At 67.0% G+C, this 57,671-nt stretch carries 17 protein-coding genes and 1 pseudogene (2 of these 18 only partly in view); 4 read left to right on the top strand and 14 right to left on the bottom strand.

The features are described from left to right. The 3 genes in view from HEP75_RS07230 to HEP75_RS07220 are tightly spaced (at most 19 nt apart) and all read left to right on the top strand, a layout consistent with a single transcriptional unit that may run on beyond the window. Nucleotides 1–635 carry the 3' portion of a Gfo/Idh/MocA family oxidoreductase gene (locus tag HEP75_RS07230; protein WP_185825954.1) on the top strand. 490 nt of this gene lie to the left of the window's left edge, so the window shows 635 of its 1,125 coding nt (coding positions 491–1,125); the start codon falls outside the window, past its left edge; it ends in the stop codon at nucleotides 633–635. A gap of 19 nt (nucleotides 636–654) precedes the next feature. After that, entirely contained in the window at nucleotides 655–1,509 is an 855-nt protein-coding gene (locus tag HEP75_RS07225; RefSeq protein ID WP_185825953.1) for a sugar phosphate isomerase/epimerase, read from the top strand. An 18-nt stretch (nucleotides 1,510–1,527) separates the two neighbouring features. Beyond that, entirely contained in the window at nucleotides 1,528–1,824 is a 297-nt protein-coding gene (locus HEP75_RS07220) for a cytochrome c (protein WP_185825952.1), read from the top strand. 27 nt (nucleotides 1,825–1,851) lie between these two features. Here HEP75_RS07220 and HEP75_RS07215 read toward each other — a convergent pair whose 3' ends face one another. The 4 genes from HEP75_RS07215 to HEP75_RS07200 are packed head-to-tail and all read right to left on the bottom strand — an operon-like array spanning nucleotide 1,852 to nucleotide 5,827. Next, entirely contained in the window at nucleotides 1,852–2,595 is a 744-nt protein-coding gene (locus tag HEP75_RS07215; protein WP_185825951.1) for a DUF1080 domain-containing protein, read from the bottom strand. A 44-nt stretch (nucleotides 2,596–2,639) separates the two neighbouring features. Continuing rightward, nucleotides 2,640–3,215 (bottom strand): gluconate 2-dehydrogenase subunit 3 family protein, encoded by a 576-nt coding sequence (locus HEP75_RS07210; protein WP_185825950.1) that lies wholly within the window; start codon nucleotides 3,213–3,215, stop codon nucleotides 2,640–2,642. After that, nucleotides 3,215–4,900: a GMC family oxidoreductase gene (locus tag HEP75_RS07205; protein WP_185822668.1), complete on the bottom strand. Its 1,686-nt coding sequence runs from the start codon at nucleotides 4,898–4,900 to the stop codon at nucleotides 3,215–3,217. Before HEP75_RS07205 ends, HEP75_RS07210 begins: the two co-directional genes overlap by 1 nt. Nucleotides 4,901–4,930: 30 nt before the next feature. After that, complete coding sequence (locus tag HEP75_RS07200; RefSeq protein WP_185825949.1) at nucleotides 4,931–5,827, bottom strand: TIM barrel protein; 897 nt, start codon at nucleotides 5,825–5,827, stop codon at nucleotides 4,931–4,933. Nucleotides 5,828–6,413: 586 nt separating this feature from the next. On the opposite strand from HEP75_RS07200, the pseudogene HEP75_RS07195 reads away from it, so the two are divergent. Beyond that, nucleotides 6,414–6,658: pseudogene (locus tag HEP75_RS07195) on the top strand (tyrosine-type recombinase/integrase); the annotation flags it as partial. A gap of 1,060 nt (nucleotides 6,659–7,718) precedes the next feature. On the opposite strand, the gene HEP75_RS07190 reads toward HEP75_RS07195, so the two are convergent. The 10 genes from HEP75_RS07190 to HEP75_RS07145 all read right to left on the bottom strand — a co-directional run. Beyond that, the gene (locus HEP75_RS07190) at nucleotides 7,719–9,326 is read right to left on the bottom strand and encodes an MBL fold metallo-hydrolase (protein ID WP_185815794.1); all 1,608 of its coding nucleotides are present in this window, start codon (nucleotides 9,324–9,326) and stop codon (nucleotides 7,719–7,721) included. Nucleotides 9,327–9,400: 74 nt separating this feature from the next. Then, nucleotides 9,401–10,168: an alpha/beta fold hydrolase gene (locus tag HEP75_RS07185; RefSeq protein WP_185815793.1), complete on the bottom strand. Its 768-nt coding sequence runs from the start codon at nucleotides 10,166–10,168 to the stop codon at nucleotides 9,401–9,403. Beyond that, nucleotides 10,165–11,163 carry a TauD/TfdA family dioxygenase gene (locus tag HEP75_RS07180; RefSeq protein WP_185825948.1) on the bottom strand — a complete coding sequence of 333 codons (999 nt, stop codon included), beginning with the start codon at nucleotides 11,161–11,163 and terminating at the stop codon, nucleotides 10,165–10,167. Before HEP75_RS07180 ends, HEP75_RS07185 begins: the two co-directional genes overlap by 4 nt. A gap of 108 nt (nucleotides 11,164–11,271) precedes the next feature. After that, nucleotides 11,272–13,686: an ABC transporter permease gene (locus tag HEP75_RS07175; protein ID WP_185825947.1), complete on the bottom strand. Its 2,415-nt coding sequence runs from the start codon at nucleotides 13,684–13,686 to the stop codon at nucleotides 11,272–11,274. 8 nt (nucleotides 13,687–13,694) lie between these two features. After that, nucleotides 13,695–14,402, bottom strand: a complete 708-nt coding sequence (locus tag HEP75_RS07170) for an ABC transporter ATP-binding protein (protein WP_185825946.1) — start codon at nucleotides 14,400–14,402, stop codon at nucleotides 13,695–13,697. Between the two features lie 12 nt (nucleotides 14,403–14,414). Then, entirely contained in the window at nucleotides 14,415–15,662 is a 1,248-nt protein-coding gene (locus HEP75_RS07165; RefSeq protein WP_185825945.1) for an HlyD family efflux transporter periplasmic adaptor subunit, read from the bottom strand. A 134-nt stretch (nucleotides 15,663–15,796) separates the two neighbouring features. Next, nucleotides 15,797–29,482 (bottom strand): non-ribosomal peptide synthetase, encoded by a 13,686-nt coding sequence (locus tag HEP75_RS07160; RefSeq protein WP_185825944.1) that lies wholly within the window; start codon nucleotides 29,480–29,482, stop codon nucleotides 15,797–15,799. Beyond that, nucleotides 29,479–45,216, bottom strand: a complete 15,738-nt coding sequence (locus HEP75_RS07155) for a non-ribosomal peptide synthase/polyketide synthase (protein ID WP_221899312.1) — start codon at nucleotides 45,214–45,216, stop codon at nucleotides 29,479–29,481. The genes HEP75_RS07160 and HEP75_RS07155 overlap by 4 nt, the downstream gene beginning before the upstream one ends. 32 nt (nucleotides 45,217–45,248) lie before the next feature. Continuing rightward, nucleotides 45,249–56,453 (bottom strand): non-ribosomal peptide synthetase, encoded by an 11,205-nt coding sequence (locus HEP75_RS07150; RefSeq protein WP_185825942.1) that lies wholly within the window; start codon nucleotides 56,451–56,453, stop codon nucleotides 45,249–45,251. Nucleotide 56,454: 1 nt separating this feature from the next. Further along, nucleotides 56,455–57,671 carry the 3' portion of a non-ribosomal peptide synthase/polyketide synthase gene (locus HEP75_RS07145; RefSeq protein ID WP_185825941.1) on the bottom strand. The gene runs 20,968 nt beyond the window's last position, so 1,217 of the gene's 22,185 nt are visible here — the last part of the coding sequence; its start codon lies beyond the right edge, outside the window; it ends in the stop codon at nucleotides 56,455–56,457.

Raw genomic sequence — 57,671 nt, 5'->3', positions numbered from 1 at the left:
ACTGGCGCGTGGACCCGGCACTGGGCGGCGCCTCGCGCGTATTCGCCGACATCGGCTCGCACTGGTGCGACCTGGTGGAATGGGTCGGCGGCGAACGTTTCGTCGAGGTCAGCGCAGCGTTCGCGACCGTGATCGCCGAGCGCGGCACCCTCACCGGGCAGAGCTTCACCACGCCGGCGGCGGGCGGCGCGATGCAGGTGGTCTCGAGCGAGGACGTGGCCGCAGCGATGTTCAGAACCGGCGCCGGCACGCTGGCGTCGTTGACGGTCAGCCAGGTCTCGGCCGGACGCCGCAATCGCCTCTGGTTCGAGATCGATGGCGCCAGGGCCAGCGTGGCGTTCGACCAGGAGGACGCCGAACGGCTGTGGATCGGCCTGCCCGACCAGCGCGAAGAAATCTTCGTGCGCGGACCGGGGGCCGGCAGTGCCGAACAACGACGGCTGGCGGTGTTACCGGCCGGGCACGCGCAGGGCTACGGCGATTGCTTCGAGGCGTTTGTCGCCGACACCTATCGCGCCATCGAAGGCGAGCGGCCGCAAGGCCTGCCCACCTTCGAAGACGGGGTGCGCTCGGCGCTGATCGTCGATCGCGTTATCACATCGGCCAGGACGCGCGCCTGGACATCCATCGATTGAATCCCGGGAGGATTTCTTGATGAACACACCTACACGCAGGACCGCGACCCTCGCACTGCTGCTGCTCGTCGCCCTGCCCGCCTTCGCACGCGACGCCGCTGGCCCGCAATCGCCCATCGCGGTGCAGATGTACTCGCTGCGCAACGCCGGTTCGCTCGAGCAACAGCTGAAGATCGTCCACGACGCGGGCGTGGGCGCGGTGGAAACGGTCGGCACGCAGAACGTCAGCGCGGTGGAACTCAAGCAACTGCTGGACAAGTATTCGATCAAGGCGATCTCGTCGCACGTGCAACTGGCCGATCTGCGCAAGGACCTGGACGCCGCAGTCGCCTTCAACCGATCGATCGGCAACACCACGCTGGTAGTGCCTTACCTGGACCAGAAGGATCGGCCGACCGATGCCGCGGGCTGGACCGCATTGGGCAAGGAACTGGGCCAACTCTCGAAGCGGGTGCGGGCCAAGGGCATGCGCCTGGCCTACCACAACCACGACTTCGAACTGGTCGACTTCGATGGCAAGACCGGCCTGGAACTGCTGTTCGCAGCGGCCGGCCCCGATCTGCAGACCGAGCTGGACCTGGCCTGGGTCGCGCGCGCGGGCTACGACCCGGCGGTGATGCTGGGCAAGTTCAAGGGCCGCATGTTCGCGGTACACGCCAAGGACAACGCACCGAAAGGCCAGGCCGAGGACGAGGGTGGTTTCGCCGCCGTGGGCCAGGGCGTGCTCGACTGGAACGCAATCCTGCCTGCCGCGGCGGGTGCCGGCGTGCGCTGGTACATCATCGAGCACGACCGTCCGCGCGATCCGGCCGCGGTCGTCCAGACCGGTGCCGACTACCTGCGTGCACATCTGCCCGCCAGCACACAGCGCTAGCACGCAAAGGAGCCCCGCTTGAAAACGATTTTGACAGTGGCCGTGGCTCTGCTGGGGGCGACGCTTGCGACCACGGCGTGGTCCAAGGACGACCCTGCGGCCGGTGCGCAGCTCTACGCCACGAACTGCACGGCCTGCCACGGCGCGAATCGCGCGGGCATCCCAGGCGCATTCCCCGCGCTCACCGACGTGGGCAAGCGACTGGACTCCGCGCAGATCAAGGACAAGATCAGCAAGGGCGGCGGATTGATGCCGCCCTTTCCGCAGCTGTCGCAACAGGATCTCGACAACATCGCCAGCTTCCTGGCGCAATAGGGCGCAGGCGCCGGCTGCGCGCCGGCACTACAGCTCGCGCACCCAGATGTTGCGGTAGCTGACCTTGGAATCGTGCTCCTGCAGGGAGATCGGCGCGCACGCATGCGGCGCGTACGAAGGGGCGCCGATGTACTCGGTCTTGCCCGACAGGACGGTGTCGTCCTGCACCAGCACGCCGTTGTGCAAGACGGTGATGCGTGCGGGTGCAGTGAGCCCGCCTCCCTGCGAGAAACGGGGCGCCTTCCAGATGATGTCGTAGGCCTGCCACTGGCCCGGCGCCCGCGAGGCGTTCACCAGCGGAATGGCCTGCTTGTAGATCGAGCCGGCCTGGCCATTGGCATAGGTCGGGTTGTTGTAGCTGTCGAGCACCTGCAGCTCATACAGCTCCTGCAGGAAGATGCCGCTGTTGCCCCGCTGCTGGCCGTCGAAACCGCCGGTCGCGGTGGGCGTACGCCACTCGACATGCAGCTGGATGTCGCAGAAGCGCTGCTTGGTCCGGATGCCCTTGCTTCCCGGAACCACGGTCAGCGCACCGTCGGCGACGCTCCAGGGCACGCGTCCGCCCTGCTCCGACTCCCAGGCCGAGAGATCCTTGCCACCGAACAGCACGATCGCGTCGGAGGGCGCGCGGCCCGCGGGCGTGGCCACGATCGCGGGCACGGGCTTCCACACCTCGGTCTTCGCCGGATCGCGCGACGGGTCGCCGCTGGCCTGCGCGAACGCAGGCGCCGCGGCCAGCAGGCAGGCCGCCATCAGGAAGGGTCTGGTCATCGTGTTCCCGGGGAAGTGGCGCATGGGCGAATCGTTGCGGTCCATCAGTTGATCGCCCAGGCGGGCGTACCGGGGGCATAGGCCAGGTCGCCGTCGTAGCGACCCGGCACGGCGACGTAGCGCAGCACGTCGGTCGCGGCAACCTTCGAGGTGAAGAAGCTGAAGATGGCCAGCTGCTTGATCATCGTGAAGTGATGCGGTATCGCGTCCGCCACTTTGGCGGTGCCGGTATCGGTCATTGCAACGACGTGTTTCCTGGCTTCCGCATCCAGGGCGCGCAGCAGCTCGGTGCGCGCCTGCGGCGCGAGCGACACGAAGCGGCCGCCGGCGCGTTTGTCGATCTCGGCCAGGCCGGCACGGAACGTCGCCTGCTGCTGGGCGGTGTAGCAATCGGTGACGAATTGCGCCATGAACAGGCCCACGCCGGCGTCCTTCGCCCCCGGCGTTGCGGTCCGCGGCAGGATGGTCTCGGCGATCTCGTCCAGCATGCCGATCTCGGCGGCGGAGAAGGCATTGTTCGCCCCCTCGGCCGGCGCCTGCGCATGGCCCAGCGCGGGCAGGCCGATCATGGCCGCGCCCGTGGCGGCGACGATCATCTTCAGCAGTTCGCGGCGTTCCATCACAGATTCCCCGCTTTCAGCTCGCGCACCGCATGGTCCGCTGCCCGTGCGGTCAGCGCCATGTAGGTCAGCGAGGGATTCACGCAGGCGCTGGAGGTCATGCAGGCGCCATCGGTCACGTAGACGTTGGGCGCGTCCCAGACTTGGTTGTGCTGGTTCAGCACGGAATTCTTGCGGTCACGGCCCATGCGCGCGGTGCCCATCTCGTGGATGCCCTTGCCCGGTGCGTAGTCGTCGTCGTGCATCTTCACGTCCTTGACCCCGGCGGCCTCCAGCATCTCCGCGGCATCGGCGGCCATGTCCTTGCGCATGGCCTTTTCGTTTGCGCGCATGGACACGTCCATCGCCAGCACCGGCAGCCCCCATTTGTCCTTGCGCTGCGGATCCAGGCGAATCGTATTGTCGTGGTGAGGCAGCATTTCGCCGAATCCGGTCATGCCGATGCGCCAGTCGCCCGGCAGGGTCAGCGCGTCCTTCAGGTCGGCGCCGATGTTCAGCTCGGCGATCTCGCGCGACCAGCCGGTGCGGCTGGCGCCGCCCTGGTAGCCGAACCCGCGCAGGTAGCCGCGCCTGTCCGCGGCGACATTGCGGAAACGGGGAATGTAGAAGCCGCAGGGACGACGGCCGAAGTAGTACTTGTCTTCATAGCCCTCGACCCGGCCGGAGGCGCCGGCGCCGAAATGATGGTCCATCACGTTGTGCCCAAGCTCGCCGGACGAAGAACCCAGCCCGCCTTCCCAGACATCGGTGGCCGAGTTCATCAGCAGCCAGCTTGAGTTGAAGGAGGACGCGTTGAGGAAGATGACGTTGGCCGTGTACTGGTAGGTCTGTCCGCTCTCGGCATCGATGATCTCCACGCCGCGCGCACGCTTGCGGTCCTTGTCGTAGAGCACTTCCTTGACGATCGAGAACGGCCGCAAGGTCAGGTTGCCGGTCTTCATCGCCGCCGGCAGCGTCGCCGACTGGGTCGAGAAGTAGGCGCCGTAGGGGCAGCCCAGGATGCACTTGTTGCGATACTGGCAGTTGACGCGGCCCTGCTCGACCTTGGGCTCGGTGATGTTCGCGGTGCGCGAGTGGATCAGGTGCCTGGTCCCGCCAAAGGCCTTCTTGATCCGCGCGGCCACGTCCTTCTCGACGATGTTCAACGGGATCGGCGGCAGGAACTCGCCGTCGGGCAACACGTCCAGGCCCTCGCGCGTGCCGGCGATGCCGGCGAACTTCTCCACGTAGTCGTACCAGGGCGCGATGTCGGCGTAGCGGATCGGCCAGTCGGTGGCGATGCCGTCCTTGAGGTTCGCCTGAAAATCCAGGTCCGACAGGCGATAGCTCTGCCGTCCCCACATCAGCGAGCGACCGCCCACGTGATAGCCGCGGTACCAGTCGAAGCGCTTGGTCTCGGTGTAGGGCGATTCCTTTTCGTTGGCCCACATGCCCTGCAGGTTCTCGACCAGGCCGTAGTCGCGCCGCAACACCGGATAGTCGGCCTGCATCGCCTGGGTCGGCCGGTTGTGGTGCGGGAAATCCCACACCTCCTTCATCGCGTTGACGTAGTCCTTGACGTGCTCGATGTTGCGTCCGCGTTCCAGCATCAGGACCTTGAGGCCCTTTTCGGTCAGCTCCTTCGCCGCCCAACCGCCACTGATTCCCGAGCCAACGACGATGGCGTCGTAATGATTGTCTGCCATGGGTTCTACTTCACCTGGGTGGATAGCGTTTCAGACGTCGCACAGGCGGATCGCCTCGCGCAGCGAGCCAACGGGATCCGGCGCCGTCGGAATGAATTCCTGCGCCAGATAGCCATCGAAACCGGTCGCGCGGATCGCGCGACAGATGGCGGGATAGTGGAGTTCCTGATCGTCTCCGATCTCGTGCCGGCCAGGCACGCCCGCGGTGTGGTAATGCTTGAAGCAAGCGTGATGTTTGCCGATGGTGGCGATGACGTCGCCCTCCATGATCTGCATGTGGTAGATGTCGTACAGCAGGCCGAAATGCTCCGAGCCGATCCGCCGGCACAGCTCCACGCCCCATACGGAGTGGTCGCACAGGTAGTCGGGATGATCGACCTTGGAATTCAGCAGCTCCATCACCAGCACGACGCCGCGCTTCTCGGCATGCCCGAGGATGCGCTTGAGTCCCGCTTCGGCATTGGCCATTCCTTCCTGGGGATCCATGCCGTTGCGGTTGCCGGAAAAACAGATCAGGTTGCGATAACCGGCATCGGCCACCAGGTCGATGTGCCGCGTGTAGCGCTCGACCAGCTGGTCGTGGAACTGGCTGCCGGCGAAGCCTTTGTCCAGGCCGATCTCCGCGCCGTTGCACATCGCGCTGTACACGCCATTGGCCTTCAGCGTCGGCCAATCCGCCGGGCCAACCAGATCGATGGCGGCGAACCCAATGCCCTTCACCGTCTGGCAAAGCTGGGCCATCGACTGCTGCGGAAACGTCCAGCGCGCGACGGAATGCTTCAGGTTGCCCTTACGCGGCGCGGCAGCGGCAAACGAAGGCAACATGCTCGCAGCACCCAGGCCAAGGCTCCCGGCGACAGCAACGCGCAGCGCATCGCGCCGCGTGAACCCCGTGGCCGGGGCCGGTCCGATCGAATGGATAGACATTCGTTTTCCGGCCTCCCAACCGGTCTCAAACGCTGAGGATTTACCGCGATGCAATCGATTGCACCATAAAGGAGGCAATCGTTTTTTTGCAAGACGCAGTGCACGAAAACCCATGCTGCAGGGCACAACGCGCGTCGCGGCAGCCGCTGCAGGGCGGGAGATGGAGTTCGGGCGGCGCAAGGAGATGGACTACCGCGTGTGCAGCGGAAAGGCGGGGATGGCAGCCCGCGAACTACGAATGCGCGCGGGATGAGTGCGCCTTTGACACGTCGCGATGGCGACCTGCGCGTCCATCCAAGCGATGGCGCGTCGATTCGCTGTTTGCCATGAAAACTCATTGCGCAAAAGAAAAGCCCCGTAAAGACGGGGCTCTCTTCAAGATCTTTATCAACACGTGCAACAGGTGTCGCTCAGAAGGGTTGTGTTTACCAAAGATATAAAGAAGCTTACGAGGTCCTTGCTAGACAAAAGTATCCGCCTCACACTCCGGCTCCAGATGTAAATAACTACCGCCAACGGCTGAAAGTTGTTTACACATATGAGAGGGCGCGCCTTGCGAAATCAGGTCAGACACCTCGGTGGGTGTGTCGGCCCTGCTCTGCTCCCAGGCTCGGTGGCGGCGATTGTGAAGCGCCGGGCAAAGCTGGCAGGGCTGGAGGGAGACTTCGGGGCGCATAGCCTACGATCGGCATTTGTCACCGAGGCCGGTAAGCAAGGGGTGCCGCTGCCTGCATTGATGGCTATGACCGAGCACCGCTCGGTGGCTAGCGTTATTGAGCACTTCCAGACGGGTGCTGCGCAGGACAATCCGCGGCACGCCTACTGAAATAGACGCTGAGATCATTCGGATCAGCGATCTTGCGCTGCGATATTCTGGAGTATCTGGCACGTTAACTGGCAAAAGGTGCCAGCTTTCGCCCAGGATATCCGGGGCAAACATCCACATACGGCGTCCGCACCCAACGAATTGCCCCTCTCTCGCGGCAGCGCCGCAATCAGATCCTGGCTTGTCCAGGGGCTGCCCCTCTGCGTTCCACTGAAAGCGCTGGTACAAGAAGCGCTCGCCATTTCAGGCGACCAGAAGCTCGCCCGCGGCCCGCGCCTAGTCCAGCGCGTCCGACGCGGGCGTGTACAAACACAAGGAATGAACCCACAGCTCCCGAAGGACGTCGCGCGCGCTAGCCAGCCTGATCTCCCTCCGGGCCGATCGAATCCACCCGAACGACGCCTAAACCGCCTCCGTCGAATTCTGTCGACACCCGATCAGGCTGATCAGGTTCCTTCGGCGCGCCGCCGGTGGCGGTGAAGCCTTCGAATCCAGAAACCTCCCCATACAACACCAGGCCTGTCGCCGGGAAGTCGAGTAGTCCCTCGGCAGGGAGTCTGAGAGCGAATCCTGGCGTGGACCCTAAACTGCCTGCGAGCGCAATGCACGAACGCTGCCATAATCCACCCGCTAACGTAGAGTCGCGGCTTGCCGCGAACGTCAAATTTGCCTAATCGTGAGGGCGGCTACACCGGAGCCATTACTTTTCATCCGGGATGAGATCCAAATGGATGTCAGTTATAGCGCTGCTCCGGGTTTGACATGCCCGTCCTACTGTTCCAGTGGATAGCTTCAACCAATTGAAAAACGCTCAAAGTACAGCAACCTTGATACAGTTCTAACAAATCGAGAACGGACATCTTTTTGTGAAAGGCCTTCCCTTTCCAGAGGTGATGTCCATTCGAGCATGACGGAGCCAAACTGAACATCGTTTTCGGAAAATAACAGGTGACCTGCCATACCTGCACCGAAAATCGTCGAATGCCGGCTCTCTGCGTCCCGGCATTTTCCTGGTATCCAATCTGATGACCCGGTTCCTCCCCAAGGCGCACGGGCACGCGAACTTCAGGTGCCGGCGAGTTCCAGAGTCATTTTCCCGTACAGGCGCTCGGCAGGAATCTGCTTGTCACGGCAGGCGTCCAGCATCTTGCCGGTCTGCACGATCTGCTCGGACGATTCGTCGTAGTCCAGGCCCATGAAGTACTTGTACCAAGGCTCCATGCCCAATGCATACAGGTAGATCTGCGAAGGCTTGAAGATCTCCGCGATCTCGTAGGCCTGTGCGAAGTCGGATCCGTTCAGGCGCCGCGATTCCTTGATCTTCTTGCTCACCAGCTTGGTGTGCAGCGCGCCGTACAGCCAGGTGTAGGGGGCGCCGACGCATTCCATGCCGATCGCCATCACGTCCATCTCGCCAAGCCAGCGGCCGATATGGCGGTACATGCTCGGGTCCAGATTGGACGAATCGGCTCCCATGAAGATCTTCTTGCCGAGCAATTCGTAGAACCAGGCCGTCTTGGAGCGCACGTTGAGATCGCCGTGTTCGCCGAGGAAGGGCACGCTGACGATGCGCCCGCCAGGCACCGGCAACTCGTCCATGTCGTCCATCTCCATGACATCGAAGCCGAACTGCTTGAGCAACAGGCGCAGCGATGGGTCCGACAGGGTGCCGCCGTTGTTCTTGGGCACCAGGATCTTGCCGATCTTGTGCCGAAGCTGCAGCAGCGATTCGAGATTGGCGTGGTCCTGATGGTTGTGGGTGATGCAGACGTAGTCGATGCGGTCGGGCAATTGGCTGAAACTGATGACTTCGTCGGAGAAGTCCGCACCGCGCGACGCGATGACGGGATCCACGACGATCGACACCTGCGAGGTCTGCAGCAGGAATCCGGCATGCCCGAGATACTGCAGGCGAACGCCGGATTCCACTGGCTGGTTGCGGTGCCCGGGGGGCGTCTCGGTGAACAGCTTGCGATAGTGCAGTCCGCCGGAGACAGTCTTGCCGGCGAACAAAGCATCCAGCGCGGATTCCGTTAGCGGCTGCGTCCGTGCTGCAAACACCGCGTCCAGTAGCGGGTCGTTGTAGTCCACTTCCACGTGCAGGCTGTCGGCGGTGGGCAGGCGCGGCGTGCTCAGCACGAACGGGCGGTCTCCGCGTTCGCCGAGGATGCCGAAGGCAATGCTCTGCAACGACGGCTTGTAGTACGGGCTCTTGTACAGAAGGCTTTCCAGCAGGCGGTATGAAGGGTGATGCTCAAGGTCCATGAAGATCTCGACATAGCCCTTCAACGGCGGCGGCACCTGCGCATACAGGTACTCGATCGATTCGCCGGAGGTATGCGTGCGAAGCAATTCGTCGAGCTGGCGAACCGCGTCGGACAGTTCTACCAGATCCGCGTGCTGTTCGTCGATGCGGGCGACCAAGGCTTTGATGTCGTCGACCTGGTCTTCGTTGCAGTCCAGGAACTCGGCACCGGCCATGCCGGGCTGATTCACCGCCATGATGTGCAGTTTGTAGTTCTTCACGAACGAACTCATGATCCGGCGATGCGTGTTGACCATGTGGCGAGCGCCAGTGACCGGCGGCAGCAGATAAGGCCAGGCATACCATTGGTTGACCAAGGGTTCGAAATACACGTCTTCGCGCAGGTACAATCGGGTTTCGGTGTCCATTTCTCTCGCTTTTCCTTCGCTACTGGAGGCCGGCGGCGCCGACCGGATGCATGTCGTCGATCCAAATCGCCGAACTAGGCGATCGCCCTGCCCCAGGCGCTCGGATGCTGCCCGAAGCGGCCCATCACTTCATGCACGAGCAATTCCTCGTGCGTGTGGATGAAGAAATGCCCGCCCGCGATCTCCCGGAATTCGACAGGGTCGCAGAAACGCTCCTGCCAGGCCTGGATCCTCTCCCACTCGATCCCGTCGGTCGCTCCGTAGAACACCGTGACGGGCATCCGCAGCATCAACTCCGGGGCGTGGCGATAGCTTTCGGCCAGCGCGAAGTCCGCGCGCAGCCCCGGCAGCATCAGCTCGAACAACTCGCTGTCGTCGAAGAGCGCAGCCGGGGTGCCCTCCAGCTCGCGCAGCACCTGCTTGAACTCGGCATTGTCCATCGCCGAATAAGGTCGGGCGAAGATCCGCGTCCATGGTGCGGGACTGGCCGAGAGCAGCAGGCGCTCGGGAACCGGCAAGCCAAGCGATTGCAGGCGGCTCGCCAGCTGGAACGCGACCATGGCGCCGTTGCTGTGGCCGAAGAAGCAGAATGGGCCTTCGGCCAGCAATGGCAGGATCGCGTCGAGCAGGTCGTCCACCAGGCCATCGAGTGAGGCATGAGGCGTTTCCAGCACGCGCGCGCCCTTGCCCGGCGCCTGGATCCCGATCACCTGTACCGAATGCGGCATTCGCGCAGGCCAGCCGCGGAAAAGGTGCCCATGACCACCGGCATAGGGAAAGCAGAACAAACGCATACTCACGCGCGGCCCTGCCGGAAAACGGATGAACCAGGGACTCTTCATAGCACGGCCCCTTCGGACCGGCCGCCTTCGGTGCCGTGCACGCGCGCCATTCCGACCAGTACCTGGCGGTTGCCCGAATAGGTCTCGCGACCATGCGAATACAGCATGTTGTCGAGTAACAAGAGATCGTTGCGCTGCCAATCGAAACGGATCGCATTGCGCTCGTAGAGCGCACGCACCGTGTCCAGGGCGCCAATGTCGATGGGAGAACCGTCGCCATAGTAGGTGTTGCGCGGTAGGCGCCGCTCGCCCATGGTGGTCAGCAGCGCTTCGCGGATCTCGGGGTCCAGATTGGTGACGTGAAACAGGTGTGCCTGGTTGAACCAGACCTTGTCGCCGCTGTCCGGATGGACGGCGGACGCCTGGTTGATCTGGCAGGTGCGCAGCCCGTCCTCCAGCCACTCGAACGCCAGTTGATTGGCTTGGCAGAACGCCTCCACGTCCGCCCGGTCGCTGGTCTGGAACACCTCCGTCCAAGGCACGTCGATTTCGGAATAGTTGCGTACGTACATCACCCCGTTGCGCTCGAAACGGTCGCGTAGCGCATCGGGCATCTGCGCATAGACCTTGCGGCTGTCGCAGATCGGCGTGGCGCCTCCGGTCTGCGAGGGGATGGTGCACAGGAAGCCCAGGCGCATCGCCCACCTGTTCGAGTACGAATTCTCGTTGTGCTGCGGAATGACCTGGTCCGGATGGTACTCGGTCGCGGTATACACATTGCCGCGCAGCTCGGTCCTCGGCGTGGACCTGTAGACGTACTGGATCAGGTCTTCGCCGAACAGCGTCGACAAGGCGGTGCCGAATTGCTGGCTGCCCACGAAGGTCAATCCGCGTATCAGCAACGCGCCGTTCTCCATCAGCAATCGTTCGACATGCCCGCGATTCTCCGCGGCCCACTCGGTCGCGCGCACGCCCTCGCCTGCCACGTTCAAAAGCAGGGGCGTGCCCTGCACATCCTGCAGATCTTCGATGCCGATGTCTGCCAATCTTGTCATTGCCCCTCTCTCCCTATGGCGCCGGTCCCGGCCGGCGGCGTCCATTTCGCTCGTCTGCCGCGGATCGCGGCTCTGCAACAGCACACCGTCACGACGCCCGAGGCGCCGTCATTCGTAGCGCAGCGCCGCCCCCGGCTCGTACAACACGGCACGGCGCGTGGCGATAAAGATCGCCACCAGCACCAGCGCCGAGACGCAGGCGGCCACGCCCAGCCCGATCGATACGAGCACCCATGGTCCCACCGTGACGAACCTCGACACCGCGAGCAGGATCGCCGCGGAGAGCAACAGGCTGATCGCCAGACCCACTCCCAGTTGTCTAGCGCCCTGCTTCAGGAACAGCGCGATGATGTCGCGGTCGCGCGCGCCGATGGCGCGGCGCAGGCCGATCTCGTTGGTACGCTGCACTACGGCGTTGCTGCTCAATCCATAGATACCGGTCATCGCCAGCAGCATGGCGAAGATGCCGCAGCGCACGAACAAGTCCGTCATCGTGGTTGCCATCAGGGTCAGCTGGCGCAGCACTTCTTCGTAGCTGGTGATTCTGGCCGGCGCCATGTAGGGATCTATGCCGGCGACAGTCCGATAGATGGCACTGCGCGCCGCATCGACGTTGCCGTAGTGCCGGATCAGTACGGCGGCTTCCTGCAGCGGCACCTGCGGCAGCGGCACATACAGCGAGGCGAAGCTGCTCGATGTGGTCTTGAGCAGGTCGCCCCGACGGGCATCGCTCACCACCCCGATCACGATGCGGTCGACCGGCTCCACACCCTGCTGCATGATGCGCACGCGTTGGCCCAGCGCCCCCGATACCGGCCACTGCGCCTTGGCCATGCTGGCGCTCACCACAACGGTCTTCAAGCCGGTCGCGTTGTCGCGAGTGTCGAAGTAACGCCCTTCGATCAGGCGTACCCCGATCGGCTGCCGGGCCTCCGACGCGACGACCAGCGTGGCTTTGGGATAGTCGCTTTCGCGCGGATACTCGGTTCCATCCACGCCGAAGCGCACCTGCCCGACTTCCTGCAGCACGCCTGCGGTCTCGATCTCGGGATTGTGGCGCAGATCGGCGATCAGCCGCTCGTAGAACTGAAGCTGCTTCTGCGGAGTGTTGTAGGACTCGCCCGTCAGCTCCACCGGCATGTTCAACAGGTTGGTGGTGTCGATGCCGAAATCGATACGCGCCGCATGATAGGCGACGATCGCCATGACGCTGCCGATCACCATCACCACGGAAATCAGCACGATCTCGACGATCACCAGGATCCGCGATACGCGTCCGCTGCGCCGTCCTTGCGAGCCGCGGGTGCCGTCGCGCAACAGCGCGCTGGAACTGATGTTGGTCGCGCTCCAGGTCGGGATCACCGAAACCAGGAAGATGGCCAGGCACACGAAGCCCAGTGCCGACAGCACCGCGCCGGTGTCCAGGCCCCAGTCCCACCAGAACGGCAGGTCACCCTGGAAGGTTGAGGCGAGGAACTGGTTGCTCGCGCTCAATGCCCAACCCGCAAGCGCCAGCGCCAGGACGCCGCCGATCACGCAGATCAGCGCACTTTCCATCATCATCTGCAGAACCAGGCGCGTGCGTGGCGCGCCCAATGCGACGCGCACGGCGATTTCGCGGATGCGCTCGTTGGTACGCGCCAGCAGCATGTTGCCGACGTTGACGCAGGCCAGCAGCAGAATGAAGATCGACACCACGTTGAGCACTGCGAAGACGAAGGCGCCTTCCGGACCGGTCTGCGCGGACTGGAAGGTGTCCACGCGGATGTCGTCCAGCAGCGCATCGTCGCCTTCCCGGCGCGGATAGTTCTCGTAGGTGGCGCGCAGCAGCGTGGTCAGGTCGGCCTCGGCTTCGTTGCGCGAGACATCCGGGCGCAGGCGCGCGTAGGCGTTGAACGAGGACACGCCATAGGTCGTCGGATTGAGCTCGCGCTGCGTGAGCGGCAGCCAGATCTCGGAACTGATGGGGAACATGAAACCCTTCGGCATCACCCCCACGATCCGCGTGGCGCGTCCGTTGATCTCCACCACCTTGTCCACGATGTCCGGATCGGCGCCGTACACCGAGCGCCATATCTTGTGCCCGATCACCGCCACCGGCTCGGCTCCGGACACAGCGTCTTCCGGCAGAAAGCCCCTCCCTAGCGCGGGCTGCGTGCGCGCGAACTGGAAGATGCTCCACTCGGCGAAGGTCGCCTTCACGCTGCGGCTGGCATCGAGTTCGCTGATCACCGAGCGGCCGGTCTGGTATGCCGCGACCCCGTCGAGCGAGCGCGTGTGGCGCAATTGCGCGAGCTCGAATGCGTCGATCAAGGCGGTCCGGCCGTCCTTCTTGCCGAGCACCCTGACCATGGTCTCGCTGGCCGGGATCGGCAGCGCCTTGTACATCATGGTGTTCAGCACCGAATAGGTATAGATGCTGATCGCCAGGCCGCCGGCCAGCACGAGCACGGTCAACAGCGTGAACTGCGGCGTCTTCAGCAAAAGACGCAAGGCATAGCGCAGGTCGGAGAGGAAGGACATTCGGGTCCTCAGCCTGCGGCCCGCGCCGCCGAATCGGAGAGGATCCGTCCATCCAGAAGATCGACCTGGCGGCTCGCCCGCGCAGCGTATTCCGGATTGTGGGTGACCAGGCAGATCGTGGATCCTTCCGCGTGCAGGCCTTCCAGAAGTCCTGTCACCGTTTCGGCGTTCTTCGAGTCGAGGTTGCCTGTCGGCTCGTCGGCCAGGATCAGCAGCGGGCTGGCCACCACCGCCCGCGCGACGGCCACGCGTTGCTGCTGACCCCCGGAAAGCTGCGAGGGGAAGTGTTTCGCCCGATGCGACATGTCGACCCGGTGCAACGCGCGTTCCACCATCGTCGCGACCTCATGGGCGCCGAGGTCGCCGCGATAGGACAGCGGCAATGCGACATTTTCCGAGACGGTCATGTCGCTGATCAGATTGAACGACTGGAACACGAATCCGATTTCGCGGTTGCGGATGCGCGCGCGTTCGTCGCGACCGATGGTGGATACGTCATGCTCACCGAGCAGGTAGCGTCCGGCGGTCGGCGCGTCGAGCAGCCCCAGCAGCGACAGCAGCGTGGACTTGCCGCAACCGGACGGCCCGGAGAACGCCACATATTCCCCGCGCCTGACGGTAAGGTCGATGTGGTCCAGGGCGCGCGTCTCCACCTCGTCGGTGAAGAAGGATTTGCGCAAGCCCTGCAGCTGGATGAGCGGTTCGCTGTCAGACATGGCTGATTCCGCCTACTTGACCGAGATCTTGTCGTGGCTGCTCCAAGCCGACGAGTCGGACACGATGACCTGATCGCCCGGCTGCAGCCCGCCCAGCACTTCGATATAGCGCGTCGATGCGCGTCCGAACTGCACCGAGCGGCGCGAGGCCTCGCTGCCATCGAGTCGGTATAGCTCGACCTTCCCCTGGCTCTTGGCGAAAGGCGGGCGTTCGACGAATAGCGCGTTGCGCTTCTTCTCGATGTCGATGATGCCTTCCACGCTCAGGTCGGGACGGGCCTCCGGCGGCATCTTGCCGGTCAGCACGACTTCGACCTTGACCACGCCGTTGGTCGCCGACGGCGCGATGCGCGCCACCCGGCCGGGAATCTTGCTGGTGCGGGTATCGACCACCACCGCTTGCTGGAGCGCGACGTCGTTGATCTGGAAGTCCTGCACGTCGAGCAGGGCGACCAGGTCATCCTGGCGGGCGATCTGGCCGGCCTGGGTGCCTGCGGTCACCCGCTGCCCGAGCTGCAGCGACATCTGCTGCACCACGCCGTCGATGCCGGCACGGATGGTCAGGTCGTCGATTTGCTGCTGAATGAGGTCCTTGGATTTCTCCAGCTTCGAAACGACCGAGACATTGGCCTCGGTCGTCGCCGCCAGGCTTTCCTGCATGCGCTTCACCCGTTCGGTCTGCGCTTCGATCTTGTGGAAGTTCTGCTCCATCACGATCCTGGATTGCTCGGCGGTGATGCGGGACACGATCTTCTGTTCGACCAGCTTCTTCTCGGCGTCGTACTTGACCTTGACGCTGAGATAGTCGAGTTCCGCGTTCTTCGCCTCCGAGCGCAGGTCGGCCAGCTGCGAGCGCAACATCGATTCGGCCGCGCGGTTCTGCTTTATCTGGGCATCGATTTCCCATTGCGCCTGCAGCAGCTGCTCGTTCAGGCGCGGATTGCTCAGGATGGCAACGACATCGCCTTTCTTGACCGCCGCGCCGGCCTCGACGTTGATGCGTTCGACCAGGCCGTCCACATTCACGGCCAACAGGTGGATGTCCTTGGGCACCAGCACGCCGATGCCGCGGACCTGGACCGAGAAGTCGCCGCGCTGCACCGTGCCGATCACGACGTCATCCTTGTCCACCGAGTACGCAGCGCTGCCGAACCCGGTTCGGGTGAGAACGACCACCACCACCAGCGCGGCGGCGACGCCCCACACCCACCGCTTGCGGAACCATTGCTTGGTGCCGCTAGACTTTCTTGCAATATCCATGCTTGTGGTTCACCTGGTGATTGGCTGCCTGGATCGGCGACGCGTGTGGAAGTGAGGGATGTCCCCGCCGGTGTCCCCGACCGGCGGCGCTTGCACGACGCGCAAGGCGAAACGGAAAAGGCGCTTGTTCGAGCTCATACCGGCAGCTCGTGCTGGATGCGTCGGTCCGCCTGCCGGGCTGCGATCAGGTCCGCCAGACCTGGCGCGTGATCGGCCGACAACAACGACAGATGCCCGCCCTCGGCAACGTGCATCTCGACCTGCGCAGCCGCATATGCGCCATAGTGCTCGGCCAGTTCGCCAGACGGCAGGCGCGCGATCGCACCCTCGCGCGCCAGAATCGAAACCACCGGTCCGCCGAAACGCCCGCTCGGGCCGTAGTGGCGGTGGATCGCCAACTGCGCCCGGAACACGTCCAGCAACCCGCGCGGCACGGCTGCCTGCGGAGCCACGGCGACGCCTTGCTGTTGCAAGCGTTGCAAGAAGAAGGCATGCAATCGCTGCTCGTCGTCGAATCCCTGCATAGGCTGAACGTCCTCCGCATTGGCTCCAAGCATGCGTGCCAGGTAGCCGCCCAGCGAATGTTCGGCGCATTGGGCCTCGCGCAGGTAGACACCGCTATCGATCAGCGTCAGTTGCACCTGGTGACCGCGCATCTCGAGCAGGCGCGCCATCTCGAAGGCGACGGCGCCTCCATAGGAATGGCCAGCCAGCAGGTACGGTCCCTGCGGCTGGCAGGCAAGCAAGGCCCGCAGGTTCAGCGCGACCGTCTCCTCCATGGAACGACTTGGCGGCATCGCCCCGTCCGTGCCGCAAGGTTCGAAGACCCGCAGCGCGAGCCGTCCCTGCAATGCCTTGGCCAACGGTCGGTACGCAACCGCGGTGAGGCCGGCGGCGGGGACGCAGTAAAGCAAGGGGACGCCAGGCGTGGCATCCAGCTGCACCAACGGGTCCCAGTCGCTGTCACCGCGAACCAAGACATCGTCCACATGCCGGGCCAGATCGACAAGAAGCGGATGGCGGAACAGGTCGCGGATGTGCAGCCTGACCTGGAACTGTTCCGACAGCATCGCCATCAGTCTGATCGCGAGGACCGAATGCCCTCCCAGTTCGAAGAAATCGTCAAAGCGGCTGACGCACGGCAGGTTCATCAAGTCCGTCCATAGTTTCGAGATCGCACGCTCGGTGTCGGTGACCGGTTCCGCGTAGTCACGCAGTGTGACGTCGGCACGATCCGGTACCGGCAAGGCGCGCCGATCGAGCTTTCCATTTCCCGTCAGCGGCAACGCGGCGAGCGCCACGAATGCCTTCGGTACCATATAGTCTGGCAGCTCTTCGATCAACGTCTGGCGCAGCAGCGATATGTCGACCGCAGCGCCGGCTTCGGCCACGACGTAGGCGACCAAGCGTTTTTCTCCGGGCCCATCCTCGCGCGCCAACACCGTCACCTCGCGGACTTCCGGCATACGCGCCAGGCGTGCTTCGATCTCTCCCAGTTCGATGCGGAATCCGCGGATCTTTACCTGGAAATCGTTGCGGCCCAGGTAGTCGATCTCCCCTGCCGCGGTCCATCTGGCGAGGTCGCCGCTGCGGTATAGCCGCCCGTGCGTTCCGGACGCATCGAATGGGTTGCGGACGAACCGCTGCGCGTTCAACTCCTCGCGATTCAGGTAGCCGCGCGCGACACCGCTGCCGCCCACGTATATTTCACCGGCGACGCCGATCGGGGTCGGCTGCATCCGTGGATCGAGGATGTAGACATGCATGCCCGGAATCGGCCGCCCTATCACGCTGCCCCCCCGGCCGAAGATGTCCTCCAGGCGCAGGTCGCGAAGCGTGACGTGCACCGTGGTTTCGGTGATCCCATACATGTTGACCAGCCTGGTTCGGCCGATGTCGTTGCGTTCGGCCCAGGGACCGAGCGTCTTCGGATCCAGCGCTTCGCCGCCAAAGATCACCGTACGCAGGAAATGCGTTTGCCCGCTGCAGGCCTGGGCCACGCTCAGTTGGCGGAATGCGCTCGGCGTCTGGTTCAACATCGTGACGCGTTCGCGGCACAGCAAGGCGTAGAAATCGTCCGGGGACTTGGCGCACTCGTCCGACACCACGACCAGGCGCCCGCCATAGGCCAGCGCCCCCCAGATTTCCCAGACCGAGAAATCGAACGCGAAGGAATGGAACAGGCTCCAGGTCTCGTCTGCACCGAACCGGAAATGGTCCTCGGTCGCAGCGAGCAGGCGCGAGACCTGGCGGTGCTCCACCTGGACGCCCTTGGGGGTGCCGGTGGAACCGGAGGTATAGATCACGTACGCCAGGTGCCCTGCATCGAGCCCGGGCACGTTCGGGTTGTCCTCGGCATGGCGCGCGAGTCCGGCTTCGTCGTGCAGATCCAGCCTGGCCACCATGGTTGGCGGTAACGAATGGCCGGGCCCCTGGGCGGCGACCAGCGCCACCGGCATGCTGTCCAGGATCAGCCAGTGCAGTCGCTCCTGCGGATACGCCGGATCCAGCGGCACGTATGCCCCGCCCGCCTTCAGAATGCCGAGCAGGCCGGCCAGCAGGTGCGGACCGCGCGGCGCGCACAGCGCGACGCGGTCGTCCGGCTTGATGCCCATGGCGATCAAGCCATGCGCGACACGATTCGCGCGCCGGTTGAGTTCGCCGTAGCTCCACCGGGAATCGCCAAACGTCACTGCCACGGCATCCGGCTGCTCGGCGGCGCGTGCCTCGAACAGGCGGTGCAACGGCAGGTCTGCCGGACAGCCGTGCGGGATGTCGCCAAGCCTGGGCAGCAGCGCCGCGCGCGCCTCGTCGTCGAGCAGCGGCAGCGCATTCACCGAGGTTCCCGGCGCGTCGAGCAAATGTGCCACCAGTACCTGGAACGCGTCGGCCATGCGCTCGATCGTGTCCCGCTCGAACAGACCGGTCGCGTACACCCAGCGGATGTGGATGCCAGCGTCCGTCTCGGTCATGTGCAACTCGAGGTCGTAGCGACATTGCTGCGCATCGCTGCGTAGCGGGCTCAGGTCCAGGCCGGGCAGAACGAACTGGCTTTCCTCGTGGTTGTGCAAGGTGAAGCTGATCTGATACAGCGGCGAATGGCTGAGAGAGCGCTCCGGACGCAGGGTCTCCACCAGCATCTCGAACGGCACATCCTGGTGCGCGTATGCGTCCAGAATCGTCGTCCGGGCGCGTCGCACCACGTCGAGGAAGCCGGGATCGGCGGAGAGGTCGGTGCGCAATACCAGGCTATTGATGAAGAAGCCGATCAGCGGTTCCAGCGCCCTCTGCGTGCGTCCGGCGACCGGGGTGCCGATCACGATGTCGGTCTCCCCGCTCCAGCGCCCGATCAATACCGCCAGCGCCGACTGCAGCACCATGAACAGGCTCGCCTGGTTGTCGAGTGCGAGTTGCTTCAAGCGTTTCAGCGACGATGCATCCAGGCGCCGGGCGACATGGTCGCCGTCGAACTGCTGCAGCGGGGGCCGCGGCTTGTCCAGCGGTAGCGCGTGCACCGGCGGCAGGCCGGCCAACGCGGCGTGCCAATAGTCGAGTTGCGTCCGCAGTGCGCCGCTGTGCTCCAGCACACCGCGCTGCCAACTGGCGTAGTCGCCGTACTGGACCCTCAGCGGCGCCAAGGCGACCGGCTCGCCGCAACGGAATCCCGCGTACAACGCGGCGAATTCCCTGCCAAGAACGTTCATCGACCAGCCGTCGGAGGCGATGTGGTGCGTGGACAGCAGCAGCGCATGGCCGGCATCGTCGAGGCGGACCAAGGTGCAGCGCAGCATCGGGTCTGCGGTCAGGTCGAACCCACGCGCGGCCTCCGCGCGCACGATCCGGTCCAACGCCGCCTCGCGCGCCTCATCCGCCAGAGGGGAAAGGTCGTGGTGGCCGATGGCCTGCGGCGAAGGCGGATGCACGATCTGCACCGATTCGCCATCCTGGATGGCGAAGGTGGTGCGCAGGACCTCATGGCGCGCGATGATCGCGTCGATGGCCTGTTGCACGGCGTGGTCGTCGAGCGTTCCGGTCAGGCGCACGCCGAAACGCATGTTGTACTGCGCGCTGCCACCGCCCAGCCGGTCGATGAACCAAAGCCGTTGCTGCGAGAACGACAGCGGCAATGGACGGTCGCGCACCGTTGCGACGATGGTTGGCGGTGCATCGCGGTTCGCGACGGCATCGACGTGGCGGGCGAAGCCGGCGATGGTGGGGTGTTCGAACACGGCGCGGATCGGGATATCGCGGCCGAATTCCTCGGCGACGTGGCTGATCACTTGGGTCGCCAGCAGCGAATGGCCGCCTATCTCGAAGAAATTGCTTTCCGCACTGATCCGCTCCTGCTTGAGGACCCGTTGCCAGATCGACGCCACGCGTTGCGCGGTGTCGCCGTCGGGTGCGATGAACTCTTGCTTTGCGGCGTAATCGGGCTGCGGCAGGGCCGCCTTGTCCACCTTGCCGTTGCGGTTCAGCGGCAGCGCCTCCATGACCATGACAGCCACCGGCACCAGGTAGTCCGGAACCCGAGCGCGCATGTGCTCGCGCAATTCGCGCCCGGCATGCGCCCAGGCGTCGCCCGCCGGCACGACGTAGGCGACCAGGCGCGCATCGCCGGTTTCGTCGCGCACGATCGCGACCGCCTCGCGCACCCGTGGGTGCGCGAGCAGATGCTGTGCGACTTCGCCCAGCTCGACGCGGAAGCCGCGGATCTTGACCTGGTCGTCGGCACGGCCGAGGAACTGCAACTCGCCGCCCGGCAGCCAGCGCACGAGATCGCCTGTGCGGTATAAGCGGCCGCTGCCTTCCGGATGTGGCATGAAACGTTCGGCCGTCAAGGCAGGGCGTCCGAGATAGCCCAGCGCCAGGCCGGCGCCGCCCAAGTGGAGCTCGCCGGGCACCCCCAGCGGCTGCGGCTGGCCGCATGCATTGAACACGTGCGCCTCGACGTTGGGCAGCGCACGGCCGAGGGTAACCGGGGACTGGGGTACGATCTCCGCATGCGTGGCGGCCACCGCCGCTTCCGATGGACCATAGGAATTGACCACGCGGCAGCGCTCGGCCCAGCGCCAGGCGAGACCTTCGTCGCAGGCTTCGCCGGCGACGATCAACAGCTGCAACGCGTAGTCGCGCTCGAGCGGCATCTGCGCCAGCAACGCCGGCGGAATGGCCGCGTGGGTGATGCGCTCTCGTACCAGCAAGGCCGACAGGCGCTGCACCGAATGGCGGTCGTCCTCGCTGCAGATGTGCAGGCTGCCGCCATGGGCCAATGCCAGCAACCATTCGAATACGCCGCCATCGAAGCTGATCGAGCCGAATGCCAGCACCCGGCTGGCGGGCCCGACCGCCAGTGCCTGGCGCTGGTACAGCGCAAGATTGACCAGTCCGCGATGGGTGTTGAGCACGCCCTTCGGCACGCCGGTCGAGCCGGAGGTGAAGACCGCGTAGGCCGCCTGCGCGGAATCGACTCCGGTATCGGTCGGATCGGTCTGCGGATACCCCGCCAGCAGCGGCGTGCGCAACTCGGCATCCAGCAACAGCAAGGTGCGTTCGGCCAGGAGCGCCAACGCCTCCAGCACGCTGGCATGGGCCAGGACATGCTCCACCTCGCCGTCCACGAGCATCGCTTCCACCCGCTCCTGCGGGTAGGCCGGGTCCACAGGCAGATAAGCCGCGCCCGACTTGAGGATGCCGAGCACGCCCACGAGCATGTCGAGCGAGCGCTCGACGCACAGGCCGACTCGCTGCCCCGGCCCCACGCCCTCGCCGCGCAGCCAGTGCGCGACACGGTTGGCTTGGGCGTTGAGTGCGCTGTAGCTGATGCACTCGCCTTCGAAGGTCGCGGCGATCGCCTGCGGATCGGCCGCCACCTGTTGTTCGAACAGGACATGCGCGCAGACGTCGGGCAATTCCTGCAACTGCGGAACCGCCCACTGCGCGATCGCCAGGCGGTCGCTTTCCGGCAGCAGCGGCAGCGCCATCGCCGGCTGGTCCGGCGCCTCGGCCATCGCAGCGAGCACGGCGAGATAGCTTTCGGCCATGCGCTCGATGGTGGCGGCGTGGAACAGGCTGGTTGCGTATAGCCAGCGGAACTGCAAGCCGTATTCGTCCTCGGTCACGGCCACGTGCAGATCGAGATCGATGCTGTGAGTGTCGTTGGACAACGCGGTGATCGCCAGCCCGGGCAGGCTGAGCGTGCCGCGCTCGTGGTTCTGCAGCGCCAGTACCACCTGGAACAGCGGCGCATGGCTGAGGTGGCGTTCCGGCCGCAGGGTTTCCACCAGCATCTCGAACGAGGCGCTCTGGTGCGCGAACGCATCGAGCACGGTCCGGCGCGCGCGCGCGAGCAGCGTATGCACGTCGGGGTTGCCCGATAGATCGAACCGCAACGCCAGGCTGTTGATGAAGAATCCGATCAACGGTTCAAGCTCCCGCCGCGTGCGGCCGGCCACCGGCGAGCCGATCACCACGTCCGTCTCGCCGCTCCAGCGGCCGAGCAGCAGGGCCAATCCCGCCTGCAGCGCCATGAACAAGGTGGCGTCATGGTCAAGGGCGAGGCGGCGCAGTCGTTCAAGCTCCGGGCGCTGCATCCGGCGCACCACCTTTCCGGCGCGATAGTCCTGGCGCGCCGGGCGTGTCCTATCGAGCGGCAAGGCATGCACCTGCGGCAGCTGCGCCAGTTGCCCCTTCCAATAGTCCAGGTCCCCGGCGATGGCCCGCGCCTGTTCCGGCGAACGCTGCCACGCGGCATAGTCCGCGTATTGCACATCCAGCGGCGTCAAGCTCGCCGCCTCGCCGCGGGCCTGGGCGGCATAGACCGCGACGAATTCGCGGACCAGCAAGCCCTTCGACCAGCCATCGGAGGCGATATGGTGCACGGTGAACAGCAGCGCATGTTCCTGCGGCGCGAGCGCGATCAAGGTGCAGCGCAGCACCGGTCCACTGCCAAGGTCGAAGGGCATGCGCGCGTCGTCGCGGCTCAAACGCTGCAGTTCCTCGGCGCGATGCGCATCGTCGAGCCGCGACAGATCGATGGCCGTGATCGAGACCGGCGCAGGCGGATGCACGATCTGGACCGCGTCACCGTCGCGTTCGGCATAGGTCGTCCGCAGCACCTCGTGGCGCGCGACCAGCGCGTCGAGCGCACTCTGCAGCGCCGCGGTATCCAGCTCGCCGACGATCCGCAGCGATGTCGGCAGGTTGTATTGGGTGCCGCCTTCGAAGCGACTGACGAACCATAGCCGTTGTTGCGCCAGCGACAACGGAATCCCGCCTGAGCGCGATGCGCGCGGGATCGGTGCCGGCGCCGCCTCGGTCTGTGCGTCGATGCGCTGCGCGATGTCGGCGAGCACCGGCGCCTCGAACACCATCCGTACCGACACGGCTTTGCCGGTCCGCGCGGACAAGGCGCTGGCCATGCGCGTCGCCAACAGCGAATGCCCGCCGATCTCGAAGAAGTTGTCCCCGCTCCCGACCCGCGCGAGCTTGAGCAACTCGCACCACACCTGCGCGACGGTGGACTCGGTCGGCGTGCGGGCGGGCGCATAAGCGCCCGCTGCCGGCTCCGGCGCCGGCAGCGAGCGGCGGTCGACCTTGCCGTTGGCCGTCAACGGCAGGCGCTCCATCACCACGTAGGCGCTCGGCTGCATGTACTCGGGCAGCCATGCGCGCAATTCGGCTCGGACCGCGGCCGCCACGTCTTCGCCGGCCGTCTGCGCCACCAGATAGGCGACCAGCCTTCCCTCCTCGCCGCCGCCATGCACCGTCACCACCGCGTCCTTGACCCGCGTACTGCGCAACAGGCTGGCCTCGATTTCGCCCAACTCGATGCGGTAGCCACGCACCTTGACCTGATGGTCCAGACGGCCCAGGCATTCGATGGCGCCGTCGGCGACCACGCGTCCGAGGTCGCCGGTGCGGTAGAGGCGCTCGCCGAACGCCATACCGAAGTCGTGGCGAACGAACTTGTCGGCGGTGAGTGTCGCGCGCCCGGGATAGCCCACCGCGAGGTTGGCGCCAGCCACGCAGATCTCGCCGGGCATGCCCGGCGGCACCGGGCGCAAGTGCTCGTCCAGGACCAACAACGCGCTGTTGGCGATCGGCTTGCCGATGGGAATGCTGCCGCGCGGTTCGTCGTCGCCCACGACGTGGAAGCTGACGTCCGACATCGTCTCCGTCGATCCGTACAGGTTGCACAGCACGACCCCCGGCAGCATCGACCGTATGCGCCTGGCGATGCCCGGGCGAAGCGGCTCGCCGCTGACGAACCAGTAGCGCAGTCCCGACAGCAGCGTCGCCGCCTCAGGCAGCTCGGTCAGCGCACGCGCCAACGACGGCGCGGTGACGATCCGCGTCACCCTGTGCTCCGCGAGCAGGTGCGCGAACGCGGCCAGGTCGGACACTGTCTGCGCGTCGACGATCAGCAGCGGGCGCCCGGCGGCCAGCGGGACCGCGAGCTCCCACACCGCGCGCACGAAGGCCGTGCTGGTGATCAGGCAGCAGACTTCGTCTTCTGCGAACGGGAACGCTTCGAGCATCCACGCCACGCGGTTGCGCAACGCCCCATGGGTACCGAGCACGCTCTTGGGCTGGCCGGTGGAACCGGAGGTGAACAACAGGTGCGCGCCATCGCCGGCCTGCAGGCGCGGAAGTTCTGTCGCAGACTCGGACGCCGGGCTGCTGCGCGCCCCGAGCGCGATCACCGGGACGATGCCGTCGGCACGTTCGCGCAAGCGCGGCTGGACCAGCACCGCGCGGGCCTCGGCGTCGCGCAGCATGTAGTCGATTCGTGCCTGGGGCAGATCCGCCGCCAGCGGCAGGTAGACCATGCCGGCATTGAGGCAGGACAGTACCGCCACCGCATAGTCGATACCGCGGTCGGCAAGGATGCCGACCGTTGCGCCCGCGGCAATACCCAGCCCCTGCAGTTCCGACGCCAAGGATCGCGCTCGGGCATCGAGCGTGGCGTAGTCGATCCGGTCATGTCCGTGCATCAATGCCGTCGCGTCCGGCATGGCCTGGGCATGCGCGTGAACGCGCTCGTGCAGCAGCGCCGCGTCATAGTCGCGCGGCGTCGGCGCGGCCTGTGCGACGGTGGCGCGCCGGCCGGCTTCCGAGAGCAGTGCGTAGTCGAGGATGCGCGATTGCGGCGCGGCGATCGCCTGGCGCAGCAGTTCGCAGAAGCCGGCGTCGAGGCGTTGCACGGTGGCGGCCTCGAACAGCGAGGAGCGATACGACCACTTCAGCAACAGGCGGTCATCGCAGTGGCGCACGTACAGGGTCATGTCCGCCTTGGACAGCGATTCAGGCGCCTCCGAGCCGACCGCGCTCGCCGCCATTCCCTCCACGGCCGATGGATCGTCCTGCACCGACTCGAACACGTTGAGCAGGATCTGGACCAACGGGTTGTAGCTCAGGCTGCGCGCCGGCTTGAGCTCGTCGACCAGGGTCTCGAACGGGATCTCCTGGTGCGCATAGGCCTCCAGCGAATCGCGGCGGCAGTGTTCGAGCAATGCATCGAACGGCGGATTGCCATCGAGCTCGGTCCGCAGCACCAGCGTGTTCACGAAAAGGCCGATCAATCCTTCCAGGTCCCGGTGCACGCGGCCCGCCACCGGGGTGCCGAGCACGATGTCCTGTTCGCGGCTGGCGCGCCCGATCAGCATGGAGAAGATGGCGCGCATCAACACGAACAGGGTGATGCCGCGCTGCGCGCAGAAGGCGCGCAGCGCTGCGGTATCGCCGGCATCGAGGAACTGCAGATGCACCTTGCCGGAGAAGTCCTGCTGCGCAGGGCGCGGCCGGTCCAGCGGCAGGCTGTGCAGCCAGGGAATTCCGGCCAGGCGCTGCCGCCAATAGTCCAGATCTGCGCGCATGCCCCCGCCCTGCAGCCGGTGGCGCTGCCAGAGCGCGTAATCCGCATATTGCACGGGCAGCGGCGCCAGCGCCGGGGCGCGTCCGTCGCGGAACGCGCCATAGAGTTCCACCAGTTCGCGAGCGAGCACGCCGTTGGACCAGCCATCGGACGCGATGTGGTGCACGGTGAGCAGCACCACCGTTTCGTTCTCGCGCAGACGCAGCAGCGCGCAGCGCAGCACGGGGTCGGTCGCCAGATCGAACGGCCGCACGGCCTCCTCGCGCCTCAACGCCTGCACGCGGGCCTCGCGTGCGACATCCTCCAACTCGCGCAGATCATGCACCGTCAGTGGCGAGGCCGACGCGGCAAGGATCTGCTGGACGGGTCCGTCTTCGTGCTCAATGTAGACGGTCCGCAGGATCTCGTGGCGCTCGACCAACGCATCGAGGGCGCGCTGGAACAGCGCCGGCTCGAAGGCGCCGCTCAGGCGCAGCGCGCTCGGCATGTTGAACTGTGCGCTGCCGCCCTCCAGGCGATCGACGAACCACAGGCGTTGCTGTGCGAACGACAGCGGCAGCGGCACGCCGCGCTTGACCACTGAAATACTCTGCCCGGGCGTGTGCGCTTGCGCGTCCAGGTGCGCAGCCAGCTCCTGCAACGTGCTGTGCTCGAAGACGGCGCGCACCGGCAGGGGCTTGCCGAACTCGCGCGCAATCTCGCCGACCAGGCGCGTGGCCAGCAGCGAGTGGCCGCCCATCGCGAAGAAGTTGGCTCCGCGGTCAATGCGTTCGCGCTTCAGGATGCGCTGCCACAGCGCGGCCATGCGTCGCTCGGTGTCGGTGGTCGGCGCTTCGCTCACGGCCGTGCCATCGTCCTCCGCCGGCACCGGCAATGCCCTGCGGTCGACTTTCCCGTTGACCGTCAACGGCAGTGCGTCCAGCGCCACGATCGCTGTCGGCAGCATGTAGGCCGGCAGCGCGTGCGCAAGCGCCGCACGCAGCCCGGCGATGCCTTCGGCGGCGAACGTCGGCTCGACGTAGCCGACGATGCGAGCGGTCTCGCCCTCGCCGATCAGCCGTACAGCCGCGCGGCGCACGCCCGGCGCGCCGGCCAGATGATGCTCGATCTCGCCGAGTTCGATACGGAAGCCGCGCAGCTTGACCTGGTCGTCGGCACGGCCGAGAAATTCCAACTGCCCGTCTGCGCGCCAACGCACACGATCGCCGCTGCGGTAGACCCGTTCGGCGGCGGCGAACGGATCCTCCAGGAAGCGCTCGGCGGTCAGGCCCGGCTGCCCGAGATAGCCGCGGGCCACGCCCGCGCCGCCGATGTACAGCTCTCCTGGAACGCCAAGCGGCACCGGTTGCAGCGCGGCATCCAGCACGTAGAGCACGGTGTTGTCCATCGGGCGGCCGATGGGAACCGTCCTCGCCAGGGCCCCGAGGTTGGCGCTGACGTCGTACCAGCAACAGCCGACCACGGTTTCGGTGGGGCCATAGTGGTTGTATATCCGCGCTGCCGGGAAGCGCGCCTGCAGCGCTCGCGCGGTTTCCACCGCGAAGCGCTCGCCGCCGATCACGAAGGAGTGCGCTTGCGGCAGCGGCACTTCGTCCAGCAGATATAGCAGGCCCTGCACATGCGATGGGGTCAGCCGCAGCAGGCGGTTGTCGCAGTCGGCAGCGGCAAGCCGCGCGGCGAGCGCGGACAGAGCGTCGTCCTCGGCCAGCATTTCGACGCTGTCGCCCGCCAGCAGCGGCACGAACAGCGTCGGCAAGGTCAGGTCGAACGCCGGCGAGGTGGCGACGAACGAGCCCGACAACCCCGCGGCGTAGTAGCCCGCGCGTGCGAACGCGCAGTAGTCGACCATCCCGCGATGTGTCACCTCCACGCCCTTGGGCATGCCGGTCGAGCCGGACGTATAGAGGACATAGGCGCTGTCGTCCAGCGTCACCTGCACGCCGGGACGAACGCAGGGGTAGCCCTCCAGCCAGCGCGGATCGCTGTCGGCGCCATCCATGAACACGGTATCGACGCCTGCGGCATGCACTGGATCGGCGCTGTGGTGCAGGACGACGCGCAACTGCGCATTCTCGACGAGGCTGTGCAGCTGCGTCGCGCTCTGCCGGCCATCGAGCGGCACATAGGCAGCGCCGGCCTTGTGCGTCGCCAGCAGTCCGATCAGCAGTTCGATCGAGCGCCCAAGGCGCACACCGACGCGGTCGCCGCTACCCATCCCCTGCTCGATCAGGGCGTGCGCCAAGCGGTTTGCGCGCAGGTCGAGTTCGCGGTAGGTCAGACTCCGTTCGCCGCAGCGGACGGCGATGCATTCGGGGACGTCCCGGGCGGTACATTCGAAGGCATGCACGAGCGTGGCGTGGCGCCCTTGTTCGGCAGTCGGTCCGCGACCCAGCGCCAGCAGCTCCCTGGTGCCGACCGGATCGGCCAGGCCGATCCGGTCCAGCGCGAGCCCGGGTGCGTCGCACATCGCGTGCAGCAGGCGCGCATAGGCGCCTGCCATGCGCTCGACGCTTGCGGGTTCGAACAATTCGTCCTTGAAGGTCCACCCCAGGTGCAACCCGTCTTCGCGTTCGGTCGCAGTGAGGTCGAGGTCGAAGTGCACATGCTCGCCCCCCGGCGCCAGCGGTTCGAAGCGCAGTCCTGGCAGTTCCAGCGCGCCGCCATCGTGATTCTGCAGCACGAACTTGATCTGGCACAGCGGGTTGTAGGCGAGGCTGCGGCGCGGACGGAACGTTTCCACCAGCAGGTCGAACGGCACCTGCTGATGGGTGAAGGCGTCAAGCGCAACCGTTCTGCCGTGCGCGATCAGACCTCGCGCATCGGCACCCGGCTCGATGTCGAAACGGCAAATCACCGTATTGTTGAAGAAACCGATCAGCGGCGCGGTTTCCGGCTGGTCGCGGCCAGCGGTCGGGGTACCGATCACGATCTCGCGCTGGCCGCTCCAGCGCGACAGCAGATGCGCGAACGCGGACTGCAGCACCATGAACAGGGTCGCCCCCGAATCCTTGGCCAGGCGTTTTGCGGCATCCAGCGCGGTGCGGCCGAGCAGCTGATGGTGGCGTTGCGCGGTGAATCGCTGCCGTGGCGGGCGCGGATGGTCCAGCGGCAGGTCGTGCACTTCCGGGAGGCCGGCCAGGCGCGCTGCCCAGTAATCCATGGACTCGCGCAGCATGCCGCTCGCCCGTGCCGCGTGCTGCCAGCGGGCATAGTCGCCGTACTGGATCGCCAGCGGGGGCAGCCCCGCGCTGCCGCCTTGGACGGCCGCGGCGTAGTGCGCCATGAATTCCTTCACCAGCACGCCCATTGACCAACCGTCGGTGGCGATGTGGTGCATCGTCAGCACGATCGCGTGTTCTTCGTCCCCCAGGCGCAACAGCGTGCAACGCAGCATCGGCGCCTGGCCGAGCAGATCGAACGGCGCCCTTGCCTCCTCGCGCGCGATGCGCAACGCCTCGCGCTGGCGCGCCTCGGGTTCGAGTGCGGCCAGGTCGCGCGTGCCCACGCGCAAGCGGCGATGCGGGTACACCACCTGCAGCGGTTCGCCGTCGCGCTCGGCGAACCCGGTGCGCAGCACCGCATGGCGCGCGACGATCGCATCGAGCGCTGCGTTCAGCGCGTCCGTCTCCAGGCGGCCGCGCACGCGCAGCGCGAGCGAAAGATTGTATTCCACACTGCCGGGATCGAGTTGGTGAAGGAACCAGAGCCGCCTTTGCGCGTACGAAAGCGGATGTTCGGCGACATCCGGATGGTGCACGATGCGCGGCACCGGCGCCGGTTCGGACGCATCGAGATACGCCAGGATCTCGGATTTGTGCTCGGCCAGGCGCCGGCGCAAGTCCGGGCTGAGCCGGCTCTGGGCGTCGCCCACTAGGAGTTTGCCATCCCTGGCGGCGATGCGAATGCCGGCGTCGCGGCATTCCTGCAAGACATCGATGACGCTCATAGTTCGATGAACTCCTGGTCGCCGCTGTCGGCGAGATCGAGCGTCAGTTCGCGCCGGAGCGCTTCGCGACGCAGCTGTTCGTCCACGAAATCGGCCAGCGCCCGCACGGTGGTGCGCTCGAACACGTCGCGGATGGCGATGTGGATGGCGAAACGCTCGCGCACCTCGCCGATCATTCGCACCGCCAGCAGCGAATGGCCACCGAGTTCGAAGAAGCCGGTCAGCACATCGACATCCTCGAGTCGCAGCAGCGTGCGCCAGATGCCGGCGATCGCCTCCTCGGTCGGCGTCTGCGCGCTGGTCCATACCTGGCCCGGCGCCACGCCAGGCTCCGGCAGCGCCTTGCGATCGATCTTCCCGTTCGCGCTCAGCGGCAGGCGTTCGAGCACGACGAAGGCCGAGGGCACCATATAGTCTGGAACGGCCGCGCGCAGGGCGGTCCGCAATCGCTCCGCGACCGCGACGCCGTCCTGCGCCTCCCGTGCCGCTGGCGTACCCACGTAGGCCACGAGGGATGCGTCCTCGCCCGCGCCGCGCACCGTCACCACGGCGTCGGTGACGTCGTCCTGCCGGCACAGCAATGCCTCGATCTCGCCCAGCTCGATCCTCAGACCGCGGATCTTGACTTGATGGTCGATCCGCCCGAGGAAGTCGAGCGTGCCATCGGGCAACCGCCGTGCGAGGTCGCCGGTACGGTACAGGCGCGTGTCCGCCACGGCGCCAGCGGTGCCGAAGACGAAACGCTCGCGCGTGAGTTCGGGTTTGTTGCAATAGCCGCGCGCCAGGCCGACCCCGCCGATGTGCAACTCGCCGGCGACACCCACCGGCTGCGGACGCCCGTGGGCGTCCAGTACGTGCAGACGGATGTTGTGGATGGGCCGCCCGATCGGCACGGTCGTCGCATCGTGCTCAGGCCGACACTCCCAAAAACTCACGTCGATCGCCGCTTCGGTAGGACCGTAGAGATTGTGCAACCGTGCGCGCGTGCCGGTGGCGAAGAAGCGGGCGGCCAGCTCCGAGCCGAGCGCTTCGCCGCTGCAGATCACCTGGCGCACGCTGTCGCAGGAGGCCCAATCGGCATTGGCCAGCAAGGTGCTCAGCATCGAGGGCACGAAGTGCAGCGTGGTGATGCCGTGCCGGCGGATCGCTGCGTGCAATGCTGCCGGGTCGGCATGCGCATCCGGCGCCAGCACCACCAGCCGTGCGCCCGCCATCAACGGCCACAGGAACTCCCAGACCGACACGTCGAAGCTGTAGGGGGTCTTCTGCAGCACGCAGTCGTTCGCGTCCAGCGCATAGGCCGCCTGCATCCAATGCAAGCGATTGACCAACGCCCCATGTTCGTTCAGCACGCCCTTCGGCTCGCCGGTCGAGCCCGAGGTGTAGATCGCGTAGGCGAGATGCTGGGGGCCGAGACCACGGCTGCGCATCCCGGGAGCGTCCGCGGACTGCGCCAGGAGCACCGATTGCACCGTTTCGGCGTCCAGCGCCAGGATCTTCGCCGCATCGGCGGGCAATGTTTGCGCCAGCTCGGCGAAGGTGAGGACGATACGTGCGCCGGAATCGCGCAGCATGTAGTCCAGCCGCGTCCGCGGGTAGTTCGGATCCAGCGGCAGGTAGGCGCCGCCGGCCTTGAGCACGCCCAGGATGGCGACGACCAGCTCCACCGAGCGGGTCATGCAGATGCCGACGATCGCGTCGGGCGCGACGCCCTCGGCGATCAGGGCGTGAGCAAGACGGTTGGCGCGCGCGTCGAGCTCGGCATAGGTGATGCTGTCTTCGCCGAATTCGACGGCAATCGCGCCCGGGCTACGCCCGACCTGGCTCTGGATCAGCTCGTGGATGCAGGCGGTGTCGGGATAAGGCGCGTCGGTGTCGTTCCACGACGCCAGCTGCCCCCGCTCCTCCGGCGCCAGCAGGTCGATGTCGGCCGGGGTGCATCCCGGCCGTGTCATCTGCACCAGTATCCGGCCCAGATGCCCCGCCATGCGCGCGATCGCGGCGTCGTTGAAGCGTTCTGCGCGATAGCCGAACTTCACCCGCAGGGTCCGGGTATGCGCGGCGACGAGCGTCAGCTTGAACGTGGTGGCCTCGCTGTTGCCCGGCTCCTCGATCTGCAGTTGCGCGTCCGCGGACGCGGCGGCATCGCCCGTCACCGCGTCGAGCGGATAGTTCTCGAATACCAGCAGGCTATCGAACAGCTGCACGCCCTGCTTGACGCGCGACTGGCGGCGGATTTCCGGCAGCGACAGATAGCCGTACTCGCTGCCGGACTGGAAGTCGGCATGCAGCGCCGCCAGCGCATCGCCGATCGTCTGTCCAGGCCCGAATCCGACCTTCACCGGAATGGTATTGATGAACAACCCGATCATCTCCTCCACTCCTGGCACCTGTCCCGCACGCCCGGAGATGGTTGCGCCGAACACGACCTCCGGTTCGGCGCTGTAGCGATGCAGCAAATAGGCCCAGGCCCACTGCAGCAGGGTGTTGACCGTGGTGCGATGCGCCTTGGCGTATGCCTGCAGTGTCTGCGTCTGCGCCTCGTCCAGTTCGAACGCGTATTCGCGCTGGCCATGGCCGCCCCCCACCGGCAGGCGGTCGATCACCAGGGGGGTCGGCGCGTCGATTTCCTTGAGCACGCCATGCCAGTGGTCGCGCGCCCGCTCCACATCCGAGTCCAGCAACCAGGCGATGTAGCGCTCGTATGCCGGCGCAACGGGCAACACGGCGGCACGGCCTTGCACATAGGCGCGGTAGAACTCGATCACGTCGCGGTAGACCAGCGGCAAGCACCAGCCATCGAGCAGGATGTGGTGCAACGACCACAACAGCTGATACCGGCCCTCGCCGAGGCGGAATACCGCGATGCGCATCAGTGGCGGACGTTCGAAGTCGAAGCCGCGACACCGATCCTCCTGGCGGTAGGCGTCGAAACGGAGGCGCTGTTCCGGCTCAGGCAGGCCGCGCCAGTCTTCCTCGTGCCAGGACAGCGGCGCGGCGCTCAGCACCAGTTGCTGCAGATCTTCGGTCCCGCCCACGAAGGCGGTACGGAACGCGTCGTGGCGCATCACCACTTGCTGCCAGGCGTGGCGGAATGCCGCCAGGTCCAGGCTGCCGCGCAGTACCGGGAAGTTCTGCACCACGTAGGCCGCACTGTCGAGCAGGCTCTCGTACAACATGCCGGCCTGCATCGACGTGGCCGGGTACAGCCGCGACAGCTCGGGATGGCGTGCGTGCAGCGCGTCCAGGCGCTGCTGGTCGATCCGCGCCAGCGGGAAGTCCGAAGGCGTCCAGGCGCCGACGCCAGGCCGCTGACAATGGCGCACCACTTCCACCAGCGCCTGTTCGATGCCGGCGGCGAGCGCGCGCATGGAGGCTTCTTCGTAGCGTTCGCTGCTGTAGGACAGGGTGAATTGCAACTGTCCGGCGAAGGTCTTTCCGCTGAGCGCAAGCAGTGCCGAGCGCTGCCGCGCCAGGCTGGTCTGCGGGCCGATCGATTCCCGGGCGGGGCCGAAATGGCTCTTATCGTTGAGTATCTGGTCGAATTGGCCCAGGTAGTTGAACAGCAGCGCATCGGTTTGATCGCCAGCGGCCTCGCGCAGCGCGACGTCACCGGCGACGTAACGCAGTACCCCATAACCGATGCCATTGCGCGGAATGGCGCGGTAGCGCTCCTTCACCGACTTGATCGCATCCGCGACGCCGTCGCCGTCCACGTCCAGCACTACCGGAAAGACGCTTGTGAACCAGCCGACGGTCTGGGTGAGATCGAGTTCGTCGAACAGGGCTTCGCGGCCGTGCCCCTCCAGGCGCAAGCACAGTTCGCGACGGCCGTTCCAGCGGCGCACACCCAGGTACACCGCGGCCAGCAGCAGTTCGTTGATGCGGGTGCGGTAGGCCGCGTTGCACTGCTGGTGCAATGCCCGCGTATCTTCGCTGGACAGGCCCAACAACACGCTGCGGTTGGTCGCGATGGTCCCTGGACCCGCCGCCTGCGCGACCGTCGCGTCGGTGGCCAAGCCGCCAGCGCACGCGTTCGCCAGCCAGTAGTCGCGTTCCCGCAACAGCGTTTCGCTGCGCGCGTACTCTCCCAGAGCGCGTCCCCATTGCTGCAACGACGAGGTCTTGGGCGCAAGCGCCACCGCGTCGCCGCGCGCATGCTGCGCGTAGCCGAGTTCCAGGTCGCCCAGCAGAATGCGCCAGGACACGCCGTCCACCACGATGTGGTGCGCCGCCAGCAGCAAGCGACCGGCATCACCGGCGCGTTCGGGCGGGAAGTAGATCGCGCGCAACAACGGACCGTCCGCAAGATGGAAACGGCGCTGCCACTCGGCGCAGCGCGCCGACACGTGTTCGGCCCAGGGAACGCCCGCCACCGGCAGCTCGATCGCCGCGCTGGCCCTCGCCATCGCTGGATCGAACGGGGCATGGACCGCCTCCCAGCCATCGGTGTTCTGCACGAAGCGCAGGCGCAGTGCGTCGTGGCGCAGGTACAGCGCTTCCAGCACGGCAGCCAGCGTGGTCGCGTCGAAATCCGGAGGCGTCTCCAGCAGCATCGCCTGATTGAAATGGTGGCGATCAAGCGCCTCTCCTTCCAGGAACATTCGCTGCACAGGCAACAGCGGCATCGGGCCTTCCACAGGCGCCTGAGACACCAGCACGGTGTGCGCGTCCTCGGTCTCCATCGCGGCTGCCAGTTCGGCGATGGTCTGGTTCTGGAACAACTGCCGGGTACTGATGCGCAATCCGGCATGGTTGGCGCGCGAAACCACCTGGATGAGCAGGATCGAATCGCCGCCTATCTCGAAGAAGTTGTCCTGGACGCCGATCTGGTCGATACGCAATACCTGCTGCCAGATCGCGGCCAACGCCTGCTCGGCGTCCGTGCGCGGCGGCAGATAGGTGTGTTGCGACTGGTACTGGTAGTCGGGTTCGGGCAAGCGCTGCCTGTCGACCTTGCCATTGCGATTGAGCGGCAGTTCATCCATCGCGACGAATGCAGCCGGCACCATGTAGTCAGGCAGCAGGCGCTTGAGATGGGCGCGCAGTTCCTTCGCCAGCAGCAGCTCGTTGACCGGCTCGTTGCCTGGATGGGCGACCACGTAGGCGACCAGCCGCGTCGTCTCGCCGTCGCGTCGCGCCACCACGACCGTGTCGCGGATGGCGTCGTGGGCCAACAGGTGCGTTTGGATCTCGCCCAGTTCAATGCGGAAGCCGCGCACCTTGACCTGATCGTCGACGCGGCCGACGAAGACGATGTCGCCCCCCGGCAGCTGGCGTACCAGGTCGCCTGTCTTGTAGCACCGGCCGGCATCGGACCCGGCGCCGGCGAGAAAGCGCTCGGCGCTCAGCTCGGGACGGCGGTGGTAGCCGCGGCCCACGCCGTCGCCGCCCAGATAGAGCTCGCCGATCACTCCGCAAGGCAGCGGTCGCAGATTGCGGCCCAGTACATGCTGGGTGCTGCCGGAAATCGCCCTGCCGATCGGATAGGTATCGCTGCGGCGCTCGCGGATTTCGTAGGCGGTACTGAACGTGGTGTTCTCGGTCGGGCCGTAGACATGCACCAGGCGGCCGGGCTTGCCGGCATCGAGCACTCGCCCCACCGCTTCGACGTCCACGCCTTCGCCGCCGAACAGCAGGCAATGCAGCGGCGCGAATCCGGACGGGTTGGCGATCGACATCTGGTTGAGGATCGCGGTGGTGACGAACATCGTGGTGATGCCGGTCCGCACCAGGCTCCGCGCCAGGGCATTCGGGTCGAGCAGTACGTCTTTCGCGACGAACTGCAGGCGCATGCCGTTGGCCAGCGCCCCCCAGATCTCGAAGGTGGCGGCGTCGAACGAACTATTGGAGGCCTGCGCCATCACGCCGCCCGCGTCCAAGCTCACGTAGTCCGGGCGATGCACCAGGCGCACGATGCTGCGATGCTCGATCAGCGCGCCTTTCGGCGTTCCGGTCGAACCTGAGGTATAGATCATGTACGCCAGCGATCCGCCGTGTGCGCCGACCGCCTCGCGTGCGGGGTCGGTATCTGGACAGCCCGCCAGCAACCCCTCGCGCAGGCCTGCGTCGAGCGGCAGCACGGCATGGTCGTCGAATACCGGCAGTGCCTGCATCAGGTCGCTGGTGACCAATACGATCTCGACCCCTGAATCCTCAAGCATGAAAGCGATGCGATCCTCCGGATAGTCCGGATCCAGCGGCACATAGGCGCCGCCGGCCTTGAGGATGCCGAGCATGCCGATCAGCATTTCCACCGAGCGTTCCACGCACAGGCCCACCAGGGTGTCGGTGCTCACGCCCTGCCCGCGCAGGTAATGCGCGACGCGGTTGGCCTGGCGGTTCAACTCGCCGTAGCACACGCTGTCTGCACCGAAGGTGGCGGCTATCGCTTCCGGACGCAACGCCGCTTGCGCTTCGACCAGCGCATGGATGCACTGATCGCGGGGATAGTCCGCTGGACGCAGATTCCAGGCGACGCGCTCAGCGCGTTCCGCATCGGTCATCGGATCCAGGCTGCGCACATCCGCATCGAGCGCATCCGGCATCGTGACCAGTACTTCGCGGAAATGGTGCAGCATCCGCTCGATGGTCGCGTCGGCGAACTGTTCGGCCCGATACGCGCACTGCAGATGGATGCGCTGGCGCAGATTGATGTTGAAAGCCAACCGGTATCCGGTTTCCTCGCGGCGGCCCTTGCTCTCGATGCTGAGCCCGGCCTCGCCCGATCGCGCATCCATCGCCGCTTCGATCGGATAGTTGCCGATCACCAGGAGGCTGTCGAACAGCGGCATGCCAGCGGTAACCCCGGACTGCCGCTGGATCTCCGCCAGCGAGAGGTAGCCGTAGGAGGTGGCCGCCTCGAAGCGCGCCTGCAGCGTTGCCAGCGCATCGCGCACAAGCTGCGGCTCGCCCAACGGTACGCGTACCGGGATGCTGTTGATGAACAGGCCGACCATCGTTTCCACACCGACGACCTCGGCCGGTCGGCCGGAGATCGTCGCGCCGAACACCACCTCGTCCTCGCCGCTGTAGCGATGCAACACGCAGGCCCACGCTAGCTGTATCACGGTGTTGAGGGTGATTCGTTGCTTGCGGGCGAGCGCGAACAGGCGCTCGCTGGCCGCCTCGTCCAAGCTCAGGCTGCGCTCGCGTTGTCCGCTGTCGTGTTCGGCCGGCAAGCGGTCGATGGCCAGCGGCGTCGGCGCTTCCACGGTCCGCAACTGTTCCTGCCAGAAACCGACCGCCGCGTCGTGGTCCTGCCGCGACAGCCACTCGACGTAGCGTTCGTAGGCCGGCGCCGGCGCGAGTTGCGCGTCGCTACCGTCCACAAGCCCTTGGTAGAGGCTCATCACCTCCTTGTAGAGGATGGGCAGCGACCAGCCGTCCGAGAGCATGTGGTGGTGCGTCCACAGCAGGCGATGCCTGTCCGCGCCCAGCCGGAACAGCGCGCATCGCATCAGCGGCGCCTGCCGGAAGTCGAAGCTGCGTGCCCGGTCCAACTCGCGATAGGCCTCGAACCGCGCATCCTGCTCCTCGGCGGGCAGGTCGCGCCAGTCCTCTTCGTGCCAGGGCAACGTGGCCTGGGCGGACACCAGTTGCAGCAGCCGCTCGTCCTCGTCGACGAAGGCGGTGCGGAACACGTCGTGCCGATCGACAAGCGCCTGCCACGCCGCGCGGAACCGGACCGCGTCCAAAGCGCCCTTGAGCACAGGGAAGGTCTGGCCGACATAGGCCGAGGGATCGAGCTTGGTATGGAAATGCAGGCCCTGCTGCATCGGGGTAGCCGGATACAGCCGCAGCATCTGCGGATACGCCGCCTGCAGCGTGTCGAGTTGCGCCTGCGCGACCTGCGCCAGCGGGAAGTCGGAAGGCGTGCACTCGACGTTTTCCCTGCCCGCGCAATGCGCCACGATCTCACGCAGCGCCTGCTCGATGTGCCCGGCGAATGCGGCGATGGTCGCCGCTTCGTAGCGTTCGTTGCTGTATTCCAGGGTGAAGCTCAGTTGTCCGCCCGCGACCATGCCGCGCAACGTCAATGGATGGCGCCGCTCGCGCAATGTGCTGACGGTGCGTCCCATCGACTCTTCGGCGATCTCGAGGAACGTCTCCGCGTCGGTAGCCCGGTCCGTCTGTCCCAGGTAGTTGAACGTCAGTTCGGGACGCTTGCCCACCTCGGCGGCGATCAGTTCGGCGTCTTCGGCGAGATGGCGCAGCACACCGTAGCCGATGCCGTGGTACGGCACAGCGCGATAATGCTCCTTGACCGCCTTGATCGTCGCACCGACCTCGGCATGCTCGCAGCACAGCGTCAAGGGATAGTGGGTGGTGAACCAGCCGACGGTCTGGGTGGTATCGAGACGTTCGAACGGACCGCTGCGTCCATGGCTTTCCAGCGCGACGCGCACGCCTGCTGCGCCGCTCCAGCGACGCACCCCCAGCGCGACCGCGGCGAGCAGGAGTTCATTGATCTGGGTGCGATATGCGGCATTGGATCGAGCGAGAAGCGCCTGGGTGTCCTCGGCGGAAAGCGCCAGCCGCGCATAGGCGGCCGTGGCCACGGAGCCATTGCCGCTCCCGGCGCGGTCGCTCGGCAGTGAGGCGATGGACTGCTGGCATTGGGAAAGCCAGTATTCGCGTTCGGCGAGCAATGCGTCGCTGTGCGCGTAAGCGGCCAGCGCCTGTCCCCATTGCTGCAGCGACGTCGTCTTGGGCGCGAGCGCGATCTGCTCGCCGCGCTCCACCTGGCGGTAGGCCCGTTCCAGGTCCGCCAGCAGGATGCGCCACGAGACGCCGTCGATGACGACATGGTGGGCCACCAGCAACAGACGTGCGGTGCCGCCGCCGCGGAAATGGACCGCACGCAACAGCGGGCCTTCGCCCAGGTCGAAAGCCGATTGCCAGTAGGCGCAGCGCTCTTCGACGCATGCGGCCACCTCTTCGGAACGCTCTGGCAGTCCTTCCGTCACGCAGGCGCGCAAGAGGGTGTCTGCGTCGAGCGGAGCATGGTCGGCATGCCAGTCGCCGTTGATCTGGCTGAAGCGCAGGCGCAGCGCATCGTGGCGCCAGTACAGCGCCTCGATCATGCGACGCAGATCGGCGGTTTGCATCGCGTGCGGCACGCGCAGCAGCAGGGCCTGGTTGTAGTGATGCAGTCCGGGACCGCCCTCGGCCAGGAATTGTTTCTGGATCGGCAGCAGCGCCAGTTCGCCCTGGACGGGACCCTGCGGGGCCTGCGAGGCGCGCTCCACCGCCTGTTCGGCGCAGCGCGCAAGTTGCGCGATGGTCTGGGCTTCGAACAGTTGCCGGGTGGTGATGCCGATCCCGGCCTGATTGGCGCGCGCGACGATCTGAATCGACAGGATTGAGTCGCCGCCGATCTCGAAGAAATTGTCGTGCACGCCGATGCCTGGCAGTCGCAGAACCTGCTCCCAGATCTGCGCCAGCGCCCGTTCGGTCTCGGTCGACGGCGCTTCCTCCTCCTCCCCGCGCACATGCACCGGCTCCGGCAGCGCGCCCTTGTCCACCTTCCCGTTCACCGTCAGCGGCAGCGCCTCCAGCACCACGTACGCCGACGGCTGCATGTAGCCCGGCAGGGACGACGCCAGCGCCGCCTGCAGCTCGTCGATCCACGCCTCCGCCGCCTCTCCAGCGGCCGGCGTCACGTACGCCACCAGCCGCGCCTGCACCCCCTCCCCGCGCACCACCACCACCGCCTCGCGTACCGAACCCTCGGCATGCAGCCGGCTCTCGATCTCCCCCAGCTCGATCCGGAACCCGCGCAGCTTCACCTGGTCGTCCAGACGCCCCAGGAACTCCAGCTGCCCGTCGTTGCGCCAGCGCACCCGGTCCCCGCTGCGGTACAACCGCTCCCCCGCCACGAACGGACTGGCCACGAACCGCTCGGCCGTCAACGCCTCCCGCTTCACATAGCCCTTCGCCACCCCCCACCCACCGATGTACAGCTCCCCCGCCACCCCCGCCGGCTGCAGCCCCATCCGCGCGTCCAGCACGTACAGCGTCGTGTTCTCCATCGCCCGGCCGATCGGCAGCATCCCGCTGCACGGCGCCTGGCCGTCTACCGCATACCAGCTGCTCCCCACCACCGCCTCGGTCGGACCGTAGTGGTTGTACACCTGCGCCTGCGGGTACTTCGCCCGCAGCGCCTGCGCCAACTCCGCCGCGAACGCCTCCCCGCCCACCACGAACACATGCGCCCCCGGCCGCGGCTGCGCATCCGACAACGCCAGCAGCCCCTGCACGTGCGAGGGCGTCAGGCGCAGCAACCACCCCGGCGCCGACGCCGCTTCCAACGCCGCCGCCAGGCCCGCCATGGCGTCCGCCTCCGCCAGCAGCGTCACGCACCCGCCCGCCAGCAACGGCACGTACAAGCTCGGCACCGTCAGGTCGAACGCCGGCGAGGTCGCCACCAGCGCACCGGCCAGATGCTCGGCGTAGTAGTTCCCTCGCGCGAAGGCGCAGTAGTCGGTCAGCCCGCGCTGCAGCACCTCCACGCCCTTGGGCACCCCGGTCGAACCGGAGGTGTACAGCACGTACGCGCTGTGCGTGGCCTCCAGCGCCACCGCCGGTGCCGCGTCCGGGTACGCCGACAGCCACGAGGCCTCCGCGGCCCCGTCCATGGCCAGGACCTGGACCGACGTGCCGGCCAACGCCGCCCCCGTTCCCAGCACCAGCGCCACCTCGGCATCCTCCAGGATCGCCTGCACCCGCGCCGGCGCCTGCTGCGCATCCACCGGCACATACGCCGCACCGCTCTTCATCACGCCCAGCAGCGCCACCAGCAGCGGCAACGACCGTTCCAGCGCCACCCCCACCCGCGCGCCCAGCCCCACGCCCTGCTCGGCCAGCGCCTGCGCCAGCCGGTTGGACGCCCGGTCCAGCTCGCGATAGGTCAACTGCGCCGCCCCGCAGCGTACCGCCACCGCCTCCGGTGTCGCCTGTGCCTGCGCCTGCAGTTGCCGGATCAACGGCTGTTCGCGGCCGCGCTCGCTGTGCGGGCCACGGCCCTGCGCCAGCAACTGCGCCTGCGCCGCTGCGTCCTGCCAGCAAAGGGCGGCCAACGGCGCGTCCGGCTGCACGACGATCTGCGCCAGCAATTGCGCATACGCCTGCGCCAGCCGGTCGATGCTCGCCGCCTCGAACAGGCGCGTCGCATAGCCCCAGACCAACCGCAGTCCCTCCCCCGTCTCCTGCACCGCCAGCTGCAGGTCGAACTTCGCCTGCTCATACCCCTCGCCCAGCGAGGACACTTCCAGCCCCGGCAGCGTCAAGGCCACCTGCTCGGTGTTGCGCATCGACAGCAACACCTGGAACAACGGCGCATGGCTCAGGCTGCGCACCGGCTTGAGCTCGTCCACCAGCATCTCGAACGGGATCTCCTGGTGCGTGTACGCCTCCAGCACCCGCTCCCGCGTCGTCTCCAGCAGCCCCTCGAACGTCTCCTCCCCGCTCAGCTGCGTGCGCAGCACCAGCGTGTTCACGAAGAACCCGATCAGCGGCTCCACGTCCGGGTGCACCCGCCCGGCGATCGGCGTGCCGATGACGATGTCCCGTTCCCCGCTCCAGCGGGCCAGCAACCATGCCAGCGCCGCCTCCAGCACCATGAACAGGCTCGCATCGTGCCGCTGCGCCAGCGCCTGCAGGCCCGCCAGCGTCGCCGCTGCGATCCCCTGCTCGATCCGCCCGCCGGCAAAGTCCTGCCGCGCCGGGCGCGGCCGGTCCAGCGGCAGCCCGTGCACCGCCGGCAGGCCCTGCAACCGCTCCCGCCAGTACCCCAGCGCCGCCTCCAGCGACGCCCCCTGCAACCGCTCCCGCTGCCACGCCGCATAGTCCGCGTACTGCACCGGCAGCGGCGCCAGCGCCGCCGCCTCCCCGCGCAGCGCACCCGCATACAGCGCCACGAACTCGCGCACCAGCACTCCCATCGACCAGCCGTCGCTGGCAATGTGGTGCAGCGTGAACAGCACCGCGTGCTCCTCGGCCTCCAGCCGCAGCACCCGGCACCGCAGCATCGGCTCGTGCGCCAGGTCGAACCCCTGACCCGCCTCCCGCTGCACCCAGGCCTGCACCGCCGCGTCCTGCGCCTCCGCCGGCAACGCGCTCAGGTCCTCGTGCGCCAACGGCACCTGCGCCTGCGCCTGCGCCTGGATCACCTGCCACGGCGTGCCGTCCACCTCCCGGTACACCGTGCGCAGCACCTCGTGCCGCGCCAGCAACCCCGCCAGCGCCTGGCCCAGCGCCGCCACCGACAGCCCGCCGCGCAGCCGCAGCGCCACCGGCATGTTGTACTGCGTGCTGCCGCCCTCCAGACGGTCGATGAACCACAGCCGCTGCTGCGCGAACGACAACGGCAGTGCATCCACGCGCGGCACCTTCGGGATCGGCGCATAGTCGCTGCGCGCCTGACGCTCCACGTACTGCGCCAAGCCCCGCAGCGTCGGCTGCTCGAACAGCGCCCGCACCGGCACCTGCTTGCCCAGCGCTCGCCCGATCTCGCTCACGATCCGCGTGGCCAGCAGCGAGTGACCGCCCAGTGCGAAGAAGTTGGCGGTGACGCCGATGTCCGCGTGCCCGAGGATGCCGCTCCAGATCTGCGCCAGCGCCCGTTCGGTCTCGGTCGACGGCGCTTCCTCCTCCTCCCCGCGCGCGTGCACCGGCTCCGGCAGCGCGCCCTTGTCCACCTTCCCGTTCACCGTCAGCGGCAGCGCCTCCAGCACCACGTACGCCGACGGCTGCATGTAGCCCGGCAGGGACGACGCCAGCGCCGCCTGCAGCTCGTCGATCCACGCCTCCGCCGCCTCTCCAGCGGCCGGCGTCACGTACGCCACCAGCCGCGCCTGCACCCCCTCCCCGCGCACCACCACCACCGCCTCGCGTACCGAACCCTCGGCATGCAGCCGGCTCTCGATCTCCCCCAGCTCGATCCGGAACCCGCGCAGCTTCACCTGGTCGTCCAGACGCCCCAGGAACTCCAGCTGCCCGTCGTTGCGCCAGCGCACCCGGTCCCCGCTGCGGTACAACCGCTCCCCCGCCACGAACGGACTGGCCACGAACCGCTCGGCCGTCAACGCCTCCCGCTTCACATAGCCCTTCGCCACCCCCCACCCACCGATGTACAGCTCCCCCGCCACCCCCGCCGGCTGCAGCCCCATCCGCGCGTCCAGCACGTACAGCGTCGTGTTCTCCATCGCCCGGCCGATCGGCAGCATCCCGCTGCACGGCGCCTGGCCGTCTACCGCATACCAGCTGCTCCCCACCACCGCCTCGGTCGGACCGTAGTGGTTGTACACCTGCGCCTGCGGGTACTTCGCCCGCAGCGCCTGCGCCAACTCCGCCGCGAACGCCTCCCCGCCCACCACGAACACATGCGCCCCCGGCCGCGGCTGCGCATCCGACAACGCCAGCAGCCCCTGCACGTGCGAGGGCGTCAGGCGCAGCAACCACCCCGGCGCCGACGCCGCTTCCAACGCCGCCGCCAGGCCCGCCATGGCGTCCGCCTCCGCCAGCAGCGTCACGCACCCGCCCGCCAGCAACGGCACGTACAAGCTCGGCACCGTCAGGTCGAACGCCGGCGAGGTCGCCACCAGCGCACCGGCCAGATGCTCGGCGTAGTAGTTCCCTCGCGCGAAGGCGCAGTAGTCGGTCAGCCCGCGCTGCAGCACCTCCACGCCCTTGGGCACCCCGGTCGAACCGGAGGTGTACAGCACGTACGCGCTGTGCGTGGCCTCCAGCGCCACCGCCGGTGCCGCGTCCGGGTACGCCGACAGCCACGAGGCCTCCGCGGCCCCGTCCATGGCCAGGACCTGGACCGACGTGCCGGCCAACGCCGCCCCCGTTCCCAGCACCAGCGCCACCTCGGCATCCTCCAGGATCGCCTGCACCCGCGCCGGCGCCTGCTGCGCATCCACCGGCACATACGCCGCACCGCTCTTCATCACGCCCAGCAGCGCCACCAGCAGCGGCAACGACCGTTCCAGCGCCACCCCCACCCGCGCGCCCAGCCCCACCCCCTGCTCGGCCAAGGCCTGCGCCAGCCGGTTGGACGCCCGGTCCAGCTCGCGATAGGTCATCTGCGCCGCTCCGCAGCGCACCGCCACCGCCTCCGGTGTCGCCTGTGCCTGCGCCTGCAGTTGCCGGATCAACGGCTGTTCGCGGCCGCCCTCGCTGTGCGGGCCGCGACCCTGCGTCAGCAACTGCGCCTGCGCCGCTGCGTCCTGCCAGCACAGCGCCGACAGCAGCGCTTGCGGGCGCTCGACGATCTGCCGCAAGACATGCCCGTACGCGTGCGCCATGCGTTCGACGCTGCTTCGCTCGAACAGTGCCTCTTTCCAGGTCCAGCTCAGGTGCAGTCCTTCGGCAGATTCGGCGACGGTCAGGTCCAGATCGAAGCGCACCCGTTCCACTCCGCGCGCCACCGGCTCGAGCGTCAATCCAGGCAAGGAGAGGGTTGTGGATTCGTGGTTCTGCAACACGAACTTGATCTGGCAGATCGGGTTGTAGGCCAGGCTGCGTTCGGGCCTGAGCGCGTCGATGAGCAGATCGAAAGGCAACTGCTGATGCGCGAAATCTTCCAGCACCTCGGAACGCACGCGTCCGATCAGCGCTTCCACCGTCGGATCGCCGGACACGTCGATCCGGCACGCGATGGTATTGATGAAGAAACCGATCAAGGGCTCGACTTCCTGGTGCGGGCGCCCGGACACCGGCGTGCCGATCACGATGTCGTACGTTCCGCTCCAGCGTGCGATCAGCAACGCCAGCGCCGTCTGCAACACCATGAACAGCGTGGCATCGCAGCGCTGCGCCAACCCGCGCAGCGCATCCGCCTCGGCGGGCGCGATGCCGACCGACAGGCGCTGTGCGCTGGAGCTGGGTTGCATCGGGCGCGGTCGGTCCAACGGCAAGGCATGCAGGGTCGGCGCACCGGCCAGCCGGCGTTGCCAATAGGCCAGATCCCGCTCGAAAGCGGCTTCGCCGCGCACCCGGCGTTGCCAGTAGGCGTAGTCGAAATACTGGATCGGCAGCGGCGGCAAGGCCTTCTCGACGCCGCCCAGGCATGCCGAGTACAACGCAGCGAACTCGCGCACCAACACGCCCATCGACCAGCCGTCGCTGGCGATGTGGTGCATGGTGAACAAGACCACGTGGCGATCGGCCGCCTCTCGGATCAGCTTGCAACGCAGCATCGGATCGGTTGCGAGAACGAAACTGCGGTCGACCTCCTCATCGGCCAAGACATGGATGCGGCGCTCGCGCTGCTCGGCGTCCAGCAGCGAAAGATCAAGTGTGTCGATCGCTACCCCGCTCGGCGGATCGACGACCTGCAAGGGTTCGCCGTCGCGTTCCTCGAAGCGCGTGCGCAGTACCGCATGGCGGGCCACGATGCCGTCCAGGGCAGACTGCAGCGCACCGATCTCCAACTGCCCGATCATGCGCAAGGCAATCGGAATGTTGTACTGCGCGCTTCCGCCCTGCAGCCGATCGATGAACCACAGACGCTGCTGCGGGAACGACAGCGGATAGGCGCGCATGGCCGGCGCCGGAACGATCCGTTCCGGGGCATCGGTCTGTTCGGACGCACGCTCCAGGAATTCGAGCAGCTGCGTCCGGTGGCTGCGGATCAATTCTGCGAGCTCGGCGGTGATCGCATTCTTCGGCGCCGCGGTCTTGAGTCGCCCGCCTGCCGCCGAGATGGCGATCCTGTTCGTGCGCAAGAGATGCAACAGTTCAGCGATACCCATCCGTGTCACCACTCCGTTTCTTCGAGCGTTTCGTCGTCACGCTCAGGGGCGTTTGCATTCGCGTCGGCAAGCCCTGCGGTCAGGGCATCGATCAGCTGCGCCAGCAGCGCTACCGTCTGGTAAGCGAATACATCCTTGATCTTCAGGGTGCAGCCGAACTCTGAGGCGACCTTCGACAGCATTCGCATCGCCAACAGCGAGTGGCCGCCCAGATCGAAGAAGCGCTCCGTCGCGCCGATCGATTGTTGTCCCAGCAATTGCTCCCAGATCGCAGCGAGCCGGCGCTCGGTGGCGGTCGCGGGTTCGACGCGGGCCAGGGCACCGATCCGCTTGGGCAAAGGCAACGCACGCCGGTCCACCTTGCCATTGGCCGTCAATGGCAGTACGGGCAGCACCACGAACGCCGAAGGCAGCATGAAATGCGGAAGATGGCGTTGCAGCAGCGCACGCAATTCGGGCACCAGCACCGTCTCGTCCGCCGCGCCCGCGGCGACGTAGGCCAGCAACTGGCGATCGGCGCCCTCGCCGGCCGTGGTCACCAACGCCTTGGATACAGCGGCGTGGTCGCACAGGCGCGCCTCGATTTCGCCAGGCTCGATGCGGAACCCGCGCACCTTGACCTGGCGATCGGCACGGCCGAGATACTCGATCCGGCCGTCGGTGCGCCAGCGCGCCAGGTCGCCGGTGCGGTACAGGCGTTGAGCGCAACCCTGGCCGAACTGCACGGTGATGAAGCGCTCGTCGGTCAGGTCGGCGCGTCCGGCGTAGCCGCGCGCCAGGCCATCGCCGCCGATGTAGAGTTCGCCGACGACACCGATCGGCGCCGGCTGCGATGCCGCATCCAGGATATGCAGGACCACATTGTCGATTGGCGCGCCGATGGGCGGCAACGCCGGCCAGGCAGCGGGATCGCCGTCGAGCGCGTGCTCGCTGACGACGTGGCTCTCGGTGGGGCCGTACAGATTGAGCAGCATGCAACCGCTGCGCGCAGCCCAGGTGCGCAGCGCGTTCGACACCACCAACTGCTCGCCGGCCGCTTGCAGGCACTTCAGATCGGGCAACTCGATCCCGCTGTCGAGCGCAGTCTGCGCGAAATGGTCGATCATCGCGGTCGGCAGGTAGGCGCGCGCGATGCGTTCGCGACGCATCACCTCCAGCAGGCGACGCGTGTCGAGGCGGTCGTCCTCTTCCAGCAGCACCAGCGGGCCGCCGTTGAACAGCGCCCCGGCGACCTCGTAAAGCGACATGTCGAAGCCGATCGCGGCGAACTGCAGGCTCGGCGCCGGTTCGGCCAGCATCGGATGGCGCGCTGCCAGCGACGTCATCAGGTTGACGATGGTGCGATGGCTCAACTGCACGCCTTTCGGCACCCCGGTGGACCCGGAGGTGTGCATGACGAAGGCCAGATCGTCGATGCGCGCGGCGACGTCCGGGCGCGCCTCGGACTGCGCAGCAAGCGCAGGCGCATCGTCCAGCAACACCACGTCGATGCCGCGGTGCGCGACCTTGTCCGCCAGTGTTCGCATCGCCAGCACACACCGCACGTCGCTGACGCGCAGCATCGCCGCGATGCGCTCGGCCGGCGCTTCGGCATCGATCGGCAGATAGGCGGCCCCTGCCTTCAGGATGCCGAGCAAGCCGATCACGTAGCAGGGGCTGCGCTCGACCAGCAGGGCCACCGCCTGGTCGCGTCCGATCCCACGCGACAGCAAATGCTGTGCCAGACGGTTCGCGTGATGCTCCAGCTCTCCGTAGCGCATGCGCTGCTCGCCATGAACCAGGGCGACGGCGTCGGGATGGCGGTCGACGCAGGCTTCGAACAGGCCGTGGATGGTTGCCTCCTGCGCATAGGCGCGCACGGGCGCCTGCCAAGCCGCCAGGCGACGTTGCTCCTGTGCATCCAGCAGCACCGGCGCCGCCGCACGATCCTCCGCCAGCGCCGGCAGCGCGGCCAGCACCGCCGCAAAATGCTGCGCCATGCGCGCGACGACGGCATCGTCGAGCTGATCGGCGCGATAGCCCATCCGCACGCGCAGGCGCTCGTCCAGCGTGACGATCAGGGTCATCGCGTACTGCGTGCGGCGTTGGCTTGCGGCGAACTCCAGCTGCAGCGCCGCCCCCATCGCCTCGGCTTCGGCGCCGGCATCGATCGCGAGGTTCTCGAACACCAACAGGCTGTCGAACAAGGCCACGCCCGCCGGTAATCCCGACAGGCGCTGGATATCCGCCAGCGGCAGGTAGCCGTGATCGCTGCACGCCTGGAAATCGCGCTGCAATGCGTTCAACGCGTCGGCCAGGGCCAGATCCGGCGCAAATGCCACCGGCACCGGCACGGTGTTGATGAACAGGCCAACCATGTCCTCGATGCCGTCCACCTCCGGCCGACGGCCGGAAATGGTGGCGCCGAACACCACTTGCGACGCCCCGCTGTAACGATGCAGCAGATAGGCCCAGGCCCACTGCACGACCGTGTTCGGCGTGACTCTGCATGCCTGCGCCAGGCGATGCAGCGCGGCGGTCTCGGCCTGGCCGAGTTCGAGCATGAACTCGCGCGGGACAGCGTCGCCGTCGGGATCCTGACGCAACGCGGCCAATGGCGTGCATCCCTCGACTTCGCCGAGCAGTTCGCGCCATCGCGCGCGCGCGGCCGCGACGTCCTGCCGCTGCAGCCAGGCGATATAGCGCTCATACGGCTCCGGCTCGGGCAGCGCGGCTGCACGGCCCTCGACGGCGGCCTGGTACAGGGCGATCACGTCGCGCTGGATCAGCGGGCTGCTCCATCCATCGACGATGATGTGATGGGTCGTCCACAGCACCTGACTGCAGTCGTCGGCCAACTGGAATACGGCAATGCGCATCAGCGGCGCGCTCGCGAAGTCGAAGCCCCGCTCACGGTCGCGCAGGCGGTATGCCTCCAGGCGGGTTTCCTGCTCGTGCGGCACAAGCGAGCGCCAGTCCTCTTCGTGCCACGGCAGCTCGGCCTGCGCGGACACCAGTTGGTGCAGCGCCTCCTCCCCGTCGTCGAGGAAGGCGGTTCGCAGGATGTCGTGCCGTTGCACCACGCCTTGCCAGGCGCGGCGGAACGCGTGGCGATCGAGCGTGCCACGGAAGGTCAACGCCGTCTGCACGACATAGGTCGACGGATCGATCTGGCTCTCAAAGTGCAGGCCGACCTGCATCGGCGTGGCCGGATACAGCCGCGCTAGCAATGGATAGCGCGCGCACCACCCATCCAGCCGATCCTGGCCGATGCTGGCCAGCGGGAAGTCGGACGGCGTGAAGCCCGCGGTTTCGCGCTGAACGCAATGCGTGATCACGCGTTTCCAGCCATCACCGATCAGGGTCGCCAACCGCTGCATCGTCGCCACGTCGTACTGCGCGTCGCTGTAGTCGAGCACGAAGTTCAGGCATCCGCCGAACACCTTGCCGGACAGTCCGATCTGGTGCATGCGGCGGCGGCGGCCGGAGATCTTCTCGCCCACGCCTTCGGCGGCCGGCTGGAACAGGGTGTCCTGGTTCAGCACATGGTCGAACTGGCCGAGGTAGTTGAATTCCAGTTCCGGCTCGGTGACGTCGCAGGCAAGCAACTCGGCGTCGCGGGCGAGATGGCGCAGCGCGCCGTAACCGATGCCATTGTTAGAAATCCTGCGGCACTGCTCCTTGACCGCCTTGATCGTCGCGCCGGTGTCGTCGTGCGGCACGCTCAGCGTCAGCGGGTACACGCTGGTGAACCAGCCCACGGTCGAGCTGGTGTTGAGATGGTCGAACAAGGGTTCGCGGCCGTGACCTTCCAGGCGGATGCGCAGCGCGGTTTCGCCGGTCCAGGCACGCATGCCGAGATAGACCCCGGCCAGCAGCAGTTCGTTGATCCGGGTGCGGTAGGCCGCGTTGCAGCGGTGCAGCAGCGCCTGCGTCTGCGCCTCGTCGAGGCCGACGGCGAGCGTGCGCGTGCTCGCGATTTCGCCGAAGCCGTCGATGCGGCGGTCCACGGGCAACGGCGGCACCACGAGCGCGGCCTGGCGCAGCCAGAAGCCGCGCTCGGCATCCAGGGCCTGCGATGTCGCGTAGTGCGACATTGCCTCGCCCCATTGCTTGAACGACGACGTCTTGGCGTCGAGCTCGATGGACTGCCCGGCGCGGCGCTGCCCGTAGGCGCGGTCCAGATCGGAAAGCAGGATTCGCCAGGACACGCCATCGACGACGATATGGTGCACGACCAGGAGCAGGCGACCGGGCCGCGCATCATGCGCTCGGAAATACACCGCACGCAGCAATGGACCGGCGCCGAGGTCGAAGGCGCGTTGCCAATGCGTGCAACGCGCTGCCAAGTGGTCGTCGAAATCGGCGCCTGCCTCGGGCAGGGCCTCGACGATGCAGCTGTCGGCGACCATCGCCGCATCTAGCGGCGCATGCGTGGCCAACCACTGGCCGGTTTCGTCGCCGAAGCGCAGGCGCAGCGCGTCGTGACGCAGGTACAGTGCCTCGACCACGGCCGCGAGCGCGTCGTCGGCGAAGTCCTGCGGCGTCATCAGCAGCACCGCCTGATTGTAGTGATGGAGATCGCGCGACTCGGCACCCAGGAATAGGTGATGGATGGGCAACAGCGGCAGCGCGCCCCGCACCGGCTCCTGCGGTGCGCTCACCTGCGGCGCGGGCGCGGTCGCCGCCAACTTCGCCAGTTCGGCGACGGTCTGCGCCTCGAAAAGCTGCTTGGTGGTGACCGCGATTCCGGCCTGGTTGGCACGGGACACGACCTGGATCGACAGGATCGAATCGCCTCCGATCTCGAAGAAGTTGTCGTTCGCCCCGATCTTTTCGACACGCAGCACCTGCTGCCAGATCTGGGCCAATCGGATCTCGACGTCGCCGCTGGGCGCCACATAAACCTGCTGTGCTTCGTAGTTGGGCCTAGGCAGCCGGCGCCTGTCGACTTTGCCGTTGCGGGTCAACGGAATCGTGGGCAGCACCACGAAGGCCGCCGGCACCATGTAGTCCGGCACGCGACCCTTCATATGCTCGCGCAGCACCCTTGCCAGCAGCGCCTCTTCGTCGCTGTCGGCACCGTCGGCCCAGACCACGTAAGCTGCCAAGCGCGGATCGCCAGTGTCTTCCCGCACGACCGCCACGGCCTCGCGCACCAAGGCGTGCGCGAGCAAATGGGTCTGGACCTCGCCGAGCTCGATGCGAAAGCCGCGGATCTTGACCTGGTCGTCGACCCGGCCAAGGAATTGCAACTCGCCGCGCTCGTTCCACCGCGCCAAGTCGCCGGTGCGGTACAGGCGGCCGTCGCCATCCGGATGCGCCAGAAAGCGCTCGGCGGTCAATTCGGGCAGGCCGAGATAGCCGATCGCCAGCCCCGCGCCGCCGAGCATCAGCTCCCCGGCGACACCGACCGGTTGTGGCTGGCCTGCCCCATTGACCACGCGCAACTCCACGTTCGGAAGCGCGCGACCGAGCACGATCGGCCGTCCCGGGACGATATCGGCGTGGGTGGCGGCCACCGTGGCTTCCGAGGGGCCATAGGAATTCACCACACGGCAGCGCTCCGCCCACCGCCACGCCAGGCGTTCCTCGCAGGCTTCGCCGGCGACGATGAGTACGCGCAACGCGTAGTCGCGGTCCAGCGGGACCTGTGCCAGCAGTGCGGGCGGTATCCAGCCATGGGTGATGCGCTCGGCGACGAGGAACTGGGCCAGGCGCTCGGGCGACTTGCGGTCTTCCTCAAGGCAGATGTGCAGGCTGGCGCCGCTGGCCAGGGCCATCAGCCATTCGAACACCGCGCCGTCGAAACCGATGGAGGCGAACGTCATCACGCGACTGTCTGCGTCCAGGCCGAACTCGCGCCGCTGGTATGTGGCGAGGTTCACCATTCCGCGATGCGTGTTGAGCACCCCCTTGGGCACCCCGGTGGAGCCTGAGGTGAAGATCGCGTAAGCCGCATCGTCCGGGCCGGCGCCGACCTCGCTCGCCTCCGGGTTGTCGCCGGAAAATGCCGAAAGCAGCAGCTCGCGCAGGTCCGCATCCAACGGCAACACCGTGCGTTCGCCCAGCATCGGCAAGGTCTCCAGCACGCTCTGTTGGGTCAATACCAATTCGACCTTGGCCGCGTCCAGCATCGCTTCCAGCCTTTCCTGCGGATGCGTCGGGTCCATCGGCACATAGGCCGCGCCCGCCTTGAGGATGCCGAGCAATCCCACCAACATCTCCGGCGAGCGCTCCACGCACAGGCCGATGCGATCGCCGCGCACCACGCCCTGCGCACGCAGCCAGTGCGCCACCTGATTGGCCACCACGTTCAGTTCCCCGTAGCGCACGCGCTGCCGTTCGAACGCTACCGCCAACGCCTGCGGGGCTCGTTCGGCGTGGGCCTCGAACAGGTGCTGCGCGCACGCCTGCGGCAGCGCCTCGGCCCGTGGCCGCGACCAGTGCGCGAGCGCCACCGCGTCGTGCGCTGGCAGCAGCGGCAGTGTCATGGTCGGTTGGTCCGGGTCGCCGGCGACCGCACGAAGCAGCACCGTGAAGCTATCGGCCAGGCGCTCGATGGTGGATGCATCGAACAGGCTCGTGGCATAGACCCAGCGCGTGTGCAGTTCGCCGTCGATCTCGAAGACGTGCAATTCGATGTCGTAGCGGGCGACGGGAGCGCCGTCGTCCACGCGCGAGATTTCCAGGTCCGGCAACTGCAGCACGGCATCTTCCAAGTTGTGCAGAGTGAAGCTGATCTGGGCCAGCGGCGCGTGGTTGAGGCTGCGCTCAGGCTTGAGTTCGTCGACCAACATGTCGAACGGCACGACCTGGTGCGCGAACGCATCGAGCGTAGAGCGCCGGACCTGCCTGAGAAGTGCGCCGAATCCTTCGTTCCCCGACAGGTCGGTGCGCAATATCAGGCTGTTGATGAAGAATCCGACCAACGGTTCCAGTTCGCGGCGGGTACGGCCGGCCGATGGCGAGGCGATCGCGACATCTTCCTCGCCGCTCCAGCGCGAGATCAGCAACGCAAACGCGGCACGCAGCAGCATGAACATGCTCACGCTGTGCTGGATGGACAGGTCGCGCAGCGCCCGCGACAGCTCGACATCGATGCAACGCTCCACCGCGGCGCCGGCGTAGTCCTGGAGCGGTGGGCGCGCACGATCGAGCGGCAGGCGATGGAGACGCGGCAAATCGGCAAGCTGCTGCTTCCAGTATTCCAGATGCGTCCGCAGCGCCTCGCGCGATAGCGCACGCCGCTGCCAATGCACGAAGTCGCCGTACTGGATCGCCAGTGGCGGCAAGGCTGGCCGCTCTCCGCGGGCGAATGCCGCGTACAGTTGGGTGAACTCGCGGATCAGAACGCCGGTCGACCAGCCGTCGGAGGCGATGTGGTGCATGGTCAGGCCCAGCACGTGCTCGTCCTCCGCCATCCGTACCAGCATCATCCGCAGCATCGGATCGGCGGACAGGTCGAACGGCGCTGCGGCGCCTTCGGCGATCATGGCCGCCATCCGTGCCTCGCGTCGGTCCTGCGGCGCGGCCGCGAGATCGAGCGCATGCATCCGCACCGGTGCCGGAGGGTCGACGATCTGCGACGCCGTCCCGGATGCCGACACGAAGCGGCTACGCAATACCTCATGGCGCGCGACGATCGCGTCCAGTGCGCCTTGCAAGGCATTGCGGTCGAGCGGCCCCTTCAGGCGCAGCGCCGAGGAGATGTGATACTGGCGACTGCCGCCGCTGAACTGGTCGATGAACCAGAGCCGCTGTTGTCCGTAGGAGAGCGGAAGGACGCCGTCGTGCGCAACCGGCTCGATCGGACGATAGTCCACATCCGCCTGCGCGTCGATATGGGCAGCCAGCCCGCGCACTGTGGGATATTCGAACATGCTGCGTACCTGCACGCGCCGGCGCAGGCGTTCGGCGATTTCCCCGACCACACGCGTGGCCAGCAGCGAGTGCCCTCCGATACGGAAGAAGTGATCGTCGATGCCGATCATCTCCAGTCTCAGCACGTGGCGCCAGATATCCAGCAGCGCCGCTTCGGTCGCGGTACTCGCTGCGGTGAAGGTCTCTTTGTCGAAATCGTCGCTCGCCGGCGCAGGCAACGCCGCTCGGTCGACTTTGCCGTTCGCCGTCAGCGGCAGCGCCTCCAGCAGCACATACGCGGCAGGCAGCATGTATTCCGGCAGGCTGCGGCGCATCGCCTCGCGCAGTTCGCGCACGCGCTGGTAGCGCCAGCGCTCGAGTTCGCTCTCGTCGTGCTCGGCGCCAGGCGGTTTCCCGCAGGGCACCACATAGGCTACCAACCGCTTGCTGCCCGCGCTGTCGGCATGCACCACGGCGCACGCATTGTCCACCGCGGCCTGCGCCAGCAGGGCCGCTTCGATCTCGCCCGGCTCAATGCGGAAGCCGTTGAGCTTGACCTGGCCATCGGCACGGCCGACGAATTCCAGCTCTCCATCGCGGCGCCAGCGCACCAGGTCGCCGGTGCGGTACATGCGGCCCTGGCCGGCGAATGGATCGGCCAGGAAGCTCGCCCGGGTCAATGCCTCCTGATTCAGGTAGCCGAGGGCCACGCCCGTGCCACCGATGTACAGCTCGCCCGTCACGCCGTCCGGCACCGGCTGCGCATGCGCGTCGAGCACGTAGAGCCTGGTGTTCTGGATCGGGCAGCCGATCGGGACGGCTTCGGCGCCGGACAGGTCGTCGTGCGGGCGCGAGACGAAGGTGCTACAGCCGACCGTGGCCTCGGTCGGACCGTATTCGTTCACCACGATGGCGTTCGGCAGCACGCGCGCGCGGAAACGCTCGAGCACGCGCGCCACCAGCTGTTCGCCACCGACCACCAGCAGGTGCGCCGTATCCGCGACCGGCCCTGGCGACAGATGCGCCAGCGCATCCAGGTGCGCTGGTGTCAGCTTGAACAGCAGCGGTTGCGGGCGTGCCGCGTACTCCAGCAATTGCTCCAGCGCGGTTTCATTCTCGTCGTCGAGCAGACAAACCGGCAAGCCGGCGCACCACGGTGCGATCAAGGTCGTCACCGTGGCGTCGAACGCGAACGGTGTCGCGACCACGCCGGCAGCGACGCCGCCGCCGAGATAGTGGCGTGCGGCGTAGTCCAGGTAATTCGTCAGCGCACGGTGCGGCACCGCCACGCCCTTGGGCTGGCCGGTCGAACCTGACGTGTACAGGACGTAGGCGACGGCATCGGCATCGACCGCCAGCGCAGGCGCGTGCCCGGACTGCGTGTCCAGTACCGGCCCGACGACATCCATCGGAATGGCGTCGCTGTCGCCGAAGGAGAGCGCATCCCACAGCTCGGAGTGGGTGAGTACCAGACGGATGCCAGCGTCCTCGATCATGTGCGAGAGACGGTTCTGCGGCGTATCCGGCGCAATCGGCACGTAGGCACCGCCGGCCTTGAGAACCGCGAGCAGCGCCACCGGCAGGTCCAGCGAACGCCGCAGGCAGATGCCGACACGGTCGCCGGGCCGTACGCCCCGCTCGACCAGATAGTGCGCGAGGCGGTTGCCGGCGCGATCCAGCGCCTGGAAGTCAAGCTCCCCCTCGGCGGCGACGACTGCTGGCCGATCCGCGTGGGCGGCGGCGATCGCGGACAGTCGCTCATGCATGCATCCGCCATGCGCGAGTGCCACATCGGTGCGGTTCCGATCGAGCATGCGCGAGCGCTCGACCTCATCCAGGAGCGGCAGGTCCGCTACAGGGCAGTCGGGCATGTCCAGCGCTGCATCGAGCAGAACGCAGAAGCTCGACGCGAGCTGCGCGATCATGCCTGTCTCGAACAGCGTTCGGTTGTAGGAAATGCCCAGCTGCATGCCGTCGCCGTCGTCGGCGATGTTGAATTCCATATCGAACTGGTTGGTGTTGCCGGCCTGGTCCAGCGAGTCGACTTCCAGCCCCGGCAGGACGATCTCGCGTGCCGTGCCGCTATGGTAGGAGAACAACAACTGGAACAACGGGCTGTAGCTCAGGCTGCGCTCGGGATTGATCGCGTCGACCAACAGCTCGAATGGAAGGGTCTGGTGGTTGAAGGCCTCGAGAACCTCGCGCTTGCTGGCATCCACGTAATTGCCGAATCCTTGCGCCGGATCGAGGCGCGTCCTCAGCACCAGGGTGTTGATGAAGAAGCCGACCAGATGCTCCAGATCCGGATGCACGCGCCCGGACACCGGCGTACCCACGGCGACGTCGTCCTCCCCGCCCAGCCGCGCCAGCAACAGCGCGAACGTGGCGTGCATCAGCACGAACGGCGTCATGCCCTTGGTGGCGCACCAGGCGCGCGCCTTGCGCGCGGTGGCAGCAGGGACATCCACGCGCAGCATGCCGCCGTGGAAACGCTGCTGCGCAGGCCGTGGCCACGACAGCGGCAACGCATGGACCGGGGGCAGGCCTGCCAGCCGCGCCGTCCACCACGACAGTTGCGTCTCCAGTGCCTTTCCGGACAGTTCATGGCGCTGCCATGCGGCATAGTCCCGGTACTGGACCGGCAACTCCGGCAGCGGATTCTCGCTACCGGCATGGAACGCGGCGTACAGCTGGCAAAACTCCTCGACCAGCACGTCCTTCGACCAGCCGTCGGAGGCGATGTGGTGGGTCACGAACAGCACCACATGTTCGTCCGCGCGCACACGCAGTACCGTCGCCCGCAACAGCGGAGGCTCGCCCAGGTCGAAACTGCGCGCCGACTCGGCGCGGCTTTGCTCGGCCACCGCCTCCCAACGCGCCTGCTCGGGCAGCGCGCCCAGTTCGATCAAGGTGACCGGCACCGGCCCTGCGGCGGCAGGCAACTGCACAACATCGCCCCCGGTATCCTGGATGAAGCGGGTACGCAGGGTCTCGTGCCTGGCGACGATCGTGTCGATCGTGCGACGCAGCGCATCCATGTCCAGCGCACCACGCAGCACCAGGTTGATATTGATGTTGTATTGGGAACTGCCGCCCTCGAGCTGGTGGATGAACCACAGCCGCTGCTGCGCGAAGGAAAGCGGTGCAGGCGATGCACGATTGGAGATCGGCAGGATCGGCGTCGTCTGCCTGATCCCTTCCGCCGCTCCGGCAAGGAATTCGATCAGCTCCTCGCGATGGGCACGGATCAGGGCGATGGCTCCCGAGTCGGAAATGGGCGCATCGGAGCGCGTCTTGAGCTTGCCGTCCTCCACGTACGGGAAGATGCCGAGCTCGTTCAAGGCCTGGACGACAGTCAGGATCGTCATATCACCACTCCGTTTCCACTTGGTTGCCTGCTTCCATCGCCATGTCGCGATTGCGTCTGCGCAACCGTTCCGCATCGATCAATGCGGCCACGCTGCGAATGTCGGAACGCTCGAACAACAGGCGGATCGACACTTCCATCTCCATGCGACGCTGGACAGCATTGATCAGCCTCGTCGCTAGCAACGAATGGCCGCCGAGATCGAAGAAGCTGGCGGTGACGCTGATGTCCGCGTGCCCGAGGACGTCGCTCCAGATCTGCGCCAACGCCCGTTCGGTCTCGGTCGACGGCGCTTCCTCCTCCCCGCGCACGTGCACCGGTTCCGGCAGCGCGCCCTTGTCCACCTTCCCGTTCACCGTCAGCGGCAGCGCCTCCAGCACCACGTACGCCGACGGCTGCATGTAGCCCGGCAGGGACGCCGCCAGCGCCGCCTTCAGCTCGTCGATCCACGCCTCCGCCGCCTCTCCAGCGGCCGGCGTCACGTACGCCACCAGCCGCGCCTGCGCCGCCTCCCCGCGCACCACCACCACCGCCTCGCGTACCGAACCCTCGGCATGCAGCCGGCTCTCGATCTCCCCCAGCTCGATCCGGAACCCGCGCAGCTTCACCTGGTCGTCCAGACGCCCCAGGAACTCCAGCTGCCCGTCGTTGCGCCAGCGCACCCGGTCCCCGCTGCGGTACAACCGCTCCCCCGCCACGAACGGACTGGCCACGAACCGCTCGGCCGTCAACGCCTCCCGCTTCACATAGCCCTTCGCCACCCCCCACCCACCGATGTACAGCTCCCCCGCCACCCCCGCCGGCTGCAGCCCCATCCGCGCGTCCAGCACGTACAGCGTCGTGTTCTCCATCGCCCGGCCGATCGGCAGCATCCCGCTGCACGGCGCCTGGCCGTCTACCGCATACCAGCTGCTCCCCACCACCGCCTCGGTCGGACCGTAGTGGTTGTACACCTGCGCCTGCGGGTACTTCGCCCGCAGCGCCTGCGCCAACTCCGCCGCGAACGCCTCCCCGCCCACCACGAACACATGCGCCCCCGGCCGCGGCTGCGCATCCGACAACGCCAGCAGCCCCTGCACGTGCGAGGGCGTCAGGCGCAGCAACCACCCCGGCGCCGACGCCGCTTCCAACGCCGCCGCCAGGCCCGCCATGGCGTCCGCCTCCGCCAGCAGCGTCACGCACCCGCCCGCCAGCAACGGCACGTACAAGCTCGGCACCG

The sequence above is a fragment of the Xanthomonas sp. SI genome (assembly GCF_014236855.1).
GTDB lineage: Bacteria > Pseudomonadota > Gammaproteobacteria > Xanthomonadales > Xanthomonadaceae > Xanthomonas_A.
Note: the sequence above shows the minus strand (reverse complement) of the source record. Positions and strands in the feature narration are given on the sequence as shown.

What these genes read in the sequence shown, in the direction of transcription:
- HEP75_RS07225 (WP_185825953.1), top strand. Translation starts at nt 655, where the DNA reads ATGAACACACCTACACGCAGGACCGCGACCCTCGCACTGCTGCTGCTC.
- HEP75_RS07215 (WP_185825951.1), bottom strand. Translation starts at nt 2,595, where the DNA reads ATGACCAGACCCTTCCTGATGGCGGCCTGCCTGCTGGCCGCGGCGCCT.
- HEP75_RS07210 (WP_185825950.1), bottom strand. Translation starts at nt 3,215, where the DNA reads ATGGAACGCCGCGAACTGCTGAAGATGATCGTCGCCGCCACGGGCGCG.
- HEP75_RS07205 (WP_185822668.1), bottom strand. Translation starts at nt 4,900, where the DNA reads ATGGCAGACAATCATTACGACGCCATCGTCGTTGGCTCGGGAATCAGT.
- HEP75_RS07200 (WP_185825949.1), bottom strand. Translation starts at nt 5,827, where the DNA reads ATGTCTATCCATTCGATCGGACCGGCCCCGGCCACGGGGTTCACGCGG.
- HEP75_RS07190 (WP_185815794.1), bottom strand. Translation starts at nt 9,326, where the DNA reads ATGGACACCGAAACCCGATTGTACCTGCGCGAAGACGTGTATTTCGAA.
- HEP75_RS07185 (WP_185815793.1), bottom strand. Translation starts at nt 10,168, where the DNA reads ATGAAGAGTCCCTGGTTCATCCGTTTTCCGGCAGGGCCGCGCGTGAGT.
- HEP75_RS07180 (WP_185825948.1), bottom strand. Translation starts at nt 11,163, where the DNA reads ATGACAAGATTGGCAGACATCGGCATCGAAGATCTGCAGGATGTGCAG.
- HEP75_RS07175 (WP_185825947.1), bottom strand. Translation starts at nt 13,686, where the DNA reads ATGTCCTTCCTCTCCGACCTGCGCTATGCCTTGCGTCTTTTGCTGAAG.
- HEP75_RS07170 (WP_185825946.1), bottom strand. Translation starts at nt 14,402, where the DNA reads ATGTCTGACAGCGAACCGCTCATCCAGCTGCAGGGCTTGCGCAAATCC.
- HEP75_RS07165 (WP_185825945.1), bottom strand. Translation starts at nt 15,662, where the DNA reads ATGGATATTGCAAGAAAGTCTAGCGGCACCAAGCAATGGTTCCGCAAG.
- HEP75_RS07160 (WP_185825944.1), bottom strand. Translation starts at nt 29,482, where the DNA reads ATGAGCGTCATCGATGTCTTGCAGGAATGCCGCGACGCCGGCATTCGC.
- HEP75_RS07150 (WP_185825942.1), bottom strand. Translation starts at nt 56,453, where the DNA reads ATGACGATCCTGACTGTCGTCCAGGCCTTGAACGAGCTCGGCATCTTC.